Below are 57,671 nucleotides of genomic sequence, written 5' to 3' on the forward strand. Positions count from 1 at the left end.
CTGGTTGCCCTGGGTTCGCTGCTCTATATTAGCTATCAACGCAAACGCCGACGTGAGGCTGAACAACAACTGGAACGCATCGCCGAGGAGGCCCGCGCCCGAACCGGGCAGCTCATTCAACTGCAGCAGGCACAGGAAACAGCCACCAAACCCACCACCGACGAGAACTTACCGCACATCGCCAGGTTGATGGAACTGGCCATCTTGACTGAAGCCGACTGGGAGCGGTTCCAGCAACTTTTCGAGCAGGTGTACCCCAATTATCTGCTTCGGCTACGCCGGAAACATACCCTGCTCACGCCCGCCGAAACGCGCATCATCTGCCTGAGCCGTCTGTCGCTTTCCACGAAAGAAATGGCCGACATGCTGGGCGTTTCGACGGATACTATTTTCAAAACCCGCTACCGGATTCGCAAAAAAACCAGCCTGCCCGAAGGAGCCGACCTGGGAGAAGCGTTCGCCGACGTTTAATCCCTGGCGCTACAGAACGCTATCCTCTCCAGCTCTTTCTACTTAGCCAGCTTAGCAGAACTAGAAATAATCTGCTTATCGATCTGATTATCAATACACTATAAATCGTCCTAATAATTGTCCGGGTACTATTTCCAGCTACTAAACAAGTTTACATTATGTTCAGACATGTCAGGCCGCAGCCATCAGGCGCGTTGCCCGGCCCTTTTACTATATTCTTTTAGTACCGTTTCCTCAAATCCAATTTATCATGAAAAAGCTTATCATCATCTTCCTCTTACCTGTTCTTATTGTATCGGCCCATGCCCAGACCCTACCCACGGCCGACGAGGTTATTAACAAATACATTGCGGCCCTCGGCGGCAAAAAAGCGCTGATGAAGGTCAACAATGTGACCTCCCAGGGCTTGTTGCAGTTTGATAACTCCCCGGCGCAAATGCAGATAACCTTAAAGCGTAAAATGCCCGCTAAGGCATTGACTCTAATTACGGGCGACAACGACCAACTTCTTTATAAAAATGTAATTAATGGTACCAATGTGGTCGAGATTACCCAGCAGGGAACTACCCGGCAAAACGAACAGGCTGCCCGACTTTCATTGATGTATAACCGTCTTTTTCCGGAGCTAGTGTTCAAAGAACAGGGTATTAAATCAACCCTTGTCGGCAAGGAGCAGATCGACGGTCAAGACGCTTACAAGGTAACGAGTACCTTTGCCGATGGCACCCCCTTGTGGATAAGCTATTACGATGTGGCAACCGGCCTGAAAGTACAGAATGTCATCAAGTGGGATCAGAGCCGTACCGCAACGCTCAAGTCTAGCGATTACCGAACGGTAAACGGGGTAAAGATCCCATTTAGTTCAACGTATCAGGAAAACGGCGGTGGAGTGTCAATGACTAAAATGACCTCTGTGCTGGTCAACAAAGGGATCAGCGATGCTGAGTTCAACGTGCAGTAACTGATCTTCGAAAAAAATGGGGCGGGTACTGGCACCGGTCCCACGTCTTCAAGATCACTATGTTGGTCATTCTTTCCAACTCATTCCTTTAATCTACTGTGAAATCAACTATACCTTACCTCACCACCCTGACACCGCTGCGGGGCATAGCCGCTTTGCTGGTCGTTATATTCCATTCTAATTTGCTGTTATCCTCCTTTGTGAACCCGGAACAAACCCTTTTTGTGAAGAACGGCTGGCTTTGGGTCGATTTTTTCTTTGTGCTCAGCGGCTTTGTGCTGGCTCACGCTTACGGACCTTCCTTCCAGCAGCAGGTTACCTGGAGAAGCTACAACAGATATCTACTGGCCCGCTTTGCGAGGGTGTATCCATTACACTTTGTAACGCTTTGGGCTGCTGCGGCCGTCATTCTGGTGATCCGCTCTATGGCCGACGCTATGCCAGACGGAACGTTACCTTATATGCAAGATCTGAAAGCGATTCCGGCTTCGCTTTTCCTAGTGCAGTCGCTACACCTGTATGACTGGCCTATGCTCAATACGCCATCGTGGTCGCTGAGTACGGAGTGGTGGGTGTATATGCTATTTCCCCTATTGGTAGGGCCTTTCTTCCGCCTGGGTGGGCTAGGCAAAGTACTCACGATGGCCGGTATCGTCGGCTTGTATCTGGGCCTGATGTACTACATTGTGCCCCATTTTGGCAATCGATTTTACACGAAACCTGGTGAATTGAATCCGCCCAGTATTAATACCATGGCCGACTGGGGGTTAATCCGCTGTCTGGCGGGCTTTCTACTTGGTATGTTCTGTTACGAACTCTACCGCAGCCGTTGGGCGGCTGACCTGCTCAAAAGTGGCTGGGCGTTTCTGCTGTTTGCGGTCGGCGTTTGCGTAGCGATGCATTTCGGTATTCACCAACTCCTGATTGTGGCTTTGTTCCCCTTCGTTATCCTGACCGCGGCCTATAACCACGACTTCGTCAAACGACTTTTAGATACCTGGCCTTTACAGCGACTGGGTGACTGGTCGTTCTCCATCTATATGGTGCATATGCCCCTCATTTATACCCTGTGGACCATTATAATTTTACCCCAAAACCGCAAAATGTTTTTTAGCTTCCAAGCTCTTATGGCAGCCAAGCGCCCACCAGGTGAGCTGATGTGTCTGCTGCTGGTTGGGCTGACGCTGGCCGTGGCTGCCCTGACGTATCGATATGTGGAGGTCCCGGCCCGCAACTACATCAATAACCGGTTTGGATATCGGCGAGAGAAGGCCCCTGTAGATTCAGCCGTAACGGAAGTGAGCCAATAATCCCTCTGCAACTTCCAATTAGTTTAACCATTTATAAACCCGGTACAGATCAACAAAGGCATCAGCGACACCGACTTTAATGTGCAGTAAAAACAGCTAATCTCGTAGAAAAAACTTCCGCTCGTCCTCGACTTTGTCGAGATACGGGCGAGACTCGCGGGCGAGCAAAGCGGGCAAATCACTCTTTCACTCTTTATTTCCCCGCCAGCCTTTTCAGCAGTTGCCAATAGCCGACCGGCAGAGAGCGTTCCAGCACGGAGACCACGTTGGCGTCGTTGCCGACCAGGGGCCAATGTCGCTACCGGCTCCAGTAATCACGGCTACTCTGTCTTTTACCTGCATGGTCTAGGCTGATTTCCGTTGAAACTGCAATACCCCATCGGCAATGCGACCAAATCGGGTAGCGAACATATCGACGAGATAGCTCTGGTACACCCGCCAGGGGCGTTTGGCTCCCTGCTTAGGCAGCACATTGCCGGCCCGCTGAATATAGCCCGAATTCAGGTTGAGGAAGGGCTCTTCGGACATGACGTTCTGTTTGGCGGGGATCACCACATCATACCCGTGCCGGTCCATGTAGTTCAGCAGCTTACAGGTATAGTTTGCTGTCAGATCCACCTTCAGCGTCCAGGAGGCATTGGTGTAGCCAAAGGCGTAGACCAGGTTGGGTACATCGCTCACCATCATGCCCTTATAAATCATCACGTCCTTCGTCTGCACGGGCTTGCCGTTTACGCTGATGCTCACGCCCCCCATTAATCGGAGTTGCAGCCCGGTGGCCAGCACGATAATATCGGCCGGCAGTTCGTCGCCGGATTTCAGCCTGATTCCGCTTTCGGTGAAATGCGAGATTTCGTCCGTAACCACCGACGCTTTACCGCTGCTGATACTCGTGAAAAGGTCGCCGTCCGGCACAACACACAGGCGCTGGTCCCAGGGGTTGTAGCTGGGGCTAAAATGCTGCTCAACGGGAAAGCCGGGCGGCAGTTGTCTGGCGGCTCCCTTCATGATGAGCTTTTTTGTTTGCCGGGGAAACTGCCTGGAGAGCGCAAACATAATCATGCTCAGGCTGAGGTTCATCCACCGCGTAAAGCGGTAAGCCCACCGTTCGGGCAGTACTTTTTTCAGGTTGACAAACAGTGCGTTGCGGTTGGGCATCGTCATGATATAGGTCGGCGACCGTTGCAGCATGGTCACATGGCCGGCCCCCTGTTCGGCCAGGGTCGGCACCAGGGTCACGGCCGTGGCTCCGCTGCCCACTACCACTACCCGTTTTCCGCGATAGTCGAGATCCTCCGGCCAGAACTGCGGTATCACCAACTGGCCTTTAAAGGTTTCTTCTCCGGCAAAATGCGGCCTGTAGGCCTCGTCGTAGTTGTAATAGCCGCTGCACATACAGAGGAAACGGCACTGTAGTTCCTCCACGCCACCGGGATGCTGTACGCGCAGCGTCCAGGTCCTGGTCGCGGCCGACCAGTTGGCTGCGAGCAGTTTGTGCCCAAAGCGGATGTGTTTGTCAAGTCCGTTTTCGTCGGCGGTTTCTTTCAGGTAGCTCAGAATGCTGCTGCCGTCGGACAGCGACTGCGGGTTTTGCCAGGGCTTGAAGCGATAGCCGAAGGTAAACATATCGGAGTCGGACCGAATGCCCGGATACCGGAACAGCGACCATGTTCCGCCCAGCGTTTGCCGCGCTTCCAGAATCGCAAACTGCTTGCCGGGGCATTTTTTCCGCAGCCAGTACGCCATTCCGATACCGGAAATACCGGCCCCCACGATAAGTACATCGAGTACGGTTTCGTCGTGGGGAAATTGGGTAGTACGCATGAACTAAAGCCGCATTATCTAATTAATGGCTGATGACAAAGGTGTAGGTGCCCGAAACCAGCGGCAGCACCACCTGTCCATTCTCCTGTTTCATGCCTTTCCACTGCGCAATGGATTTACCGCTTTCTTTCACCTGCGCAAGGCTGCTGGCCGGCAGGTAGAGGGTAGCGGTGGTATTGGCCGGAACCGTAGTTTTGTACGTCCACTTGTTACCGGTTTTTGCCCATTCAGAGTTGATACGGCCGTATATCGAATCGTAATATCCTTTGGCGAAGGTGATTTTGCCGTCGGGGTCGGGCGTGGGTTTCAGCACGAATTCCTTGAATCCGGCGATTTGCGGGTTCCGCTGAATACCCAGCGAGTAGTTGTACATCCAGGCTGCTACCGCCCCAAACGAGTAGTGGTTGAAGGAGTTCATGCTGTTGTTGCCGCCAAAGCCGTTCTCGACGGTATACGAATTGAGCCGCTCCCAGATGGAGGTAGCCCCATTCACAACCGAGTACAGCCACGACGGGTAATCTTTCTGCTGCAACAACCGATACGCCAGCGCATGATTGCCGTTCTCAGAAAGCGCATCGCTGATGGAGGCCGTACCGATGAAGCCGGTCATCAGCGAATATTCCGGCCGTTCCACACCCCCATCGTCTTTGTTTTTCCGCTGAATCGCTTCGGTCAGGTACTTCACCGCAAAGGGTTTGTTTTCGTCGCTGAACACCCCCAACGCCAGCGGAATGGCATACGAGGCCTGCGTATCAATCAATTGTCCCTTATCGGATTTCTGCTCTCCCTGCTGCGCGTTAGGTGGCCCCATAGTGGCAGTTTTCAGACCAGATTTTACCGTCCGGTAGGTGTCCTTGTCGACGTAAATGGTGTTGAAGGCGGTCTTGATTTCCTGCTGGCGCTTGCTGAACTGGCCGGCATCGTCGGTTTTGCCCAGCACGGCGGCAACCTGGCTCATGATACCCAGGTCGTAGGCGAAGTAGGCCATCCAGAACAGGGTATTATCGTTTTTGTTGTTTTCCGGGCTCAGCCAGTCGCCCAGTGGTCCCTCGTTCAGGATGCCGGTCTCTTTGTCGACTTTGCTCTCCAGGAACTGAATGTACCGCTTCATGGCGTCGTAATGTTCCTTAAGCACCTGCACATCGCCGTACTGCCGGTAGGTCTCCCAGGCCACTACAATACCCGCGCTGCCCCAGAGCGTACCGCCGAAGCCACCACCCATCGGTGCTACATCGGTAAACCGGCCGCTTTCGGCCTGTACATCGCGCATGGCCAGCAGGTGCCGGCGCAGGAACAAATCGGCATCGGTCAGGTAAGTAGCACTTTTGGAGAATACCGAGATGTCGCCACTCCAGCCCATGCGCTCGTTACGGGCGGGCGTATCGGTCGGAATCGACAGGAAATTACTCCGCAATGACCAGGTGATGTTCTGCCAGAGCTTGTTGACCAGTTCGTTCGACGTCTCGTAACTTGACGCTAAATCCGAAATAGAGCTAATCACTAATCCCTTGACGTTGCCGACGGGAATAGCCTGTTCGATGCCCGTCACTTCCAGATACCGGTAGCCGTGGAAGGTAAAGCGGGGCTGGATGGTCTCCGGGCCGCGGTCGGCATTACCACCTTTCAGTACGTACGTATCCTGCGTGAGGGCGGCCCGGATGTTTTCCATCATCACCATGCCTTCGTTGCCTTTGTAGTCGGGCAGGTTGGGGTATTTCACCTCGGCGTACCGCATCGTTAAAACCTGACCCCTTTTCCCGTTTGTAATCTGAATCTGCGGCACGCCCACCATGTTCTGCCCCATGTCGTACACGAATACCCCCGGCCGGACTTCCTCGACGTTACGGGCGGTCAGGGTCTTGACAATGGTAGGGTTATCACCCATCTGACCAACGAGCTTGAAATCTTTATAGTCGAAGGTAGTTTTGCGGCCCTGGGCGTCGGTAAACGTACCCATGTAGGCAGTGCCTTCCAGCGGTACTTCTACGGCCGGTTTCCAGCTACTATCGTTGTAATTGGCCAGCGACCAGCCGTTGACGGCAGGTTCTTTGGTAGCGTCATAGACTTCCCCCTGGAAAAACGAGCCGTAGCGAATCGGTCCGTCGGTGAACAGCTTCCACTGCGCTGGATTAGAGACAACTGCCTGCTCTGTACCATCGGCATAGGTAATGACGAGTTTGCTCAGGAGCGATTGGCGGTCGCCGAAGTAGTTCCAGCTTTCGCCACTGAAGGTAATGTTGCCGCTCCACCAGCCTTCGCTCATCCAGGCACCTATGGCGTTACGCTGCCCCTGTTTTACGGAGTTCGTTACGTCGTAAGTCTGGTACATGTGGTGCTTGTTGTACTGGGTCAGGCCGGGGTTGAAGTAGTCGTTGCTGACACGGCTGCCATTGAGGTACATCTCGTAGATACCCCGGGCGGTGACGTACATCCGCGCTTTGGCAATTGGTTTGGCCTGCGTGGTAAAGACCGTCCGCAGCATGGGTGCGGCATTGGTGCTCGGGTTCGCCGTAATCAAAGCTCCGCCTTTTACCACGTACTGCCCGTTGGCAACCGTAAGCCGAGGGGCTTTAAAGATCCCCTGATAACCGGACTTTGTTAGATTTTCGGTAAAAAGGGTATTCGACGGGAAACGATAATTTTTTATGGTAACGTCGGAAAAATACGCGACCTGATTGTCCGGCACCTTAAAGCCGATGTCGGCCAGCATCGGAAAACTGATGTAGTTGTTGCCGCTGCCAACCGGGTTGAGGTTAAATCCTCTGGGGCCGAAACGGGACGGTGTTGCCGGCGCATTCTTGTCTTTCAGCCGGTTGCTATCCTGATTGCCGTCGACAAAGAAATCGAACAAGCCGAAGTTACACTCGACCAGCACGTTGTGCTTCTGGTACTTGTTGGCATTATTAATCAAGAATTGTGGAATATCGAAGCTTTTAAACGGCACATCCGCCTTGTCATCTTTGGTGTAGCCGACCCGGTAGACATTCAGTTTGGCGAGGCCATCCGGCGCATCACTCACGTTGGCAATATCCAGTTCCAGCGCAATATAGCTCTGATTCGGTCCGTTCTCCCGACCCATCAGGTTCAGGCTTTTGTTCATCAGCCGACGGTCATTGGCCCCAAACACAAAAGAAGCTCTGGTACTGTTGGAGGCTTTGTCCAACTGAACGCCGTACTGGAATTTAAACACCGACAGGTAGTGGGAATAAAATACCAGGTCCTCGTCACTGCCGCCAATCCACCGGGCACCCGACCAGGCCGACACGGAAGGATTCATTAGTCCCGTTTCAAACCAGGAGGAGGCCGTATTTGTCTTTCCCTGATTATCCCAAACCGTCACTTTCCAGGTATAGCGGGTGGTGGGTTGCAGGGCATTACCGGCGTACTCAATACCGTGCGCAAGGGCGGATTTTACCCGTTTGGTGTCCCAGACCACCTGGTTCTTAGAGTCCGTTACCACAAGTTGATATGCCTGCTGGGCGTAACCACGCTGGTTGTCGAGCGCCTTCATCTGCCAGGAAAAATGCGGATTTGGCACATCAATGCCTAGGGGTGTTTTCTGGTAATCGACTTTCAGGTTTTCCAGCGTGACACCGGCCAGTAAGTGCCCGAGGATAAACAGACTGGTCAGGCAGGTAAGAATAAATCGTTTCATAAACAAAGATGATATTTCTTCAGTAGGGTTACGCAGTTGCTCAATAGGCCGTACGTACAGTACTGGTTTCTGCAAATAGGCGACAGGTACATTGAGCCATTCTACAAAAATATTGCACTATAGTGAGTATATCCTTGTCGGTATTGAGAATTTGTTTGCACATTTTGAGCAGTTGCATTTTAAATGGGGCTGGTTTTGTCGTCATGGATGATCGGGCGAGTTAATTAGCTAAAACTGTGGTACTTTTGTCTGTTTGTTGATGAAGTAACCTACACTCCGGCAGTTGCCTGGAGACCCACTCAGTATGAAGGCGGCATTTCTTCTGTCTCCCGGCACTATTCATTTTTCAGACGTACCTATACCGGAACCGGGGTATGGCGAGGTCCGCGTCAGATTGAAACAGGTAGGCATTTGTGGTTCCGATGTGCATCTGTTTGAAGGCCACCGCTTGCTAGACAAACCCAATATCATCGGACACGAAGGGTTAGGCTATATTGAGGCCATTGGGGCCGGCGTTCAGGGGCGAAGGCCCGGCGAGCGAGTGGTGGTCGAGCCGAATATACCCTGCCGGCAATGCCGCTTTTGTTTGACCGGACGGGGTACGATCTGCCTCAACAAGCGGGTAATCGGGCTGAACGAACCGGGCTGTTTTGCGGAATACGTGGTAATACCCGCTGCTTTTTGCTGGGCTGTTCCGGATGCTGTCTCAGATGCCGATGCGGTTACCATTGAACCGATGGCTGTGGCCTTACATGCGCTACTGGCGTCGGGTGCCAAACCGGGGGATACAATTGCCGTCATTGGCCTGGGTGCCATTGGCCTGTTGTTGACTCATTTGGGGCTGGCGCTCGGCTACCGGGTATTTGTCACCGAGATCAACGCAGCGAAAGTGCAGATGGCTGTCGATTTAGGGGCAGAGGCTGTCTGCCCGCCGACCGCGCAGGGCGAGATACTAGCGCGGACGTGGTTAGCCAACGACGTTTGTGCCGTGTTTGAATGTGCCGGAACAAGTCTAACGGCTACCCTGGCCGCTGCCGCTGCTCCCCGTGGATCGGCTATTGTGCTGGTTGGCCTAGCCGAAAAAGCAGCCTCATTTACGCCGTTGAAAATAGCCAGAGAAGGTATTACCCTTATTCCTTCGATTATCTACGATCATCCATTTGATTTTAAACGTACCCTCCGGCTCATTGAAAGCCGTATAATTCAGCCGGGCTTCATTATTTCGCAGCAGCGTTCGTTCGATGAGTTGTCGTCCGCACTGGTAACGGCTGCCCAGGGAAATGACAGCAAAATTCTGATCAACATCTGACCTGATTGTGCCCGGTTTAGGATGATGAGAAGACAAGGGTCAGGTATAAGCGGCTAATGATTACTTTTGTGGGCTATGTCGAAAGTTATTTTAATCACCGGAGCCTCTACCGGTTTGGGGGAGTCAATTGCTACGTATTTAGCGCAGCGTGGGTATACAGTGTATGGTACCTCGCGGCAGGGAGATGGCACGGGAAAGCCGTATGCGATGCTCGCTATGGATGTGACCAGCGCGGATAGTATCCAGCAGGGTATTGAGCAGATCAGGCAGCGGGAAGGGCGGCTGGACGTGCTCATTAACAATGCCGGGCTGGGTATTGCCGCGCCCATTGAGTTGCTGTCGCTGACCGATGTGCAACGGGTGTTCGATACGAATGTGAGCGGAGTAATCCGGACCATACAGGCTGTGCTGCCGATGATGCGGCAGCAGCGGTCGGGCCTCATCATCAACATCAGCTCCATTGCTGCCGAAGCCGGCTTACCGTATCGGGGTGCCTACAGCGCCAGCAAGGCTGCGCTGGAGCGGCTGACCGAAGCACTGCGGCTGGAAGTGGCTCCGTTCGGTATACAGGCCTGCTCCATTCAGCCGGGCGGCACCCGCACCGATATCAACAAAAACCGGCTGCGGGCCGAGATTCCCGCCGATAGCGTGTACAAAGCCACCTTCGACCGGACCTATGAACTGATCGATCAAAGTGTCAGTGAAGGGATTGACCCGGCCGTATTTGGTCCCCTGGTGGAGTCTATCATCAAGGCGGAGCACGTGCAGCGGCTCTACCGGGTAGGCAAACCCCTGGAGAAAGTATCCGTGCTGCTGAAACGGATTTTACCGGTCAAAGTCTACGAACGCATGATCCGGAAGCATTACGAGATGTAAGGCTACTGTTAACGCTTATCATACCTTAAAACTCATCATGGCAAAGGAGAACAAGAAGGAATTGTCACCCGAACAACGGGACCAGCTGCTCAGCGTATTGAAAGCCCGTTTTGAGAAAAACCGGAACCGCCATGCCGGGCTTGAGTGGACTGCTATTGAGGCAAAGCTGGCGGCTAACGCCGGCAAACTGTGGTCACTCTCCGAAATGGAAAGAACCGGCGGAGAACCCGATGTGGTTGGGCAGGATACGCAGACGGGCGAATACCTGTTTTACGATTGTGCCACCGAAAGCCCCAAAGGCCGCCGAAGTCTTTGTTACGACCGGGAAGGGCTGGAGTCGAGAAAAGAAAACCGCCCGGAAAACACCGCCATAGACGTGGCAACGGCCATGGGCATTGAGTTGTTAACGGAAGAACAATACCGGACATTACAAAGCCTCGGCACGTTTGATACAAAATCGTCGAGTTGGATAAAAACGCCGGCTGACATCCGCAAACCCGGCGGTGCTCTGTTTGCAGAGTACCGCTATGGCCAGGTCTTCGTATACCATAACAGTGCGCCATCGTACTACGCCGTCCGGGGATTCCGTGGCTCGCTGAGGGTGTAAGCAGTGACCGGCCACCGGGAAGAGCTTTCCGCTGCTAATAAATAAAACATCATAAGTACAACCCTTACCCGCCAAAGTACAAATGAACACAGGGGCTACGACAAAACGTTCGTATATTTAGGAGTTAGCTGCCATTAAGACAGACACTGTAAATTAGACAACCCAACATGAAGCACCTTTTTCTAGTAGTGGCAATTTTAGTTTCTGTAACTGCCAACACTTTCGGACAATTCATAAAAAGGATTGATGGAAGTGAAATAACTGTGGACAGTTTGAATACAAAGATTGAATACCTAATGAACGTTGCAAATGTTTCGGGACTTGGCATTTCTGTATTCAACGATAATCGGCCTGTTTTTAGCATGACATACGGACTTGCTAACGTTCAAAAAAATATTCGGCTGGAACAATCGTCTGTAATGTATGGGTGTTCTTTTGCAAAAACTGTGTTTGCGTACATTGCGGCACTGTACGTTCAAGAGAAACTATTTGACCTTGACAAACCACTTGTAGAATATTTGAACAAGCCATTACCAGACTATAAGATAGACGGTTGGCGAAGAGGTTATCAGGATATCAAAGACGATGAACGATACAAAAAAATTACAGCCCGTATGTGTCTCACACATACAACAGGTTTTCCAAATTGGCGTTGGTTTGAAGCAGACAAAAAACTAAAATTCAAGTTCGACCCAGGCACACGTTACAGCTATTCAGGCGAAGGACTTTATCTGTTGCAATTTGTAATAGAGCAACTAACAGGTAAAGACTATGAAACAATTGCCCAAGAAAGAGTTTTTAAACCATTGGGCATGACTAATACAAGTTACCTATGGAAAACCCGGTTTGAGCCAAACCTCTGTTATGGACACAACCCAAAAGGCGAACCTTACGAACTGATGAAATGGAAAGAGGCAAGTTCAGGTGGCTCTATGAGTACAACTTTGGAAGACTTTACTAAATTTTTTACAACCCTAATTCGTAGCAAAGGACTTTCAAAAGAGAGTTTCAAGCAAATGACAAGTACACAAGTTAGAATTAAGTCAAGAAGTCAATTTGGACCGCTGGCCAAAATCGATAGCACGGAGAATGACAATATAGAATTAGGTTACGGTTTAGGCGTTGGTGTTTTTAAAACGCCATACGGCAAAGCATTTTTTAAAGAAGGACACGATGATGGTTGGGGACACTATTCAATTTGCTTTCCAGATAAAAAAATTGCAGTTGTCATTATGACCAACAACGATAACGGAGAAAGTATTTTTAAAGAACTTTTGGCTTACAGTATTGGTGACACTTTCACACCCTGGCGTTGGGAAAATTACATTCCATATGATGAGAAGAATTAACGGCAGCTAACGAGGGGTTTGGCAATATACAGGCCGACGTATACGTTCGTTAACTTTTGATAGTCAGTTTGGCATCTTTACCGGCTCGACGTAACGCTATTGGCCATTGAAGCTTGGTTTCAGCAGTAAATCAATAATTAACTTCAGTTGTGTGGCAGACGTAACACGGGATTCACTACAAATTGCTAACCCCTGAACATTAGTGCCAAGTGTAAACGACAACAGAAATAACAGAAAATACAATGCAAGACATCTTATTTAACTTTATCTCAAAATACGTTTCTCTGACAGAAGATGAGAAGAACGCATTACTTTCGCTAGACCTGTTTCACTCACTAAAAAAAGGAACCGTTATACTCAAAGAAGGGCAGAGGTCGAAAGAAAGCTATTTTGTTTTAAAAGGCTGTATTCGGGTTTATTACATCATAGATGGAGAAGAAAAAACAACTGCTTTCTACACAGAACTAGACGCCCTGACACCTCATTGTGTAATAAATAATGCTCCTTCTGATTATTTTATAAGTTGTGTTGAAGACAGTATTCTTCTTATATCGAATACAGATATGTCAGAAGAAATAAACAGTAAATTTCCAAAATTTGATAGTATGTGCCGAATGTTGTCGGAAGAATTATTAGCTAAACAACAAATAGACTTTGACGAGTTTAAGACATCTTCACCTGAAAAACGTTATCTGAACTTACTACAAAAAAGACCGGACCTTATTCAGCGCGTGCCGCAACACCAGTTAGCCAGTTATCTTGGTATAAAACCACAATCATTAAGCAGGTTAAGAGCAAGAATCTTGGAGAAAGATAAAGGTTAAGGTTTCATTATGGGCGTGCATGCTGAACAGTGTCAACCTTTGGGGTAGTCGAAGCGTTGTTGTTTGATGCGTTCCCCAACGATAATGCTGAACAGATTGATTGCTTCCTTCCAATTGTAAGTCGTCGTTTCTCACCGGTCTGCCGGCGCCGTTGAGTTGCAGGTTCCGGATCGTTAGATAGACCAGCGTTTGTAAACCTGCATCTGCGCTAAAGGCACCCCTGGTTTTGCGGGGCCGCCCGGCGGTGACGTTACGAACCTGACGCGGGGTGGCCCGTGCCAGGTTGGTATGGCACGGCTGTAAAGACTTTTCATTACTTAACTTAAGTGAACAAATTTTAGCATTTCGCCAATCTACTTTTGCCGTATTGTATCACAAAAGAAGGAAAGAAATGCAAAAGAAAAATTTATGTATTGGCCTTGCCTTAGTTGTGGCAAGCAGTTTACAAGTGAGTGCACAAAAGGCTAAACAAGACAGCACCTATAAAAAGTGGTTTATTGGTAGTTCACTCCTGATGTTAGGAAATTTGATTCCTGATGACCCAAATCCACCTGAATATATACAGTTAAATGTTGGATACCGGATAACACCTAAAGATGTCGTTTCCTTTAGATTTAAACGGTCTATTTATTCCTGGCCATTAGGTATTCCTTTTGGGCCGTCATTTGATGCATCAGGACTAAACTATCCCGGCCATGCACGCATACTTGCGCCTACATTTGGATACCAGCGTTTTTGGTGGAAAGGTGTTTATACATCCGTTTATGCCTTGAATGCATTTGAAAAATATTTGGATGAGCATAAAAAAAAGATTGGAAACGGATACACCTTATATCTTGACGCCTATTTGGGTTGCCAGTTTAAGTTTTTTAAAAACCGCTTCTTTTTTGAACCAGCTATTGGAATTAGCTATTGGCCTATAAGGACTGGTGTTCCAGAATCTTTTAACATAGTTGAGAAAAATTGGCCTAACTACTTTGTTCAGCCAGGGTTAGATTTTGGGTTTACATTTTAAAAATTACACTGATTAACGGTGTCTATTGAATGTGCTATATTTCCCTCAAAATATGCTGCATTGCTTCAAGCGTTGATACAAATAAATGTTGCTTGTTTGCTGTAAGTAACATCCTGTGGCCATTAACAATTGTAGAAAAATGACATTAAAAAAAATTCACTTTGTATCTGGACTAACAATTGCAATTTTTATTAGTCTACATTTAGTCAATCATATGTTGAGTGTTTTTGGTGCAGATAATCATATTAACGTTATGAATACTATGCGATTAATTTATCGTAATATATTCGTCGAGTCTATTTTATTAATTGGAGTCTTTGTACAAATCATTTCAGGTCTGAAACTTTTTAAAAGTTATAGAAAAATAACAACAACTAAGTTCGAAAAACTTGGCCTTTGGACAGGATTATACTTGGTAGTTTTTTTTATAATGCATATAAGTGCCGTTTTGGGCGGACGTTTTTTCTTACATCTTGATACAAACTTTTATTTTGGTGTAGCTGGATTAAATTCTTTCCCGTATAATTTATTTTTTATACCATATTATGGACTGGCCATTATTTCTTTTTTTGGACATATCGCTGCCGTTCATAGGAAAAAAATGAACGGAAATATTTTGAATTTTCCGCCGGAAATACAATCAATTGCGATTCTGGTTTTTGGTGTCCTTTTGACCATTTTCCTGTTTTTCGGTTTGACAAACCATTTTAAAGGAGTAACAATACCAAAAGAATATGAAATATTAATTGGTAAATAAAAATTCCCAGCCGCTAACACAAGTGCCCCCAGCCGTATCGAGGTGCATTTTGGTTTTGTTGGATGCTTCGAATTGATAATCAGCGAAGCTAACCCCGCCCGACCATAAATCTTCATCACGTTGTAATCTTCTGTTTAGGGATCAAACCACAATCAATTGTAAGAATTCTCGGAAAAATAAGCTAGATGCATTTCTTAACTTAAGTGAACGACGTATATCATCACAACAATCTACTTTTGCTGTATCATTAACGTAAGTTTAAAAAACATGCAAAAGAGAATTTTTTGGATTGGACTAAGCTTTGTTTTGGCAAGCAGCCTAAACGTAAATGCACAATATGCCAAACAGGATAGCGTTTACAAACGTTGGTTCATTGGGACTTCTTTATTTGTTCTATTGGGTAATTTTGATACAGAAAACCCACCCAACTTCGCTCAACTCAATATAGGCTATCGGATTACAGGAAGAGATGTAATTACAGTAGCTCCAAAAACCTGGAAATATGCCTGGCCAAATGGTATTCATCCATTTTTAAACAAAGCCTACAAAAAGCCAGAAGAAAAATTTCCAGGGTACATTCGTGAGTATGGCATAACTGCGTCTTACACACGGTTTCTATGGAAAGGTTTATATGCCCAGCTCGATGTGATGCCTACCTGGCAAGTTTTTGTCAATGACCATGGTAAGAAAATGACTGATGGTTTTCAGATTTTCAATTCCTACCGTGTTGGTTATCACATCAAACTCTTCAAGGACAAATTTTTCTTTCAACCATCCATTTGTATGACACATCGTGCTTATCATACACAATTGCCTGATGGATTTAAACAGCTTGATGATAAATGGTCTAAATTCATCTTTCCAGAGCCAGGACTTAATATCGGATTTAATCTTTAGTAGTTTAGCGGTAGGCGAAAAGCTGATTTAAAACAACCACAGACGGCACTGCACCCACCCATTGTGGTTTGGCATAATGGTGGGTGCAGTGCTTCGTTTGACAGTTTTGTGGTAGGTTCAAGTGCAGTTTACTGATGAGCGGAGTAGCTAAATAAGCACCGGCTTAGTCCTGAGTGTACCTGCCGCTCCCGGCATTCAAACCGGAAAACCGGGCACCTGCCCTCGCTTTTCCGGCATTCGACCAGATCCTTTTTGGTAACTTTCTCTCGTCAAAGAAATTAGTTTGCTGAACCTTCGCGCTTTCAGTAACGGATGACCTTATGCCGGTCATCCTGCTCTATTTTTCTCTACCCTTTAACCGATATCTATTGATGAAACCATCACGACGTAATTTTCTGCAATCGCTGGGTGTGGGAGCCGCCACGCTGGGTATTGCCCAGGAAACCCTGGCTGCCGGTACGCAGCCGCCGAAGGCCGCTAAGCCATCGGCCGACGACCAGATCCTGTTTGTAGGCGACAACATCGCCATTGCCAACACCGAATACGGCAAAGTCAGGGGGTTTATTCTGCGGGGTATTCATAACTTCCTGGGCATACCCTACGGGGCCGACACCTCCGGAAAGAACCGGTTTATGCCTCCGCAAAAGCCTACGCCCTGGACCGAAATCAGGCCGGCCCTGTGGTGGGGCAACTCGGCTCCGCAGATTATGGAAAAGCGGTACGCCAATCCCTATGCCTCGTTTGTCGACCACTGGAACTACGACGATGTGTCGGAAGACTGCCTGAAACTCAACGTCTGGACGCCGGCCCTGGATAACCAGAAGCGTCCGGTGGTGGTCTGGCTGCACGGCGGTGGCTTTGTCAACGGCAACGGCATTGAGCAGGATGGCTACCACGGCGAAAACCTGGCCCGGCTGGGTAATGTTGTTTTCTGCTCGCTCAACCACCGGCTCGGGGCGCTGGGCTATACCAATCTGAAAGCGGCAGGTGGGCATGCGGCCTCCGGTAACGTAGGCAACCTGGACATGGTGGCGGCTCTGGAATGGGTGAAAAACAATATCGCCAACTTCGGCGGAGACCCCAATAATGTGACCATCATCGGTCAGTCGGGTGGTGGTGCCAAAGTGACCACGCTGATGAACATGCCCTTGGCAAAAGGCCTGTTCCATAAGGCGGTTGCCCTGAGCGGCAGTTCGCTTGCTGGCGTCAACAAAGAGTACTCCGAAAAGCTGGGCCTGAAAGTATTGGAAGAGGCCGGTTTAAAGCCCGGGGAGATCGACAAGCTTCAGCAGATTCCCTGGCGGCAGTACATCGACATCGCCAACCGGGCCGTCGAGAAAATGGCCGACGAAGCCAGACGGCTCAACCTCGTGCGCGGGGGCTACTCACCCGTGGCCGACGGTGTCACGCTGGCTGACGGAGCGTTTTTCAGCAGTCCCAACGATTTCTCGGCCGATATACCGATGATGATCTGCTCGACCTTCCATGAGCAGAACCCCAGCCGGACCAATGCCGAACTGGAAAAGATTTCGCTGGCCGAAGTGAAGGAGAAGATCAAACCTCGTTTTGGCGAGAAATCCGGAGAAATCGTGGATGCATACGCAAAGAACTTCCCCAAGGCCCGCCCCATTGAAATCTGGGCACTGATTGTCTCCAACCGGAAGAACGCCATTGCAGCCGCCGACGCCAAGGTGTCGCAGCAAAAAGCGCCGGTCTACGTGGCCTGGTTTGGCTGGCAGCCGCCCCTGTTCGACGGCCGGATGCGGGCCTTCCACTGCGATGATATTTGTTTCTGGTTTTACAACACTGACCTGATGCTGACCCATACGGGTGGCGGCAAACGGCCACGGGCCTTATCGGAAAAGATGGCGAAGTCGTTCATCAACTTTGCCCGTACCGGTAATCCCAACGGGGGCGGTTTACCCACCTGGAAACCTTATTCGACCCCAAACGGCGAGACTATGGTCCTGGATGACGCCCCGCTATTGGTCAATGATCCCGATCGAGAGGCACGGAAATCACTGGCGTAGCCGTTACATAGCCTGAGGCTGTTCAGAAACAGTAAGCCGTTTCTGAACAGCCCTACCGTCCTGACGCACTATCCGCACAACCCATATAACCCATGCGTTTTAAAACGGTCATTCTTGGTTTATTGCTCATCAGCGCGGGCCGCATCACGCTACTGGCGCAGTCGGTGCCCGTCATTACCTTTGAGCAGCTAAACCGGATAATCAGCCGGCCTACCGACACCCTGTACGTGGTTAATTTCTGGGCAACCTGGTGCGGGCCCTGCGTGAAGGAACTGCCGCAATTTGAAATGCTGCATAAGACCTACGCTACCAAACCGGTACGGGTGCTGCTGGTGAGTATGGACAATAAAGCAACGCTGAACACCAAAGTGGTTCCGTTTGTCCAGGCCCGGAAGCTACAGACCCCGGTTGTGCTGCTGAACGAATCCGACCTGAACACCTGGGTAGACAGGCTGGTGCCGGAATGGTCGGGGGCGTTGCCGATGACCCTGCTGCTGAACCGCAAGCGTAAGGTCCGGCGGTTTATCGGGAAAGCCCTGAAAGAAGGAGAACTTCAATCCATTATCAACCAATACAAACTGTAATCGCTTAAGAAAAAGTTTAAGCTGTTGGCCTTGTTCAGCCTGTTGGTGTCGGCCTTGATGGTCTCGGTGGCACTTAAGAGTACCCGTTCGACTTTTAGCGTGTATAAGGCAGGTGATGTGGATGCTGTGAATGAATTACTGGCGGATAAGCCCGTTCGTTCTCGGCCCGCGCTATCGGCTGCGGCATCAAGTGGAAAGACGCGTAGCAAGCCGCTGATTAGTTAGCGGGCAAATGCCGGTCGCTTTTATTTGCTATCGATTACTTATCTTTATTGTTCATTCTCTGGAATACCGGACTTTTCCTTACTTTTGATCGTCATCAACCAGGAAACGCATTTATGCTGCCCAATCAGCGTCGGGATAAAATTCTTGAACTATTAAAAGAAGACGGCTCCGCCAAAGTAGTTGACCTGGCACGTCTTTTTAAAGTAACAGAAGTTACTATTCGTCAGGACCTTGAAAAACTGGAAAAAGACGGATTGGTCATCAAGGAACACGGTGGGGCTTACCTGAAAAATGTGGAGGACCAGGTCCGGACGTTTTCGCTGGGTAACCAGGACAACATCGACAAAAAAGAGGCTATTGCCACTAAATGCCTGGAATTTATCGAAAGTGGGGACAGCATTATTCTGGATTCGGGCTCGACAACCACCGAAATTGCCAAAAAATTGCGAGGCTATAAACAACTGACGGTCATTACCAATGCCCTGAATATAGCCATGATGCTGGGCGCTGAACCCGGTATTGAATTGATTGTAACGGGTGGTGAATTCAAACCGCCAACGCTGTCACTGACTGGTCAGAAAGCGGCCGATTTCTTCAAGGGGCTCAATGTGCAGAAACTGTTTCTGGCAACGGCCGGCATCTCCCTCAAATCGGGGCTAACCTACCCGAGCATCAGCGACCTGGTGGTCAAAAAAGCGATGATCGATGCCGCAGACACGACCTACCTGGTAGCCGACTCGACAAAGATCGGCAAAAGCGCTTTTGCCAGCCTGGGTGCTTTGTCGCTCATCGACTATATTATCACCGACGCCGGCATCGAAGAAAAACACAAACAGGTATTTCACGACAATGAGATTGAGTTGATTATTGCGACCTAGAGTGCTTGTACTCCTGTTTGGCTGGTCTTCACTATAAAAGGGGGAAATTTTTTATTTATTTCGATTTGTTTCTTTTGTTTTCTTTTTATTACTTTTGTCTGGTAAACTAGAAGCCCTTAACCACGTCTGTCCAGGCAAAAGCTATGAACGACAAGAACCGCACACCCGTCTCCCTGGGTGTCATCATCGGCAACCGCGATTTCTTTCCGGACAAACTGGTCGGTGAATGCCGCGCCGATTTGCTGGAAGCCTTTCAGCAAGCTGGTATCAAGCCTGTCATGCTTGACGAATCAGCTACCAAACTCGGCGGTGTCGAAACGTTTGGCGAAGCCCAGAAATGCGCGGAGCTGTTTCGCCGGCATGCCGGCGAAATCATGGGCGTGCTGGTGGTACTACCTAATTTTGGCGACGAAAAAGGTATCGCTGAAACGCTGAAACTCGCCCGGCTCGACGTGCCGGTGCTGATTCAGGCCTACCCGGACGATCTGAACCGGATGGATGTGGCCCGCCGGCGCGATGCCTGGTGCGGCAAAATCTCGGTCTGCAACAACCTCTATCAGTACGGCATCAGCTACTCGCTGACCACTAAACACGTGGTGCACCCCTCGGACCCCAGCTTTGCCGCCGACCTGACCAATTTTGTGGCGGTTTGCCGGGTCGTAAAAGGGCTGCGCAACGTGCGTATTGGGGCCGTGGGTGCCCGGCCCGGTGCGTTCAATACGGTACGCTACAGCGAGAAAATATTGCAGCGCAACGGCATTTCCGTCGTGACCATCGACTTATCACATATTCTGGGAAATGCAAACAAACTGACCGCAACCGACCAGTCGGTAAAAAACCGGCTCGATGCCATTAAGGCGTATGCCCCCACCGGTCGCACTCCAGATGACCGGCTGGTGCAGATTGCCAAGCTGGACGTAGTGCTGGCCGATTTCATGGCCGAACACGCGCTGGATGCAACCGCTATTCAGTGCTGGACTTCGCTCCAGCAGAATTATGGGTGCAACGTCTGCACCAGCATGAGCATCATGAGCGAAAACATGCTCCCCAGCGCCTGCGAAGTCGACGTAACGGGTACCCTCAGCATGTACGCTATGCAACTGGCATCGGGTTCGCCCAGTGCACTGGTGGACTGGAACAACAACTACGCCGACGACGAAAACAAGTGTGTGCTGTTTCACTGCGGCAACTGGGCCAAATCCTTCCTGCCCGACATTGAGATCAGTACCGCGCCCATTCTGGGCACAACGGTGGGCGAAGAAAATACCTACGGTGCCCTGGCCGGGCGTACTCCGGCCTCTCCGCTGACGTTCGGCCGCATCAGCACCGATGACCCCAAAGGCATTATGAAAGCTTACATCGGCGAGGGTCGATTAACGGATGACGCCCTGAACACCTTCGGCAACCGCGCCGTGGCCCAAATCGATAATCTCCAGGGACTGATGCAGTATGTATGCCGGAACGGCTTCGAACACCATGTGGTGATGAATGCCTCCAAAACGGCCGGCATCCTGAAAGAAGCCTTCGAGAATTATATGGGCTGGGAAGTATATACGCATGAATAATTTGGGATAAATGAATAAGAACCTCACGCTTGTTTGTTTGATTTACCTGGCCTGTCTCGTCTGGCCTACGTTATCAGTGGCTCAGCAACGGCCCATTCCGGTGGTGTCTCCCGAAATCCTGGCCGACAACTCGGTGATTTTTCGGCTGAGAGCGCCAAATGCTAAAAGTGTTCGTCTGATAGGCACCTGGCTCAAAGACCTGCGCAATACGGTAGAGGTGCCCCGCAACGACTCCACCCTGTTTGAGGTAAAAGTGGGACCACTGCCGGCCGATATGTATGAATATCGCTTTATTGTGGATGGTATTCCCCTGCTCGACCCTTCAAATAATGTAGTCACCCGCGACGGTTCTATCTTCGAAAATCGGTTAATTCTGCCGGGTGCTCAAACACAGCTTTATGATGTGCAGGCGGTTCCGCACGGTACCTTATCGGCGGTCTGGTATCCGTCACCTACAATAGGCATGGATCGGCGTATGGAGATTTATACCCCACCCGGTTATGAGAAAAGCGGCAAAAAATACCCGGTGCTGTATCTGTTTCATGGCGGAGGGGGCGATGAAGAAGGGTGGATCAGCCGGGGAAGAACCAACTACATCCTGGACAACCTGATTGCGGCCGGTAAGGCACTGCCCGTGATCGTGGTGATGACCAATGGGGTTCCCAACGTAGCGGCCGCGCCCGGCGAGCGACCCGCTTTTGCCAAGGCCACTGCCGGCGAACCGGTCGGCATTCAGTCCATGACAACCGGGAAATTCGAGACGACTCTCATTAACGATGTCATTCCCTACGTTGAAGCCAATTACCGGGTGCTCGCCGATCCGGCGCACCGGGCTATTGCCGGGCTCTCCATGGGAGGCTACCACACGCAGCAGATCACCAACGCCAACCCCGGAACATTCGGCTACATTGGCGTTATGAGCATGGGCGTTTTTGACGGTCCGATGGCCCGAAACTACAATAAAGAGGAGCATATCAAACAGCTACAGGCGCTCAAACAGGCAAACCCTAAACTCTATTGGATTGCCTGCGGGAAAGACGATTTTCTGTATGAAGGTGTGACCAGACTGCGGGCTTTATACGACCAGATCGGTTTGTCTTATACCTATCGGGAGAGCGAAGGTGGCCATACGTGGGTAAACTGGCGGCTTTATCTGGCGGAGTTAGCGCCCATGCTTTTCAGATAGTTGATTGGTTGGGTGGTGCATTGGTTGATTCGTACTACCCTACTGAACCACTCAACCAATAAACCACTCAACCAATAAACCACTCAACCACTCAACCAATGACCACGCAGGAACTAGCTCAGAAGTCGGTGCAGTATCGCCGGAATATTCTAAAATACATTTATAAAGCGAAGGCCGGGCATACGGGCGGTAGCTTGTCCTGTATCGATATTCTGAATGTGCTGTACAACAACGTGCTCCGGGTCAGTCCGGAAACGTTTACGTCTCCCGGCCGCGACCGCTACATCCAAAGTAAAGGTCATACGGTAGAAGCCTTGTATGTGGTGCTGGCCGACAGGGGCTTTTTTCCGGAATCGGACCTGGAGACGCTGTGCCAATACCAGTCGCACTACATCGGTCACCCGACCCGCAAGATTACCGGTATCGAACAAAATACCGGCTCGCTGGGGCACGGACTGGCCCTGAGCGTAGGAACGGCGCTGTCGGCCAAACTGGATATGCTGGATTATCGCGTGTTTACCCTGCTGGGCGACGGCGAACTCCCCGAAGGCTCCAACTGGGAAGCGGCCCTGCTGGCATCGCATTATAAACTGGACAACCTCTGCGCCATTGTCGATAAAAACACCTTGCAGATTTCCGGACCGACCGCCGACGTGTGCAACACCGACCCTCTCGACCAGAAGTTTGAAGCCTTTGGCTGGGCCGTACGGCACGTAAATGGACATGACCTGACAGCCCTGCAGGATGCCTTCAATGCGCTTCCGTTCGCAGCGGGCAAACCAAGCCTGATCATCGCCCATACCGTAAAAGGGAAAGGCATTAGTTTCATGGAAAATCAGTTGAAGTGGCACCACGGTGTGCCCACTGCCGAGCAGTATGCGCAGGCGATGGCGGAGTTAAGTACTGCGGAATTGTATTCCGCATAGCCGTTAGGCTAAACAAAGCATCAAGTGTTAGCCTGACGGCTACACGGAATATAATTCCGTGTTACTAAACTTAACCCCTACCCCATGGGAGAGCTAATTGCTATTTCAATGAATTCAACCGCCCTGCCTGATGTGGCCCAGGCCAATCTGGATGTTTTTTCGGCTACGCTTCAGGATATAGCTGCTACCGACCGCAACCTGCTGGTGGTCACCAGCGACTCGCGGGGGTCGGGCAAGCTGGTGCCGTTCGGCCAGAAATACCCGAAACAGCTCATCGAAATTGGTATTGCCGAGCAGAACCTGGTGGGCGTAGCGGCTGGCCTGGCGTCGACGGGCAAGAACGTGTTTGCCGTATCACCGGCCTGTTTTCTGACGGCACGCTCGTTCGAGCAGATCAAAACCGACGTTTGTTACTCCAGCAATCCGGTTCGGCTAATTGGCATCAGTGCGGGCGTTAGTTACGGAGCTTTGGGCTCCACTCACCACAGCCTGCACGATTTTGCGGCCCTGCGGGCCGTGCATAACCTGACCATTGTAGCACCCGCCGATAATTTCGAGACGGAGCAGGCCATCCGGCTGGCGGCCCGGCTGGATACGCCCGTTTACATCCGCTTTGGCAAAAAGCCCATGCCGCTGCTGTCGGACGAAAACCGGGAATTTACCTTTGGCAAAGGGCGAATCATCGCCGAAGGCGACGCATTGGTGCTGGTAGCCACCGGCGAAACAGCTTATCCCGCTTTGCTGGCGGCCCGGCAATTAGAAACTACCCACGGTATCCGGGCGACGGTGATCAGCATGCATACCATCAAGCCGCTGGATTATGACCTGCTGGCGACCGTAGCGGCCAAAGGCTGCCCGATTGTTACAGTCGAAGAACATAGCGTGTATGGTGGTCTGGGCGAAGCCTGCGCGTCGTTCATGATGATGAACGGCTTCCGAAACCCGTTTAAAATTATGGGTATTCCGGATGAATATACTGTTACTGGCTCACAAATCGAGATTTTTAACCATTACGGTTTGTCTGAAGATGGTATCGCTGCACAGGCCCTGGCTTTATTGAACTAAACATCCGCGAACCGATAATACTATCCTGAACGCATGAAGCCGTTTTTCCTGATTCTGCTCACCCTCCTGGCCGGCGTCGCTATGGCGCAACTAGATATTCCTAAAACGCGGCTAATTGTCCTGACCGATATCGAAAATGAGCCCGACGATTCCCAGTCGCTGGTTCGGTTGCTGACCTATGCCAATCAACTCGACATAGAAGGCCTGGTTGCGACGACCTCCATTCACCTGCAGAAACGCGTGGCCCCAGAGACTATTCACAAGATTGTGGATGCTTACGGCAAAGTGCAGCCGAATCTGCTGAAACACGAACCGGGCTATCCGACCGCGCAGGCCCTGAAAACAGTTATCAAAAAAGGGCTTCCTGTTTACGGCATGGGCGGTGTGGGCGAAGGCCACGATTCGGAAGGGTCGGAGTGGATAGTCCGAATGTTGGAAAAACCCGACGAACGGCCCCTGTGGATATCGGTATGGGGTGGTGTGAATACGCTGGCGCAGGCGCTCTGGAAAATACAGAAGACCCGGACGCCCGGGCAGGCCGAACCGCTTTACCGCAAACTGCGGGTGTATACCATCTCCGACCAGGACGATAGCGGCCCCTGGATTCGGAAGACGTTTCCGGGCGTGTTTTATGTGGTAAGCCCCGGCTACGGCTACGAACACGCCACCTGGCGGGGTATTAATACCAACGAACCCGGCACCCAGCCCGAGTATGTCAGCGATGCCTGGCTGGCCGAAAACATTCAGCAGGGGCATGGCCCACTGGGCGCCCTGTATCCCGACGTGGCCTTTGGCATGGAAGGGGATACCCCTTCTTTTCTGGGGTTGATTCCGAACGGCCTGAACGTGCCGGAGCGCCCCGACTGGGGCGGCTGGGGTGGCCGGTATGTCCTGCAAACTCCTGCCCTGGTGGCCAGCCGGAACAAGCCCGGCAGTGCGCCGGCCGAAGATCCCGAAACGCGCCCCATCTGGACAAATTCAGCCGACTCGGTGTTGACGCCCCGAACCTTTATGGCGGCTCCCTCAACGAGTGGACCGAAGCCCAGAAAAAGCATTCAGGCCACGATCTGGCGGTGGCGCACCGAATTCCAGCATGATTTTGCGGCCCGTATGGACTGGTGTGTCAAGCCTTATAAAGAAGCCAATCACCCGCCAGTACCCCGCCTGTCGCATCCCGACAAGCTAACCGTTAAAGCCGGTGAGACATTTTACCTCCGGGCATCTGAATCAACCGACCCCGATGGTGACGCGCTAAGTTTTCGCTGGATGCAATACCCCGAAGCCGGCACGTATCAGGGCGTCATTTTGTATGAGAATTTTGTCTCGAATATCTACGAAGCCCGGCCCATTGCCCCGAAGGTAGACAAGCCCGAGACGGTTCATTTTATTCTGAAAGTGACCGATAAAGGTACCCCCACCTTAACGCGTTACAAACGAGTGATTGTCCAGGTAGTTCCGTAAGACCAAACTAACATTCCTGCCCTCATGAAATTGTTCTGTTTACGTTACCTCCTTTTGCTACTGGCGATGATGCCGGTAATCAGTCAGGGACAGGCTACCGGCCCAAAGCTGCGGGTGCTGGTCCTGACCGATATTGAAAATGAGCCTGACGATGCCCAGTCGCTGGTGCGGTTTCTGACCTATTGCAACCAGTGGGATGTGGAAGGCCTGATTGCCACCACCTCGGTTCACCAGCAGAACCGGGTGGCGCCCGAACGGATTCGGCGCATTGTGGAAGCCTATGGGAAAGTTCGCAACAACTTACTGCTGCACGAAAAAGGCTATCCGGAAACAGAATACCTGGTCAGCCGCATCAAGCCGTCTGTGCCTAAATACGGCATGAACGCCGTTGGGCCGGGCAACGATTCGGAAGGGTCGGAGCACATCATTGCCGTGGTGGACAAGAAAGACGACCGGCCCGTCTGGATTCCGGTCTGGGGGGGGGCCAACTGCCTGGCGCAGGCGCTCTGGAAAGTACGCCAGACTCGCTCACCCGAGGAGGTTGATAAATTTGTGGCCAAAATCCGGGTTTACACCATCTCCGACCAGGACGATACCGGTCCGTGGCTCCGCAAGACGTTTCCGAGCCTGTTTTACATCGTCAGTCCCGGTTTTCACAACCGGGGTGGCTACCACTACTCGACCTGGCGGGGCATCAGTGGCGACAGCTTTACGCGCGGTTTCGACGGAGCCGATTCCAATCTGGTCAGTAATGCCTGGCTGGACCAGAACATTCGTCGGAACCACGGGCCGCTGGGGGCCGAACACCCACATACCGAGTACATTATGGAGGGCGATACGCCCAGTTTTTTCTTCCTGATCAGCAACGGCCTGAACGATCCCGAACATCCGAACTACGGGGGCTGGGGTGGGCGGTACGAACTGTATACCCCCCGCACCCGCAAGTGGTTTCTGGAACCCGAAACCCGCCCCATCTGGACGGATACCGAAGATGAAGTGCTGGGTATCGATGGGGCCTGGCACAACAGTAACAAGGCCACCATCTGGCGGTGGCGGCAGGCCTACCAGCATGATTTTGCCGCCCGCATGGACTGGTGTATCAAACCGTACAAAGAAGCCAACCACCCGCCCGTGGCTAAACTGGGGCACGCTAATCAGCTACAGGCGAAAAGTGGGGAGAATGTAGTGCTGAGTGCCGAAGGCTCCACCGACCCCGACGGCAACGAGCTGACGTACGAATGGATTTGCTACGGAGAAGTGGGTACGTACGAAGGCAGCCGGCCGCTGACGATCGCCAGCAAAAACAGCCTTAAGGCCTCTTTTAAGGCACCGAAGGTCGATAAGCCCGAAACCATCCATTTTATTCTGGCGGTAACCGACAAAGGCATACCGGCCCTGACCCGTTACCAGCGGGTAATCCTGACGGTGTACCCGGAAAAGAACCTCTAATGGCTCAATGCACATGAAAAAACAGGCATTGCTTATGGCTGGGTGGTTACTGGTCCTGCTCACGCTGGGGCGTTGTACGTCGAAACAGGATGCGGGCGCGCCGAAAAAGGTAGCCGTTATTGTCTCCACACTTAACAACCCCTGGTTTGTGGTGCTGGCGCAAACAGCGGCTGAGGAGGCCAGAGCGCTCGGCTACGAAGCCAAAATCTTTGATTCGCAGAATAATACCTCCCTGGAGGCCGACCATTTCGAAAATACCATCGTGTCGGGCTTCGACGCCATTCTGCTGAACCCCACCGATTCGGACGGCTCCATCGTGAATGTTATGAAAGCGAAGGAAGCGGGAATTCCGGTGTTTTGCATGGACCGCGAGGTCAATTCCTCGAAGGTGGCGACCTCCCAGATACTGTCGGATAACTACTCCGGCTGCGTGGCTTTGGGAGTACACTTTGTGCAGTCGCTGAACAAAAAAGGAAATTACGTGGAACTCCTGGGGCTGGTCGGCGACAACAATACCTGGAACCGCTCAAAAGGCTTTCACAGCGTTGTTGACCGCTACCCAAGCCTGAAGATGGTGGCCCGGCAAAGCGCCGACTTCGACCGCAACAAGGCACTGGAAGTCCTCGAATCCATCCTTCAGGCGCATCCGGACATCGACGCTGTATTCTGCGGCAACGATGCCATGGCGATGGGTGCATACCAGGCCCTGGTCGCGGCCGGCAAAGCAAATGAGGTAGCTGTGTACGGCTTCGACGGAGCCGATGACGTGATGAACTCAATTCGCGACCACAAAATTAAAGCAACGGGCCTGCAATCTCCGCAAACGATGGCCAAAACTGCCGCCCAATACGCCGATGCGTACTTCAAGGGCAAACGGGATTTTGCTCAGCGGGTGCCGGTGGCCGTTGAACTGGTGACGCAGCAGACGATTTCCGACTACGAAACCCCGGCAAAGCCATGAACAAAACGGTAAAGTACCTCATCGGATTTGGGCTGCTGGGGCTGATCGCCTACAACTCCGTTTACTTCAAACGGCTGGACGAGGTAAAAGCCGCCGGCACGGCCGGAGCCGGAAAAGCGGGCAAAGCAGCATTTGCGGCTGCTCCCTATGCCGAAACCTTCTGGACCACCAAACTCCTGCCGGCTGCCCCAAACTCCGCCACCGACCTGGCTACGCTCTTATCCCTCCTGAAAACGGACAAAGAAAAAGCCTTCAGCACCTATTCGCAGGCGCTGGGAATCGGCAACATCCGTTATTTTCTGGTCAAAGGCGAGGGTGCCGTCACGGCTGTTGGACCAAATGAGGTTACGGTATCATTGCCTTCCGGGGAGACCGTTCACCTGGCTACTGAGTATATCTTTGGCAATGCGGTACGGGATGCCTCCGGCCTCATCAAAATCACCGAGTTCGACAACACCGCCGACCTCAATAGCGTCTCGGCCGAGATCAACGACATCATCCGGAAAACGGTCATTCCGCCCTTAAAGGCCAATGCCACCCCCGGCAAAAAACTGGCGTTCATCGGAGCCATAGAACTTAACCGGGCGCATCTGCATCTGGAGACGTTAAACCTGATACCGATTGTGGCTCAACGAGTGAAAGAGTGAATGAGCGGTCAAGACACTCATTCACTCATTCACTCTTTCGCTCCTTCACTTTTTCACTCATGCTAACCGTCGAGAAAATAACCAAACGATTCGCGGGCGTTACGGCCCTGGATGGGGTATGCCTGGGATTCGGGGCCGGTAAGGTCACCGCCGTGATTGGTGAAAATGGCGCGGGCAAATCCACGCTGATGAAAATCCTGTCGGGGGTGTATACCGATTATGAAGGACAGATTTTCTTCAGGGGGCGACCGGTCCGGTTCGGATCCATTCGCGAAGCGCAGGCCTGCGGCATCGCCATCATTCATCAGGAACTGGCCCTGATTCCGTACCTGAGCATTACCGAAAACATTTTTCTGGGCCGCGAGCTGACCACCCGCTGGGGCACCCTCGACCGGAAAGCCATGCGCCGGCGGACCCGCCAACTCCTCGACGACTTAACGATGCCCCTTGACCCTGATACCCGCGTTGCCGGGCTGAAAGTAGGTCAGCAGCAGGTCATCGAAATTGCCAAAGCGCTGTTGGAAGAGTCGGAGGTCATTATCATGGATGAACCTACCTCCGCCATCAGTGACAGCGAAGTGGCTGTGCTCTTCCGGATTATCAGTGATTTGCGGAACAAAGGAAAAGCCATTGTGTACATCTCTCACAAACTGGACGAACTGTTCACCATCGCCGACCACTATGTGGTGCTGCGCGATGGTAAGTCTATCGAATCGGGTGCAATGCAGGGGGTAGACCACGACAGTCTCATCCGCAAAATGGTTGGCCGTGATATCCAGATGAACCACCGGCAATCGGCCGGGGCTGCGTATCCGCCGTTACTCAGGGTAGAAAATCTGTGCCTGACCCACCCTGTCCGGAAGGAAGAATTACAACTCGATAATCTGTCCTTTACAGTTGGACGCGGTGAGATAGTTGGGCTATTCGGGCTGATGGGCGCGGGCCGGACCGAACTACTGGAAACGCTGTTTGGTCTGCATCCGAAACGCAGCAGCGGTACTGTACAACTGGATGGACAGATGGTACCGTTAAAAGCTCCCATCGAATCCATCCGGGCCGGGCTGGCGCTGGTACCCGAAGACCGCAAGCGCGACGGCCTGGTGCTGGGCATGGACGTACAGACAAACATCAGCCTGACCGCCCTGTCCTCCATTGAACAGGGTGGGTTGCTGAGCCGGTCGAAGGAATCGGCACTGGCGAAAAAATACATCCAGCATTTACGCATCAAAACCCCTTCAGCAAAACAGACAGCGAAGAACCTGAGCGGGGGGAATCAGCAGAAAATCGTGCTGTCGAAATGGCTCGCAACCGGACCGAAGCTGCTGATGCTCGATGAGCCCACTCGCGGTATCGACGTAAACGCCAAAAATGAAATCTATAAACTCATAGCGCAACTGGCCACCGACGGTATGGGTCTGCTGGTCGTATCCTCCGAAATGCCGGAGCTGCTGGCCATCGCCGACCGCATCCTGGTCATGAGCGAAGGCATACTGACGGCCGAACTGAGCGCTGCCGATGCCACCGAAGCTAGTATATTGAAAGCAGCAATCCTAAAGAGTGAAAGAGCGAAAGAGTGAAAGAGCGGTTTTCGACACTCTTTCACTCTTTTACTCTTTTACTTTTAATCTATATGCAACTAACCCTCCAACCTTACCGGCCCGCTCTGATGCGCTTTCAGTCGCTGATTGCGCTATTCGTACTTTGTCTGGCCCTTAGTGTCATGTCCGATAAATTTCTGACCGTAGCCAACTTCTGGAACGTGTTGCGGCAGATTTCGGTCAACGTCTGTATCTCGACCGGCATGACGCTCGTTGTGCTGACTGCCGGTATTGACCTGTCGGTCGGTTCGGTGCTGGCCCTGGCGGGAGCCATTACGGCGGGGCTGCTGCGGAACGGCATTCCCGTACCCAGCGCTAACCTGTACGTAGGCTTTACCCTTTTAGGCGCAATAGTAGCCGGCTTGCTGACGGGTTCGATACTGGGCTGGTTCAACGGCTGGGCCATTACCCGCTTCAATTTACCTCCGTTTGTGGCCACGCTGGCCATGCTCACCATTGCCAGGGGATTGACCATGCTTTGGACGGAAGGATTCCCGATTACGGGGCTGGGCGAGTCGTTTACCTACCTCGGCACCGGCTGGCTGCTGGGCATTCCCGTGCCGGTCTGGATATCGGCGGTGATCGTTGCCGTGGCGGTGTTGCTCACCAGCAAAACCCGCTTTGGGCGTTATATCTACGCCATTGGCGGCAGCGAAAGCGCGGCCCGGCTGTCGGGCGTCAATATTACCCGGACAAAGATGCTGGTATATACCATCTCCGGAGCGCTGGCTGCGGTGGGCGGCCTGCTGGTTACCTCCCGGCTGGACTCGGCCCAGCCCAATGCGGGTATCAGCTATGAGCTGGATTCCATTGCGGCTGTGGTCATTGGTGGCACCTCGCTGTCGGGCGGACGGGGCAGCATTCTGGGTACGGTGCAGGGGGCCATTATCATCGGCGTCCTGAACAACGGGCTGGTGCTGCTTAACGTATCGCCGTTCTGGCAGCAGGTGGTCAAAGGCATTGTGATCCTGCTGGCCGTTATCATTGATAAATCAAACGCAAAAAGTGAGTCATAGGGCATGAAGCAGCCTTTTATTCTGGCTATCGACCAGGGCACCAGCAGTACCAAGACCCTTATTTTTGATGCCGGCGGGCAGGTCGTAGCGCGGACCTCGGAACCCCTCAAAACTCATTATTACGGTGACGGTTACGTTGAACAGGACCCGGAAGCGATATACCAGAACGTACTGACCTCAGTCGGCAAGTGCCTGGATGCGTTTACGGCGGAAGGCGGAAACCTTAGCGATATCTTGACCTGTGGCATCTCCAATCAGCGCGAAACGTTCATTATCTGGGACGCGGACGGAAAGCCGCTGTACAATGCCGTCGTGTGGCAATGCAAACGCTCCATCAGCATCTGCGAACGACTCAAAGCCGGGGGGCTGGAGCCCCCCGTGCGGGCGAAAACCGGTCTGTTCATCGACCCGTATTTTTCGGGCACTAAATTGATGTGGCTGGCCGAAAACGTCCACGCTGTGCGGGAGGCTATCCACGACGGCAACGCGTATTTTGGCACCGTAGATACCTGGCTGCTCTACAAATTCACCAACGGAGCCGAATACGCAACCGATTACACCAATGCCTCGCGCACCCTGTTTTTCAACCTGCAAACGCTCCGTTGGGATGAGGAATTGCTGGCTCTTTTTGGGTTGTCCGGTCTGAATCTTCCTCAGCCGAAACCCTCATCGGCCCACTTTGGCACCTCTCAGTTCAACGGGCTGTTCGACCACCTCGTCCCTATTACCGCCATGATCGGCGACTCCCACGCGGCTGCGTTTGGCGAAGGCTGTTTTGAACCCGGCACGGCCAAAGCGACACTGGGCACGGGGTGTTCCATCCTGATGAACATTGGTCCGGACCCGAAAGAATCGGGACACGGCCTAATATCAACCATCTGCTGGAGTACCGAAGACCGAACTGACTACGCCCTGGAAGGGGTCATTGTGACCTGCGGAGCTACAATGGAATGGCTGAAGAATGAACTGGGTTTATTCCAGAACAGCCGGGATACCGAAGCGATGGCTCTGGCGGTGCCGGATAACGGGGGCGTATATCTGATACCAGCCTTTAGCGGGCTGGGTGCCCCGCACTGGCAAATGGACCGGAAGGCTTCAATTTCCGGTCTTACCTTCGGCACTACCAAAAATCACCTCGTCCGGGCAGCTTTGGAGTCCATTCCGTTCCAACTCAAAGACGTCCTGGTAGCAATGGAGCAGGATACGGGCATACCCCTGGCCGAACTGATGGTGAACGGAGGCCTTACCTCAAACCGGTTTGTCCTCCAACTGATAGCCGATCTGCTGGGTACGCCGGTTATCAACAAAGACATGCCGGATGTCTCGGCGAAAGGAGCAGCCTACCTCGCCGGCTTGAAAGCGGGCATTTTTACCGATCTGGCGCATGTAAGCCGTTTAGAAACCCAAAAATCCGTCGTCAGTCCGAATCCTGACAACGCGCTGATTACCGAATCATACGCCGGCTGGCAGTCGGCTATTGCGAAGGGTAGCCTGTAGCAACGCTAATCCGCCAAACGCTACGGTAAACGCACCGAATTACGCTGACCGGGTACTACCTGGATGGAGGAATACATTGATAAATACGCGCAGGTGTATCCCCACATTGAAGATCAGTACAAAGGCACCGCCAACTGGCCGGCTTACCAACGCTACTCAAAATGCAGGCTAACGTAGGTACAGCTGCCGGACGCAGGAGGGTGAAGGGTATGTGCAGCCTGTGACTCCATGAAGATAACATCACCGGTTTTCGCCTGATAAACCTGTCCGTTTAACTGAACCTGAGCCGTATTGTCCAGCAGTATCATTACTTCAGCTGCCGGGTGGGTGTGTGGTGGCTGGTTGGTTATGCCCGGAGATAGTGTTGTCACGCACAGGGTGAGACGGCGGCACATGACAGTGGCACAATCCATCATCCGGCGACTGCCGCCCTGCCCGTCCTGTTCATACGGCGCGTGCTGATAATCGACCCAGAAGGATTGCCCCATCAGGCGATATAGGTCCAGATCCGGCACTTCGTTGGACATGAACCGGATGAAGTAATAGGTGAGGGGCTGTTTAGATGTGTTGGCTAACCGGAATGGATCGCCGGGCATAATCAGAACGGCGCTACCGGCTCCCAATAGTTTCTGTTTCGACCCGAGAGTCAGGTTCAACTCACCTGATTTCACCAGAACAATTACCTCTTCATCCAGTTCCTGCGCCGACTGCGGGGAGGAATGGGGCTGAACGGTGATGGCCTGAATGGTTAAATCAGCCATGACGCTGGTTGAGCCATGCAACAGGGTGCGTTCCTCATAGCCGGCCTGTTTAGTTACGGGCGAGTGCTGCCAGGAATAGACTGCCGAGGCAAGAGCCTGCGAAAAGGCCGGTGAGGTAAAGCAGACTACTACCCAGAAAGGAAGCAGAAATTTCATGATGACTCGTACGATTAAACCAGCCTCAGCGTTGAGTCGGTTTGCACTGGAAGGCTGAACCAGTGCTGAGGCTGACGTATGGTAAAGCGCTTTAGCAACCAGAGTTACTTACGTTAAGCAGGTTGTCAATTACCAAATGCAGGAAAACAAAGAAATTACCGGCACGGTGCTTAATCAATACCACCGTCAAGGAACCTGATATACCTGATATAGCGGTGTACGCTAAACGACTCTGTTTCGCAGCACACCGATGCCTTCAATTTCCAGTTCCACTACATCGCCGGGTTCCAGCGGACGGTGTACGCTGAAGTTATTTTCGATAAGACTACCCCAGCCAACGGTGCCGGAACCCAGAATATCACCCGGCATCAGGCTTACGCCGTTCTCCGACGCTCGTTCAATCATCTGACCGAAGTTGTAAAAGGCCGTTTTGTAATTGCCTTCGCAAACCGTCACGCCGTTGATGCGGGTCTGCATCGTCAGGTCAAATCGGTCTTTAGGCCCGCAGGGGAAGCGCAGCGGATCGGGGAAGTCTGCTTCGGAGATGGTACAGCGATACGGTTCCATTTCGTCGGCGGTGACGATGCAGGGACCTATGGCATTAGCGAAGTCCTTGCCTTTATGCGGCCCCAGCGGTACCTCCATCTCCCGTTTTTGAATGGCTCGTGCCGTCCAGTCATTAAAAATGGTGTACCCGAAAATGTACGGCCCAGACTCTTCGGCCTTAATATCGCTTCCCTTCTTACCAATAATACAGGCAAATTCCAGCTCAATGTCCAGTTTGGTTTCTTTGGCGGGCCTACGGATGTCGTCGTCGGGACCATAGATGGCCTGGTGATTGGTGAAATAGAAAATCGGCATCTCATACCAGGCTGGGCCGATGGTATGCCCGAACGATCTGGACGCATTGAGCATATGCATCTCAAAACCGATATAATCACGGAAACTGCGGGGATTGGGTAAGGGGGCCAGCAGTTTGACCTCCGACAAAGCGTAATGAGGAGTCACCTCGCCCAGCTCCCGAATGAGTTGGACATACGCTTCGTGGTTGTCAATGAACGAGAGCATATCTGTGGGTAGCCGGTCACTGGCCAGACGCATATCTACTACCTGATTGCCCAACAGCCAACCGATCCGGCTTTCCTGACTTTTATTTAAAAAGGTTACGAGTTTCATGGTTTCTCCGGAGATGGGTTTTTTGAGTGGTGGCGACAGGTAGCCTTAAATAGGGGCTGTCAGGGCCATTAAGGTTTTGCCCATGACGGCACCCACATGGGCGCCTTCGGGGAGCGGCTGCCCGTTAAACTCCATGAGTTCCCATTTGCCAAGGGTCTCCGAGGCTTCTACCACCATCATGCAGCGGTCGAGCCGGCGTTTCATGTACTGCTCAAAAAGAGCTTCGACGGGCTCATCCTTTTGCAGCAATTCGGCCAGGACTACAGCATCTTCCAGGGCCAGAGCTGCCCCCGAACCCAGCTGAGGTATGGTCGCATGTGCAGCGTCGCCCAGCACCACCACCCGATTTTTATACCAGGGCGACGGCATTTTCAGCGTTTCGAGCGGCCGGTAATTCACCAGTTTTGGGTCAGTGATCTGGTCAATGACATCCTGTACCAGGTTGGCGGGGTATTCGCTCAGGTATGCTTTCAGCTTATCGACCAACATATCATCGGGAATTTGCGGCTTCTCGCCCTCGGCCGTAACCACAAACATATACATCGAATCGGCCGTCATCGGAATCAGCCCTACCCGGCTTTTCTTACCAAAGAACATATAGCCGGTGTCTAACGCTGCCGGGCGTTTGAACGGATATCGCCAGACCGAGAGGCCTACATAGTTGGGCGTGTATTCACCAAAGACGAGCTTTCGCACTTTTGAATTGATGCCGTCGGCCGTGATCAGAACATCATACCGGCCAGTAGACCCATCTGTAAAATGGACATCGACCCCATCCGGCCTATTATCAATAGTGTCGACGGTGAGCCCCATGCGGAAGCGAACACCGACTTTAACGGCTTCTGCGTATAGCACTTCGTGCAGGATACGCCGGGATATCCCATTATGGCTGGGGAAGCGGCCCATGGGCGGGACCCCGGTTTCGCCAAACGGGAAACCTGTCGGCGTACAAAGTTTCACCATTCCGTAGGGAGAGCCCCGGCGCATGGCTTCGTCGGCCACACCGATGGCATCCAGCGCCCGTAAGGCATTAGCCATCTGAATGATACCGACTCCGTATACACTAAACGCCTGCTGAATTTCAGCAATCTCGGCATTAATGCCGGCCTTTTTGAGCGCAATGGCTACCGACTGTCCGCCGATGCCACCGCCAACAATCAGTACGTTCTTTATGGGTCTAGGTGACTGGTTCATTAGTTGATTAGTTAATTGGTTTATGGGTTGAGTGGTTCATTGGTTGGCTGAGAAGTGATGTCCCTGGGATCTAATCAACCAGTTAACCAACGAACCACTCAACCAATCACCTATAGTGTTGTACAAAAGGTGGGTTCTCGAAGAACGGTCCAATTAATGCCCGCCATTCCTTGAAAAGCTCAGACTCGCGAAAGCCGACAGTATGGTCTTCCAGCGTTTCCCAGTAGATGAGCAGAACGTACCTGTTCGGCTGTTCAATGCACGTTTTTACCTCAATACGGATGAAGCCTTTTGCCTTTGAAATGACACCTTTTGCCTGTTCGAGAGCTTGCAGAAAGTCTTCATTGGTCAGTGGTTTAATGTCGATGGTTGCTAGTTCGAGTATCATAATGATTGGGGATTGGGGATTTCGGATTGGGGATTTGATGACTCCGGAGGTAAATCCCCAATCCGAAATCCGAAATTATAATATGGCTACAGCCCGGGTCCAGCCGGCACTGGCTTTTTCAATCTTGGCCGGGAAACAGGCGACTTTAAAGCCGAAAGGCGGTAGCTGGTCAAGGTTCGCCAGTTTTTCAATCTGACAGTACTCTTTTTCGATGCCCACGTAATGGGCCTGCCAGATAATGCCATCGCGGGGGTTCGCTTTGTAATGGGCTGCCTGAATGTGCAGCGGAATATCCCAGCCCCAGCCATCGGTTCCCATCACTTTGATGCCCTGGTCGATGAGCCAGTGGGTGGCTTTAGCCGAAGCCCCGACGTGAATCCGTACATACTCCTCGTTATGAATGCGCTTGTCGGCGTCGCAGCGGATCAGCACAATGTCGAGCGGTTTCAGGGTATAGCCGATGGCATCCAGCTTTTCCTGCAGATCTTCCGGCTCGAACATATAGCCATCGGGTTTATCGGTAAAATCCAGCACCACGCCATCGCTGAAGAACCATTCCAGCGGCAACTCGTCGATGGTGCGGGCGGGCTTGCCTTCACTGGTCGGGAAATAGTGGTAGGGGGCGTCTACGTGCGTACCGCAGTGACTGGTTACGGTCAGAAATTCGCCGGCCGGCCCATTGCCGTCGATGAACACCTCTCCCTGAATGCCTTCAAAGAGTTTACCACCCATTTTCTTCGCCCCTTCCTTATGGTCTTCGTAGACAATTTTGGTGGGCAGCGGCTCTTTTATTTTCTCGGATATGGTTACCGACAGGTCTATGATCTTCATGTTGGTTCATTGGTTCATTAGTTCATTGGTTGAGTGGTTCATTGGTTAACTGGTTAATTAGTTTGGCGGCCAGCGATTAACCAATCAACTATTGAACCAATTAACTACTCAACCAAGCAATCGCCCGCCATCAACGGTGATGATATTTCCCGTTGAGAAGGTCAGCGAAGAGGCCAGGGCAAAGACGGCGTTGGCGACATCTTCGCCGGTAGCAAACCGGCCGAGGGGGGTATTGTCCCGTTGACTTTTCAGGTAAGTGGGATCAAAGTTTTTGGTGTACTCACCTTCCACAAAACCGGGCGATACCGAGACCACCCGGATGGCCGGGGCCAGCGCCCTCGCCAGCGAACGGGTCATCGAATCCAGGGCGGCTTTGGAGGCACAATAGGCCACGTTGCTGCCGATGCCGTAAATAGCCGCAATGGATGAGATGTTGACCACGAGCGAAGGCGTGTTTGTTAGTTCGGCCGCTTTTTCCAGCAGGGAGCGGGTAGCCCGCATCATGGCAAAACTCCCCCGGAAGTTGGTCTGCATGATTTTGTCAATCCACTCGTCGGTCAGACCGTCCAGATCACCGTGCGGTACGGGCGTAGTGATACCGGCATTGTTCACCAGCACATCCAGCCGACCGTACGTTTCTGTTACCAACTGCGTTAAGCGATTCACCGCGGCTGCATCGGTAGAGGGTGCCTGAATAATGCGGTGTTTGCTACTCCCTAACTCCGCCAGCAGCGTTTCGGCTTTAGCCTGGTTTGAATTGTAAGTGGCAATCACCGAATAACCATTTTCGGCAAACTTCTTACAGATAGCTGAGCCAATCTCCCCCGCGCCACCCGTCACAAGGGCAGCTTTGGGATTTATGATTTCGGATTTCGGATGTTGGGCGTCCATACAATGACAGGGGATTTGGGATTTATGATTTTGGATTTATGACGGTTCGTCGTTGCGATTAGGGCTTTTTTTTAAATCCGAAATTAAAAATCCCCAATCCCAAATCCCTTATGTTTTCTTACGCGCAGGTCGGCTTGCTCCTTGTGTCCCCAGAAGTTCTCGATGGCGCACAGCCGGGAGCAATACTCACCAATCATCGCACTGGCTTCGGGTGTGCGGATTTCCTGGTAGGTACAGGTCTTCAGGAATTTACCCACCCACAAACCTCCGGTGTACCGGGCAGCTTCTTTAGTTGGCAAGGTATGGTTAGTGCCGATAACCTTATCGCCATAGGCCACGTTGGTTTTGTCGCCCAGGAACAAGCCGCCGTAATTGGTCATCTGCTCCAGGAAGTAGCGTGGGTTTTCGGTCATTACCTGCACATGTTCGCTGGCGATGCGGTCGGCTTCGGCCACCAGTTCATCCACGGTATCGCACAGAATCACCTGGCCATAATCCCGCCAGGAAACACCGGCTATATCGGCCGTTGGCAGTACGGCCAGTTGACGCTGGATTTCGGCTTCGATACCCTCCGCAATGGTCCGGCTGGTGGTGAGCAGAATGGCCGGTGAGGTAGGTCCGTGTTCGGCCTGGCCGAGCAGGTCGGTAGCGCAGGTTTCTACGTCCGTGGTATCGTCGGCAATGACCAGGGTTTCGGTTGGACCGGCAAACAGGTCGATACCCACTTTGCCGAACAACTGGCGTTTGGCTTCGGCTACGTACGCGTTACCGGGCCCTACGAGCATGTCTATGGGTGCCACGGTTTCGGTTCCCAGCGCCATCATGGCAATGGCCTGCACACCTCCAAGCAGGTAAATCTCATCGGCACCCGCCATGTGCATGGCGGCCACGGTAGCCGCCGGAATCTCGCCTTTGATGGGCGGGGTGCAGGCAATCACCCGTTTTACACCGGCTACCCGGGCGGTTAATACACTCATGTGCGCCGAAGCCACCATAGGGTAGCGCCCCCCCGGCACATAACAGCCTACCGAATTAACCGGAATGTTCTTATGGCCAAGGATAACGCCCGGCAGGGTTTCCACCTCCACATCGCGAATGGCGTCGCGCTGAATCCGGGCAAAGTTGCGAATCTGAGTCTGCGCAAACCGAATGTCGTCAATAACCTGCTCCGGCAGGGAGGCCACAATATCCTGAATCTGGCTCTCCGACAGCAGGAAACGCTCCGGCGACCAGTTATCCAGTTTGGCCGAATATTCCCGGACAGCTTCGTCGCCCCGGGCTGCTACCTGCTCCAGCATCTCCTCGACCAACGCCCTGACGTTAGCGTCGGCTTCCTTGCTCTCGGCGTAGGTAATGCCTTTCTTGATTTGCTTTATCATATCAACTTCTCCGCTACCCAGTCGTACATGTTAAACGTTTTGGTGAAATCATCGACGGAGCAATGGGCTGAGCCACTTGACTCTTTCGGCACAATTTCCAGCACGTGTTCGCAGGTGAGGGCCGCGTTTATCTTATAGGCATTTTCTACAAAGTTCTGGCGGTCGTCTTCCCCGTGTAAGATATAGGTTGGGCAGGTTATTTTTTCGGCTACCCCGTCGAGTGTAAAGTTTTTTAATCGCTCCCGGGCATCCGCCATATTGTCGGCCCCTACAATATGTTGCACAATTTCGGCCAGGGGGTGATTGTCGGGGCGATTTTTCCAGATGTCGTAATACGACCACACCGCGCCAAAAATCATACAGACTTTAAACCGAGGTTCAAAAGCGGCACAACGCGCGGCCATATATCCACCCATGGAAACGGCTCCGATGCCAACGCGGGAGGTATCGACATGATCGCCCAGGTTCTCGATGATATAGTCTAAAACGGCACTACCCGGCACGTTATAGTCGTAGCGGGTATGAATGTGGTTTAGCCGGAGAGCGGCACCCTGTCCCGGTCCATCCACGGCCATCATGGCGATGCCGCGTTCGTTGAGGTGTTGGGCAATGCCGAAGTATAATTCCTCCGCCAGACTATCCAGACCGCCAAACATGACCATAACGGGGGGCGGTCCGGCGGTCCGGTTTCTTACTCCGACCGGCTTGAACAGATAGGCCGGCAGGGACGACATAGACGCCGGCCCGGCCTCAAACGGAATATCCATCGTTACCGGCCGTTCGTCGAACAAATCAATCGCTTTCAGGAAAGCATCCCGGCATTTAAGGTAATATGGAATCTTCCGGTCGTCGTGCAGCGTCATAAAAAACTCGGCCGTGCGCAGGTAGTTGAACGCCCGCAGATACGTCCGACGGGCCGAAACCCGTTTACCCGCTGCGGCATAGCTATCGGCTAAGTCGTAGACGTTGTCGCCCATTTTAGCCCAGGCTTTATTAAAACTTTCGCGGTCGAGCGGGTCGATTTCACTCGCCACCTCCAGGATTTCTGCAAATTCACCACCACCGTAGTGTGCCTGCGTTAAGGCTCTGTTTATCTGATACGAGGGCATATACTGCCCTGGGAAATAATGCCACATGGGGTTGGTTAATTGGTTGATTAGTTAATTGGTTCAATAGTTAATTGGGTTGATACCGGTTAGGCTTTTTCGCGTCTAAAAACCAGTGAACTAATGAACCAATTAACCAATCAACTATTCAACAATGGGTTATCAAAACTTTACGGAACTGGAGGTTTATAAAGAATGTCGGCAATTTCGAATGGGCGTGTCTGCTCTGGTCAAATCGTGTTTTCCACCGGACGAAAAATTCAGACTATCCGACCAGATTATAAGGAGTTCGAGAAGCATTACTGCAAACATTGCCGAAGGCCACGGTCGGCATTACTACAAGGAGAATATCCAGTTTTGCCGAACTTCCCGTGCCTCGCTTTCCGAAACCCTTGAACACCTCATTACTGCTTTCGACGAAAAATACATCTCGAACGAGCAACTCCTCGACTACAAAGCTAAGGTTGACCTCTGCGGCCGCCTGTTAAACGGCTACATCACCTTTCTGAAAAAGCAGCAAAAACCCCGGGAGGAGGGTGGTTGAATGGTTGAGTAGTTGATTGGTTAATTAGTTGATTAGTTCAATGGTTCATTGGTGACTACTCCCAGCGAACCAACAAACCAATTAACCAATGAACCAATCAACTAAACATCCACCGGCTTAACCACTCCATCCGTCAGTCCCAATTTCTTGCCTTTGCCCATTTCGGCGAAGGGGTTGGCACTGCCCCAGGCATCGTTCGGGTTGTCTTTCAGATAGTGGACATCCAGGTGGTCGGGACCAAAAACGAGCCGGGCGCAGGCATAATACTCAAACAGTATTCCGCTACCAGGGTCCATGATATAGATAAAGAAGCCCTCGTCGGCCTTGTGGCGCGTAGGCGCTCCCATGACGCTCTTGTAGCCTTTCTCGATGAAGTAATCCAGGGCCAGCAATACCTCTTCCCGGCTATCGACGTTCCAGCAGATATGGTTCAGCACGGCCTCGTTTTCGCCGATGTTTGGGTCTGTGAAGACGGCGATGTCGTGCGACAGATTACCGATTGTCCACAGGCCACCGATAGGGGGCATGTCGTCGGTCATCCGGATTTCGTCCGGGTTCTTCAGCCCCAGTTCTTTCCAGAACGCCTTCTCGGCAGCATACTTGCCTTTGGCGACCATATAGGTCACGTGGTCGATGCGCCGGGGGTTGGCTCCTTTCAGGCGATTACTGGCGTAGCGGTCGGCGTATACGCTGCCCCGTTCGCCTTCTTCGCGCAGCCAGACCACGTCCCAGAACACCTCATGCATATGGCCGTCGGGTGACTGGAAGCGATACGCTTTGCCGTGGCCCAGGTCACCCTCGACCCAGCCTCTGCCGGCGCCCATGCTTTCCAGGTAAGCAACGCACTCGTCCATCGCTTCCGGACTGTCGGCCCGCCAGCCGATATGCCCTAAACCCGATCTTTCGCTTTGGGTTAATTTCAGGGTATGATGGTAGTAGTCGCCCCAGGCCCGGAGGTATACCGAATCGTTTTCCCGGCCGGTTTCATCCATACCAACCACATCTCTGAAGAACTCAACGGATTTATCGAGGTTGGAGGTTAACACCTCTACGTGCGCTAAATGCGAAAAGTAATGAGGGTTCTTTGCCATGTGACGTACAATTATTTGACTATTTTATAGTGCAAAACTAATGCGACTTTAGGCCTTATTTCAGGCGAAAGGCGGCAGGAACTATGCAAAATCCGGCAATTTTGCGGGAGAAGGAAACAAAAAACGCAGCCAGATCGCGATGCCCTATCGCGGCACTTAAGATAAGTTTTGTTTATAAGCTATTGGATTTGTGCTATTTGTACAGGGTTAAGTGGTCCATTCGGGCAGCTTCAGGCTTTCAAATAGCCGGACACAGGTGCGTAGGCCATTTAGCTTCCAGAGCATACCTGTTGATACGCCTGGCCTGAAGACATTGCCTGCGTGGGAAACAGAAAGTCCGTGACGGTCCTGCGGTGAGGGGCCTGTTCGCCCTGAATGGTCGGGCGGAAATCTTCAATGCGGTTGATGTGAAATACCTATTATCCCTAGTGGGAACATAATCAGGTACGAGAGTCAGGGAATCTTTAAAGTATCCCTTTTTTATCAAATACAGCTTTCACTTCTGGTTCTTCGGACGTAGTTCAATCTTCGTTGATAAAACTCTGCTGCTAATCGTCGGCGCTTAATACTGTGTCGTAAAGGACTACGTCCTGACTTTTAGTAAACATGGTAGGCTATGTTTATAATTTAAACTGTTGTCAGAGGGTTCCGTTGGCTAAAGCCACCAGCGACCGACAAAAAGTCCCAGAGGGACTTCCCACATATTGCCGCATTAGCCAACGGAGCTATGAAATTCTTCAGCCAACCGAATCCGGAGTAAAGCCATATTTCTCGGCCAGCCGCTCTGCCTCCTCGTAGTAGGTGGTGTGCTGGTGGTGCTGCTCCTGTCGCTGAATGTAAGACCGCACCTGCTCCGCGTGAGACTCGCTGACCGATACGGCAAAGTAATCATCCTGCCAGGCCAGTTTTTGGTGTCGCTCCAGGCCGCTCCTGTTGTTGAACCAGTGAGCCGACTCGCCTTTGATCGATTGCATAATGTCGGCAATGCATTGGGTGGGCCCAAGACTGATGAGGCAGTGCAGATGGTCGACGTAGCCGTTTATTTCGAGTAGACGAATTGATTTTTTGCGGGTTTCTTCCAAGATGTGTTCGCAGAGTTTGTTTTTGTGCCCGATAGAAAGCATCGGTTCCCGATTTTTTGTGGAGAAAACCGCATGAACCAGGATTCTGACATACGACATAGGCTTATCTTCTAATCCGTCAGCTAAAGCAGACGGCAACTGGGGAAGACCTTTCGGGCTGAAAATAGTCCCCGCGGGACTTTACATCCATTGCCGTCTGCTTTAGCTGACGGCTACTCCATGGGCTAAATCATTGAGTCAATAAAAGCAATCCCTTCGGCTGTCAGGCCGTATTTTTTGCGCATTTTTTTGTTTTACCACTCCCCGTCCAAAGGCTAATGCTTTATCGTAGCGTTGAACCGGACCGTTCAACGTTTATTCTCATCGATAAGGTAATTGATGCCCTCTTCTGCGGGAGCAATACGTCAAATCGTCCCCGTAGATGTATCGATCTGCAGAGTTTCTTTCGGGTAATCCAATACGTTGATAATCTGGTAAACTAACTGAACGATGTTGTTGGCACTCAGATTCGTTTCGTAGTAGAGAGCTGTGCCAGGGATTTGCACGGCCTTTCTTAGTAGACTTTCGTCGGTAGTGAAATAGGGCCGTTTTTTGCCCACCAGTGTCGTAAGAATTTCCAGGTTGTCGGGGTGCTTCTGGGCGATGAGCTGAACAAAAGTTTTTAATAAATTTGCCCAATTTGATACAGTGTATTCATCACGATCAAATCGAAAGGCAGTTGGCTTGCTGTACTCGAAAGACAAAAATTTAGTCTCCGCTGTTGGCGAGGCTGGCGCAGCGTCGACAACTTTTAGTGTGGCTTTTGGGGCCTTGACCGGTTTTGCTGAAGAAGGAATCAACGGTAACGAAGCGTTACCGGAAATATCTTTTAAAAACTGAATGACTACCGGTGCTTCCGGTTTGTAGCCGCTTAGTTTTTCAACGACTTCAGCTACTACTTCGGTTAATTGTTCATCGCCTTCAGCCAAAAGTTTGCGCCACGCTCTGGGCAGGGTTTGCTCAATTACTTCCTTTCGCTGCCGACTGGAATAAACGCTCTCTGCATTCGATATGGCCTGACCACTAACCACGGCTGTTTTGGCCAGGAAAGACACCAGTTTTTCGGCAATATCAGCCGATGCCTGACTTTGCATGTCAATCGTGTAGAAACGCCGTTGCTCCCAACTCCCCTCGTGCAACGGCAGGTAAAACCACCAAATGGTGCCATTTGTGAGAATCGCCAGCTTTACCCCATGCTTGAAGGCATACTGGAGTAATTGCTCCTGATGTTTATCTAAGTCTTCTCCGAGTTTTTTGACTTCAACAAAGACCTTGTTACGGTTATCAACACGCAGCGAATAGTCGACTCGGCCGTTCTGAACGCTGAATTCTGGATATACTTCCTGTACGTCGAATGGATTCCAGCCCAGCTTTTGAAACACTGGCAGAATAAATCCTTGTTTGGTGGCCTCTTCGCTTTGCTGCGGTAGCGAACCCGTTATTTTTTTTGTTTCGATGTAGCTTTGTAGATCGGCCTGCATATTGTTGGTTTAGAGCCAATGAACAGTCGGAAAATCAAAGATAATAATAGTTAAATCGATTGCCTGTTTTGTCCTAAAAACAGCTGCTTGTTTCTAAAGCAAATACAGTTATCAGGCTTTCCCCTTCACACCATAACTCAGGGCGACCAGCAGCAACAACACGGTTAAGAAGCCGAAAGCGGTAGGCAGGGAGAAATGCTGGGCGATAAAACCCAGTAAGGCCGGGCCGGCCAGTAGACCCGTGTACCCAATGGTTGTAATGGCCGGGATACTCACCGTCGGCGCAATGCCGGGAAGCCGGCCCGCTTCACTGAAAAATATGGGTACGATATTGGCGGCCCCTAACCCCAGCAGCACAAAGCCGGCCATAGCGCCCCATACCCAGGGACTCAGGATGGCGATGAGCAGGCCAACGGCCCCCAGCAGGCTGCCGGCCACCACCACCGTTTTGCCGTTCAGACGAGCCACCAGTTTGTCGCCGGTCAATCGCATTAAAGCCATGGCAACGGAAAAGGCGGCATAACCCGCCCCCGCAAATTCCGGCGTAATGGCTTTGATGTCCCGCAGAAAGATAGCACTCCAGTCGAGAATGGCCCCTTCGGCCAGGAAAATGGCAAAACACATCGCGCCTAAGAACAAGACCGGGCCGCTCAGCCAGCCGAAGCGCTGCTTATCCGTTGCCGACTGCGTATCGGGAGCCGAGAATCGGGCAATCGCCCGGCGTTCTATCGCTACTGGAAATAAGTTGTTGAATTGGGTCAGGGTAATGACAATCATCAGCCCGGCAATACTGACAATGGCAAAGACCGGGTTCAGGCCCAGCTTAATCAGAAAGCCCAGGCCCAGCGAACCGAACAGCCCCCCCACGCTAAAGAGGCCATGTAACGACGACATGATGGGTTTTCCGGACAGGTTCTGCACCTGTACGCCATGCGCATTCATGGCTACGTCGATCGTGCCTATGCCGGCACCAAAGATAAACAGGGTTACGGCCATAGCCGCCACGGAAGGAAGAATCAGCAGGAGCGGCAGCGCAAGCGCCATGACCAACCCCGCACCCGCCATGACAATGCGGCTACCGAAACGGCTCACCAGCCAACCCGAGGTCGGCATCATCAGCATGGCTCCGGCACCCAGCAGTAGTAGTAACAGGCCCAGGTTGGCGTCGTTCAGCGCTAAGCGGTCTTTCGCCAGGGGAATCATCGGTGCCCAGCTCGACATACCCAGGCCACAAACCAGAAAAATCAACCGGGTTGCCAGGTTGGCCTTTGACACGTCTCCTGCTGGTAGTATGGCTTCCATAGCGCAAATAAGCCAAAAATTTACAAGCAGACCATCTGGCCGGCATCATTGCGAATAAACAGACCGGTTCCCGGGCATCTGCGCCCCATTGACCGCCATACCGTGTCGAACTCAGTACGGTGATCGTTTCAACCGTGTTATTGGCCGGTCTGGTAGCTGAGGCCGTGCCCGACCTTGTAGAGGGCATAACCGTTCGGCTCCAGATAACCCGGCACATCCGATTTGTTTTCATCAACGGCCTTTTGGGAAACCGGTATCGTAAACGGCAGCTTGCCGGTCGGTTTATACGCTCCGCTCACAATGTCCAGCAGGGCTTCCGGCGTAGTCCCAAATGTGGCCACCAGGGTTTTGGCCGCAGCGCTGTCCAGTTCATCCAGCACCCAGGGGTTCGAGAAGTTGATAGCGATAATGGATGGTTTGCTTTTGATGAGGTCATTGATGTGCCCGATGTCGACCCGGTTCTTCGACAGGCTCAGTTCAATGGATTTTCCGGCCGAACTGAACAAGCCGCCCCCGTTGGGAACGAGCCATACCAGCACGACATCAGCTTCTTCTTTGGTCGATACAAACTCAAACGCGGGATTATTGGCCGGCTTCAGCACGCTGATGGGGTTGTTGTTCCGACCGTTGTCGTAATAGGTTTCAAAATACACCTTTGTTTTGGGAGCCAGGGGCAGCAGTTTGGCGTCATTCTTCAGGAGTACAATGGATTTGCGGTGGGCCAGATCCGCCTTTTTCTGAAACGCTGCGTTACCGACCAGCGTTGACGCTTTCTCTTCATCTACGTACGGATTCTCGAACAGGCCCAATTCAAATTTTTCCTTCAGCAATCGGGCCACTGATTCGTTGATGCGGGCTTCGGATACCAGACCTTTCTTCACGGTTTCCAGCAGGATGGTTGGGTCGGCCGTTCCGGAGAAGATATCGACACCCGCTTCCAGGGCTTTCTGGTAACGCTGGTGCAGCGACAGGTTTTCGACACCCCAGGGCATCATTTCGATGGGGCCGGTATCGGAATTGACGATGCCGTTGAAGCCCAGTTTTTTTCGCAATAGGTCCTGAATGATGGCTTTGTTGTACGAGAAGCCAACTTCTTCGAACGCCTTGCCTTTGGGGCTGGAGTAATACGGCATAATGGCCGACGTTCCGGCCTCAATGGCCGCCTTGAACGGCTTGAGGTGGTACTCAAACATACCACCCGGATAGTGCGCGAACTTGCCCCAGTCAAAATGGGAGTCCTGCCCGCCTTCCTGCGGCCCGCCACCGGGGAAGTGCTTGGTAGTCATGGCGACGGAGCCGTTACCCAGCTTCGGGCCCTGAAACCCCAGCACCACTTCGCGAATCATACTGGCGGCCCAGTCGGCATCTTCGCCGAAGGTACCTTCTATGCGTTGCCAGCGGGGTTCGGTCGCCAGGTCGGCCATGTACATATAGCCTTTGCGAAGACCCACCGCCGACCACTCCTGCCGGGCAATATCGGCAAACTCGCGGGTGAGCTTCAGGTCGTGCATGGCCGACAAACCCAGTTCTCCCGGCCATTTGGAAAACGCCGTGGTGCCCACGCTCAAACCCGTAGCGGCATCAATGGTGACGTGGTTGCGGGGGTTAGACGCGACAATGGCCGGAATCCCCAGCCGCGATGTTTCGCAAAGAGCCTGGAGGTTATTGGCCCATTCGGCAATGGTACGCGGTGCGGTATTAGCGCGGAGGATGAAGTGGCGCAGGTGAGCCTGGGTAACGCCTTTGGTCGTGCCGGCGGCCGACATCATGGGCACCGGCAGCGGCTTGCGGGTAAAGATATTGTTCGTCGTCACCATATCCTCCTCGTTAAACGCGCTCGTAATCTGGGCCGGGCCGCGTTCGGCTCTGGCTCCGCCCGCATTGGGTCCAAATGCATTATCGCCCGCCATGCGGGTGGTACTGATCAGCATAAACCCGACTTTTTCCTCCAGTGTCATCTGCGACAGCAGGTCGTTTACCCGAACCTCAACGGGCAGGCGCCAGTCTTCGTACTTGTCGAGTTTTTTGTTTTTGTTGAGGTCTTTAAACTGGAGTGATTTATCCGTAATGACCTCAGCACTCCGTTTCCCCAATACCGGCTGAGCGGCTTTCTGGGCGAAGGCGATAGGGGCTACTACACACAGGGAAGCAATTACGGCGACAATGTTTTTCATTGGGTCAGGCGTTAAGAATTTATTTTTTGTGCAGATCTCGATGAATAGATTTGCCAAAGATGTTCTTTGGCAAATCTATTCATCGAGATCTGGGAAGAATTAGCAGAATGCGGCAAAAACTATGCAGAATCCGATATATCACTTCGCGCAGTCTTCCATTAAGAAAGAGCGTACCAGAGATTTAACTACTTAATTTACGGGAAAATCATTCTACCCGTTGCCGGAATTCCCTGGGTGTAAGGCCCGTTTTGGCTTTAAAAAAACGTGTAAAATCGCTAGGATTGGTTTCGGAGAATTTAAAGGCAATTTCGCTGATAGAGAGGGGTGTTTGCTTCAGTAACACCTTGGCTTCCAGAATAATCATGTCGGACAGCAACTCCTGCGACGTTTTGCCGATGGTGGCTTTCACGCATTTGTTCAGGTGGTCGGGCGTGACGGCGAGCATCGACGCGTACTCGGTAACTTTGTGGGTCTGGTAGATATGCTGGGAGAGGAGATTCTTGTATTTTTCGGTAACGCGTACGGCCGCGTTCTGGGGGGGCGGTCCGGTGCCTTTCCGGACAATACTCAGTTCGGTAAATAACGTGAGCAGATAAGCTGTAATCAGGATGGTGTTCAGCGATTGATTCGACTCGTATTCGGTCAGCAGCCGGTTCAGGATATTCAGCACCGGCTGTATCAGCGGGTCATTAATGTGAACGAGCGGGTCGCCGGAAAACTGCCAGAAACTGAATTCTTCCTGGAATGGAGTATGCGGAATCAGCCTGTTGAAAATCTCGGCGTCGAAGTGGCAGAAGAACCCTTTGGCATCCGGGCTGAGGTATTCGTGCGTGGAGATCTGGAAAGCGGGCAGGAAGAAGAACGTATTCCGGGAGAATTCGTACCGGTGCAGGCCTTTGCTGCGGGTGGAGCGACCTTCGGTCAGAAACAGGAAATCGAACACCGTTTTGCGGTGCGGCAGCAGGGGGAATTTAATTTTCGTGATAACGTCCTCAATCCGGTTGATATGAAACAGGTGGTGAAATTCCGCCATCGGCATTGTCCACTCCAGCCCAAAATGGTGAATGTTCAGTTCGCGGGGCGATAAAGGCGCTATTTTCTGTACATCCTGTTTCATGGGTTACCCATACATACCGGCTATACATACCGAAGCCCGAATGCTACATTCGGGCTTCGGTATAAAAAACAATGTTACTTTTTGCCGGCAACATCGTCTTATCAATAGTTTATAAGTGGAACGTTAAAGCCAGGTCCGAAATGAGGCCAGGCTTTTTTGTTTCCGGTAAAAATACAACAGAATAATTTAAAAAATCAAGGCCAACGGCTGATTTTCTGCACAAAAACGGGAGATTCCTGTCACCTGCGTCTGCTAGGGTATCCGCTCAAGAATGACGGCATAGCCCATGCCTACCCCAACGCAAAGCGTAGCCAGGGCGTAGCGCTTATTCTGTCGCTGTAATTCCAGCGTGGCGGTTTGCACCAGCCGCGTTCCCGACATACCCAGCGGATGCCCCAGGGCGATAGCTCCGCCATTGGGGTTGATACGGGGATCGTTATCAGCTAGTCCTAACTCACGGATGCACGCCAGCGATTGGGCTGCAAAGGCTTCGTTCAGTTCAATCACGTCCATATCGTCCAGTGTTAGTCCGGCTTTTTGCAGCACGTTGCGGGTGGCCGGTACGGGGCCGATGCCCATAATGCGCGGCTCGACACCAACTACAGCCGAGGCTATAATGCGGGCCTTTGGCATAAGGTTGTACCGCTTCACGGCGTCGTCGGAGGCAATGAACATGGCGGCTGCTCCGTCGTTGAGCCCCGACGAATTACCGGCCGTCACCGTTCCGCCTTCTTTTTTGAAAGACGGCTTTAGTTTGGCCAATACCTCCGGCGTCGTTTGGGGCTTTACAAATTCATCCGTATCGAACAGGGTGGCAGGTCCTTTCCTGGCCGGAATTTCTACGCCCATGATCTCCTCCGCCAACCGGCCCGACTGCTGAGCCTGAGCGGCTTTTTGCTGCGAATTATACGCAAACCGGTCCTGATCCTCGCGGCTGATGGTGTATAGCTCCGCCAGGTTTTCGGCCGTAACGCCCATCGCATCGGTGCCGTACATGTCGTGCAGCCTGGGGTTGACAAACCGCCAGCCAAAGCTGGAGTCGAACATCTGCGCGTCGTTGCCGAAGGGTTTCGAGGTCTTGGAAATCACCCAGGGGCCCCGTGTCATGTGCTCCATACCTCCGGCGATAAACACATCACCGTCACCGGCCTTAATGGCCCGGTTGGCGTGAATAATTGCCGACAAGCCCGACGAGCACAGCCGGTTTACGGTTTCGCCGGGCACAGTATACGGCAATCCGGCCAGCAGCAGCGCCATACGGGCTACGTTGCGGTTGTCTTCCCCAGCCTGATTGTGGCAGCCCAGGATCACATCATCGATGGCATCGGGCGGTATATTCGGGTTGCGGTTGAGTAATTCTTTTATCGGTAAAGCCGCCAGATCATCGGCCCGCACGGGCGACAAACTTCCCCCAAAACTTCCAATGGGGGTGCGGATCGCGTCTATGATGTATGCATTCATGTGGTTTTGGTCAATGAACTAATGAACTAATCAACTACTCAACCAAAAATGTGCACTAGTCATTCCCCTCACCTCCTCCAGCGTGGCGCCGGGCATGAGTTCCAGCAGGGTGAGTTTGCCCGCTGGGTAGGCGAAAACGGCCAGATCGGTAATGACCATATCGACTACACCGGTGGCGGTCAGCGGCAGGGTGCAGTGCGGCACAATCTTGGGCGAACCGTCGGGGTTGGTGTGCGTCATGGTGATGATTAGCCGTTTGGCTCCTTTGGCCAGGTCCATAGCGCCCCCTACGCCGAGCAGCGGTTTGCCGGGCACGGCCCAGTTGGCCAGGTTGGCGGCTTCATCCACCTCCAAACCACCCATGATGGCAACGTCGATATGCCCGCCCCGAATCATGGCGAAGGAATCGGCGCTGTCGAAGTAGCTGCTGCCCTTCAGAGCCGTTACGGGTATTTTACCGGCGTTGACCGGGTAATCCATCGCCCCACCGCCATCGGCCGGTACCGGACCTACGCCCAGCATGCCGTTTTCGGTATGCAGGATAATGCCGTGTTCTTCGGTGATCAGGTCGGCCACCAGGGTCGGGATGCCGATGCCCAGGTTGACCACATCGCCTTTTTTCAGTTCGGCCAGCGCCCGGCGTGCCATGTTCATGCGCCGGTCGTCTACTTTTTTCGACGACGATACCGAGGCCGATGTCCCTAAATCCTCCAGGGTGAGCGTGGCCTGTACCAGGTAATCGACAAAGCAGCCGGGCGTATGCACATGCTCCGGCGCAATATCACCGACGGGCACAATCTCCTCCACTTCGGCAATGACCAGGTCGGCGGCCGTAGCCATCGCTTTGTTGAAGTTGTTTTCGGTCATGCGATACTGTAGATTTCCCGCCGTATCGGCCCGCCAGGCCCGGATAAACGCCACATTGCCGCGAATGCTGGGAATAAATACCTGCTCCACGCCATTGATTACTTTGGTTTCCCGCCCCTGCGCCAACGGTGTACCCGCCGACGTAGGCGTATAAAAGCCCCCGATACCAGCCCCGCCCGCCCGAATCGCTTCGGCCAGGGTGCCCTGCGGCAATAGTTCATAGTCGACCTGCCCCGTTTGGGCGGCTTTTACCGCATCGGGATTGGAGGTAAAGAACGAGCCGATGATCTTTTTGAGCTGCCCGTTGCGGAGCAGCCGGCCCCCGCCCAGACCAGTTTCGCCGGTATTATTCCCGACAAACGTCAGATTTCCGGTTCCGGTTTCCGCCAGGGCGTGCATCAGGTGAACCGGATTGCCGGTCATGCCAAAGCCGCCCTGCAGGAGCGTATCACCGTCTTTTACCAGTTTTGCGGCCGTATAAACGTCAATAATGGGTACTTGCTTCATGGGGTTGGAAGTGGAGTAAACGCGTCAAACGGCAATCCTACGTAGTTCTCGGCAATGGTAGCCGCGTAGGCGTCCGACATCCGGATATAATCAAATTTAGCCCGTTGCAGCCGGTATTGGAACGAGCCGTGTTCGGCTTGTTTATGGAACAGGGTGGTCATGAAGTTGGAAAAATCCTGCGCCCGCCAGATGCGCCGGAGCGCTGTTTGGGTGTACTGCTCCAGCCCCCGGCATGAGTTATGGCGGTAATAATCGACAAACCCATCGACCAGATGCTTTACGTCGGCAATGGCCAGGTTTAAGCCTTTGCCGCCCGTTGGGGGCACAATATGGGCGGCATCGCCCGCCAGAAACAGGCGGCCAGCCTGCATATTGTCAATCAGGTAGCTGCGCATGGGCGTGATGCTTTTTTCAAAGATAGGGCCGCTTTTCAGCTCCCAGCCGGGCGTACCCAGGCGTACCGACAGCTCCTCCCAGATCTGATCGTCGGACCAGTTGTCGACATGGTCATCGTTTTCCACCTGAATATACAGCCGGCTCACGGTAGATGAGCGGAGGCTGTGTAGGGCAAAGCCGCGCTCGTGGTAGGCATAGATCAGCTCGTCGGAGGAGGGCGCTACATTGGCCAGAATACCCAGCCAACTGAACGGGTAGGTAATGGAATACTCGTTGTAGGTGTTGGTAGGCAGGGTTTTGCGCCCGATGCCGTGGAATCCGTCGCAGGCGGCCACAAAGTCACAGGCTATAACCCCTTCTTCACCTTCCTGCTCAAAATAGATTTTGGGCTGGTTGGTGTCAAAAGCCGCAATCTGGCGTGCGGGAGCCTCAAACAGTATCGTTTCTCCGGCGGATAGCCAGGCATCAGTCAGGTCTTTAACAACCTCCTGCTGCCCGTAGATGGTAATATGGCGTCCCCCGGTATGCTGGTCGAACGGAACCCGGATACGTTCGCCGTCGAAGCTCAGGTACACGCCATGATGGGTATGCCCCTCACGCACCAGCCGACCGGCCAGGCCGAGGTCTTTGAGAATGTCGACCGTATTTTGTTCCAGCAAACCAGCGCGTACGCGGGCCTGTACGTACTCCCGGCTCCGGTGCTCAATAATGACCGACTCGATACCCTGCTGTTTGAGCCAGTGCGCCAGCGTCAGACCCGCCGGGCCTGCGCCAATAATACCCACCTGTGTTCTGATCTGCTTCATAAGCTTTTTAATGATGAATGACTATGCCGGCACTGTGTACGGTGACTATTCATCTGATAGGCGAATTCCGTTCATCATTCATCGTTATTAAAACTTCCATCGCTGCGTGACAGGCTTCGTTGGCGGCTGGTAAGCCGCAGTAGATCGCTGAGTGCATAATGACTTCTTTAATTTCCTCTACGCTCACGCCATTGTTGAGGGCGGCCCGCACGTGCATCTGGAATTCGGTTTTGCGGTTGAGGGCAATCAGCATTGCCAGGGTAATCAGGCTTCGGTTGGGCTTGGATAGGCCCGGCCTCGTCCAGATGTCGCCCCAGGCGTAGTGGGTAATAAAGGCCTGAAAATCGCGGGTAAGGTCGTTGATCTGCTGGTTGGCTTTGTCTACATGCGCATCGCCCAGCACGGTCCGGCGAACGTGCATCCCCCTGTCGAACGTCGACTCGCCAACCAGAAAGTCGATCAGCACCTGGGCGTAGCGTTGGGGCAGTTCGGTGGCTGCCAAATGCCGGGTGGGCAGAAGCTGAAGCCGGGCGCTGGGTATGCGGGTTGTCAGAAATTCGGCCTGCTCCACGTTGGTCACCGGATCTTCATCGCCGGTGATCACCAGCGTTTCTACCGAAAGCTGCGGCAGCATGTCCCGGAAATCGGCATCGCGGATGGCCGCGCAGCAGGCAGTGTAACCCTGTACGTTGCTGCGCAAAAACATGGCTTTGGTATCGGCTACCCGCTGGGGGTTATCGCGCCGAAACCCTTCGGTAAACCAACGCTCCATGGTATCGTCGACGATGGCCGCCATGCCCTGTTGGGTAACGGTATCGATTCGGTCGTTCCAGCGCTCGTCGTTGCCGATTTTAGCGCCGGTGTTGCTGAGGACCAGTTTTTTGATGCGCTCGGGATGATGGATGCCGAGCCACTGTCCGATCAGACCGCCCATCGACAGGCCGCAGAAATACGCCTGCCGGATGTCGAGCGTATCCAGCAGGTCGATAACGTCCTGCCCCAGCCGGTCGATAGTGTACGGGCCGGGCGTGATGTCGCTGCCGCCGTGGCCGCGAGTGTCGTACCGCAGCACCCGAAAGTAGGGCAGCAGGTAGGGCAACAGTTCATCCCACATCATCATCTCCGACCCCAGGGAGTTGGAGAAAACCAGGACCGGGCTGGCGGGAGTGCCTTGAAGTGTGTGGTTGAGGGGCATATGGGTGAAAGAGTGAATGAGTGGTGGTTGTTGCTGATGTTATTGGGTTTTGGTGATGTGGTGTTGGTGCAGGATGGTGTCGATGATGTCCAGGCTTTGGCCGATGGCGTTTTCGGGCTTGAAAAGCTCATCGGGTTGGGGCAGGTCCACGTTTAGCCCGAATAATACGTCTTTGAGGTGTTTCTGCTGTGCAATGGCCTGTTTGGTCGCTTTTTCGAGCAGTTCGTGCGCTGCGGCTTTGCCCAATGTTGGGGCCAGGGCCAGCGAAACCGTTTCGGCATAGATCAGGCCGTTGGTCTGTTCCAGGTTTTGGGCCATGCGCTGCTCGTCTACCTCCAGGTGGCGAAGGAGTTCAAGGCTTCGCGCTACCGTCCCGGCGGTTAGCTGCATAATCTCCGTAAGCACCTCCCATTCCGAATGCCAGAGCCCTGCCGAGCGTTCGTTTTCCTGGAGCATAGCCGCCAGCATGGTCGCTACCAGACTGGGCACCCGGTTGGCATTGGCCAGAATAGCCGTACACGTCACCGGATTTCGTTTGTGCGGCATCGTGCTGGAGCCGCCTTTCCCCTCGGCTTTCCCTTCCAGTACCTCAGCAATTTCGGTCTGCATCAGCAGCGACACATCTTTGGCAATCTTGCCCAGGCTGCCGGTCAGGATACCCAGTGCAGCCGCCAACTCAGCTACATTATCCCGCTGAGTATGCCAGGAAACCGAGGGCGACAGTCCCAGTTGGTCCGCCATATGCTGCTGAACCGGGGCCGAAATGGACGCATTGCGGCTGCCCACTGCGCCGGCCAGTTGAAGAACCAGTACCCGCTTCCGGACATTGGCCAGTCGTTGCCGGTTGCGCATTACCGCATCCAGCCAGTAGGCGGTTTTCAGGCCAAAGGGAATAGGCTTAGCCTGCTGCAGCAGTGTCCGGCCAACCATCACGGTTTGGCGATGGGTGCGGGTGAGCGCAGCCAGCGTATCCTCCAGAGTCGAAAGCCGGGTTTCCAGCCACTCGCAAACACTTTTGATGGTCAGCACCGTGGCGGTATCCACCACATCCTGACTGGTAGCGCCCAGATGCACAGCGCGGGCAGCGTCCGGGTCACGTTGGCCAACCTGTTCCGTCAACTGCTTCACCAGCGGAATGGCGGCATTCCCGCTCAGCGCAATATCCCTGCTGAGTTTTTCCAGATCCAGCAGGGCCACGCTGCAACAGGTGGCAATAGCGTCTGCCGATGCCGCCGGAATAAGCCCACTGTCGGCCTGCGACCGGGCCAGCGCGGCCTCAAACCGGAGCATATGCTGCACGGTGGCTTCATCCGACAGCAGCGGCTGTACATCGGCACTATAGAACAAGCTGGCGTAGAGCGACATACCGGTACGAATTGGCAATGATTCAGATGTCAAAAAAAACGGTTTCCTGCTCGCCCTGCATAAAAATATTGAACTCGTAGCCGGTTGGCGTTTTTCGGGCAATGAGCGTTTGACGGCGTTCGGCCGGGACGGCGTTCAGGACTTCGTCGGTCGCGTTAGCTTCGGTTTCGTCGGCAAAGTACAACCGGGTATAGGAGTGAAGCAACTGCCCCCGCATGAACACGATCACGGACAGATGCGGAGCCTGCCCGTCTACAGAACCCGGCTTGAGGGCATAAAAGACAAACCGGTTCTCCGGGTCAGTACCGGTGCCGAACCGCCCAAACCGTTTATTGGCAGCGTCCCAGAGTTCAATCATTGCGTCTTCGATGGGTCGGCCCTCGCCGTCGAATACCTTACCGGTAATGGTAATAGCCGCCGGCTCATCCAGCGGGTTCACCAGCAGATTGCCGACCAGACTTTTAAAATCGTAGCGGTATTGTTCCGGTACCAGTCCGTAGGCAAAATACGGGCCTACCGTTTGCGAGGGCGTTTGGCGGAGATGGTTCATTGGTTGATTAGTTGATTGGTTCACTGGTTGATTGGTTAATTGGTTGGATGGTTCACCAACGAACTAATTAACCAATTAACCAACATTCCCCCGCAGGACAAAGTCGAAGCGGTAGCCCAGGGCAAAATGCGGCTCGGTGATGCCGAGGTCGAACTGGCAAAGCAACAAATCGCGGCCTTTGGGCGGAGTACTCAGGTATACCGGGTCGTGCTGCAGCAGCGGATCGCCGGCGAAATACATCTGCGTAACCAGGCGGGTGGTGATATTCGGCCCAAACAGCGAAAAATGAATGTGGTTGGGTCGCCAGGCATTATAGTGGTTGCTCCAGGGATAGGCACCGGGTTTGATGGTGTAGAATTTGTAATACCCGTCGGCATCGGTCATGACCCGGCCGGCGCCCAGAAAGTTTGGGTCCAGTGGTGCATCGTGCTGATCGACCTTATGCACATACCGCCCGGCGGCATTGGCCTGCCAGATTTCGATGAGCGTGTGCGGAATGGGCCGGCCGTTTTCATCGCGGACGTAACCGTGTACAACGATCCGCTCGCCCAGCGGCTGCCCATTTCTGACGGCGTTTTTGGTGAGGTCGTGGTCGAGCGGCCCCACGTGCATATCGCCGAAAACAGGCCCGGACAGCTCAGACAAGGATTGGTTGATGACCACCAGCGGCTGGGTAGGTGCCCGCAGCACCGTCGATTTATAACCCGGGGCCAGATACGGTGGGTGTACCTCCCGGTCGAAGTTATTGTAGGTAAGCCGGCTCATAGATAAAAGGCTGTTGCCTGCGTAAGGCTGCTTGCAAAGCTACCCGAATTTGAGGGTATCAGCTTGGAGGAACCAAAAATAAACGCGCACAAATCGAAAAAAAA

General features: G+C 52.7%; 49 protein-coding genes (1 of these 49 only partly in view). 26 read left to right on the plus strand and 23 right to left on the minus strand.

Translation table 11 applies throughout. From position 1 onward, the window contains the following. From ABD931_RS00495 to ABD931_RS00505, 3 genes are all read left to right on the plus strand, one after another. Positions 1-471, plus strand: partial view of a tetratricopeptide repeat protein gene (locus tag ABD931_RS00495; protein WP_345262825.1) — the 3' end only. Its footprint begins 1,272 nt before the window's first position; only the last 471 of its 1,743 coding nucleotides appear in the window; the start codon falls outside the window, past its left edge; its stop codon occupies positions 469-471. 250 nt (positions 472-721) lie between these two features. Then, the gene (locus tag ABD931_RS00500) at positions 722-1,432 is read left to right on the plus strand and encodes a hypothetical protein (protein ID WP_345262827.1); all 711 of its coding nucleotides are present in this window, start codon (positions 722-724) and stop codon (positions 1,430-1,432) included. Positions 1,433-1,530: 98 nt separating this feature from the next. Continuing rightward, positions 1,531-2,742 carry an acyltransferase family protein gene (locus ABD931_RS00505; protein ID WP_345262829.1) on the plus strand — a complete coding sequence of 404 codons (1,212 nt, stop codon included), beginning with the start codon at positions 1,531-1,533 and terminating at the stop codon, positions 2,740-2,742. A gap of 345 nt (positions 2,743-3,087) precedes the next feature. Here ABD931_RS00505 and ABD931_RS00510 read toward each other — a convergent pair whose 3' ends face one another. Both ABD931_RS00510 and ABD931_RS00515 read right to left on the minus strand, forming a co-directional pair. Further along, the gene (locus tag ABD931_RS00510) at positions 3,088-4,566 is read right to left on the minus strand and encodes a flavin-containing monooxygenase (RefSeq protein WP_345262831.1); all 1,479 of its coding nucleotides are present in this window, start codon (positions 4,564-4,566) and stop codon (positions 3,088-3,090) included. 22 nt (positions 4,567-4,588) lie between these two features. Continuing rightward, a complete protein-coding gene (locus ABD931_RS00515; RefSeq protein ID WP_345262832.1) occupies positions 4,589-8,221 on the minus strand; it encodes a family 78 glycoside hydrolase catalytic domain in 3,633 nt (1,210 codons plus the stop codon). Between the two features lie 304 nt (positions 8,222-8,525). Between ABD931_RS00515 and ABD931_RS00520 the strand changes: the two genes are divergently transcribed. The 22 genes from ABD931_RS00520 to ABD931_RS00625 all read left to right on the plus strand — a co-directional run bounded on the left by ABD931_RS00520 (position 8,526) and on the right by ABD931_RS00625 (position 32,943). Then, complete coding sequence (locus ABD931_RS00520; protein WP_345262834.1) at positions 8,526-9,530, plus strand: zinc-dependent alcohol dehydrogenase; 1,005 nt, start codon at positions 8,526-8,528, stop codon at positions 9,528-9,530. Positions 9,531-9,605: 75 nt separating this feature from the next. Beyond that, on the plus strand, positions 9,606-10,406 hold the full coding sequence (locus tag ABD931_RS00525) for an SDR family oxidoreductase (RefSeq protein ID WP_345262836.1): 801 nt from the start codon (positions 9,606-9,608) through the stop codon (positions 10,404-10,406). 37 nt (positions 10,407-10,443) lie between these two features. Then, positions 10,444-11,013 (plus strand): DUF4256 domain-containing protein, encoded by a 570-nt coding sequence (locus tag ABD931_RS00530; protein WP_345262838.1) that lies wholly within the window; start codon positions 10,444-10,446, stop codon positions 11,011-11,013. A 167-nt stretch (positions 11,014-11,180) separates the two neighbouring features. Continuing rightward, a complete protein-coding gene (locus tag ABD931_RS00535) occupies positions 11,181-12,362 on the plus strand; it encodes a serine hydrolase domain-containing protein (protein WP_345262840.1) in 1,182 nt (393 codons plus the stop codon). Positions 12,363-12,604: 242 nt separating this feature from the next. Further along, entirely contained in the window at positions 12,605-13,186 is a 582-nt protein-coding gene (locus tag ABD931_RS00540; protein ID WP_345262842.1) for a Crp/Fnr family transcriptional regulator, read from the plus strand. A 391-nt stretch (positions 13,187-13,577) separates the two neighbouring features. Continuing rightward, positions 13,578-14,201 carry a hypothetical protein gene (locus tag ABD931_RS00545; RefSeq protein ID WP_345262844.1) on the plus strand — a complete coding sequence of 208 codons (624 nt, stop codon included), beginning with the start codon at positions 13,578-13,580 and terminating at the stop codon, positions 14,199-14,201. Positions 14,202-14,340: 139 nt separating this feature from the next. Beyond that, positions 14,341-14,958, plus strand: a complete 618-nt coding sequence (locus ABD931_RS00550) for a hypothetical protein (RefSeq protein WP_345262846.1) — start codon at positions 14,341-14,343, stop codon at positions 14,956-14,958. A gap of 267 nt (positions 14,959-15,225) precedes the next feature. Further along, positions 15,226-15,855, plus strand: a complete 630-nt coding sequence (locus ABD931_RS00555) for a hypothetical protein (protein ID WP_345262848.1) — start codon at positions 15,226-15,228, stop codon at positions 15,853-15,855. Positions 15,856-16,226: 371 nt separating this feature from the next. Further along, positions 16,227-17,885, plus strand: coding sequence for a carboxylesterase/lipase family protein (locus ABD931_RS00560; protein ID WP_345262850.1), 1,659 nt, complete (start codon positions 16,227-16,229; stop codon positions 17,883-17,885). A 92-nt stretch (positions 17,886-17,977) separates the two neighbouring features. Beyond that, a complete protein-coding gene (locus ABD931_RS00565) occupies positions 17,978-18,469 on the plus strand; it encodes a TlpA disulfide reductase family protein (protein ID WP_345262852.1) in 492 nt (163 codons plus the stop codon). A 338-nt stretch (positions 18,470-18,807) separates the two neighbouring features. Beyond that, the gene (locus ABD931_RS00570; RefSeq protein ID WP_345262854.1) at positions 18,808-19,572 is read left to right on the plus strand and encodes a DeoR/GlpR family DNA-binding transcription regulator; all 765 of its coding nucleotides are present in this window, start codon (positions 18,808-18,810) and stop codon (positions 19,570-19,572) included. A gap of 143 nt (positions 19,573-19,715) precedes the next feature. Then, a complete protein-coding gene (locus tag ABD931_RS00575) occupies positions 19,716-21,137 on the plus strand; it encodes an L-fucose/L-arabinose isomerase family protein (protein ID WP_345262856.1) in 1,422 nt (473 codons plus the stop codon). Positions 21,138-21,147: 10 nt separating this feature from the next. Continuing rightward, entirely contained in the window at positions 21,148-22,323 is a 1,176-nt protein-coding gene (locus tag ABD931_RS00580) for an esterase (protein ID WP_345262858.1), read from the plus strand. A gap of 98 nt (positions 22,324-22,421) precedes the next feature. Next, entirely contained in the window at positions 22,422-23,249 is an 828-nt protein-coding gene (locus tag ABD931_RS00585; protein WP_345262860.1) for a transketolase, read from the plus strand. Between the two features lie 84 nt (positions 23,250-23,333). After that, the gene (locus ABD931_RS00590; RefSeq protein ID WP_345262862.1) at positions 23,334-24,314 is read left to right on the plus strand and encodes a transketolase family protein; all 981 of its coding nucleotides are present in this window, start codon (positions 23,334-23,336) and stop codon (positions 24,312-24,314) included. A gap of 33 nt (positions 24,315-24,347) precedes the next feature. Continuing rightward, positions 24,348-25,775 carry a DUF1593 domain-containing protein gene (locus ABD931_RS00595; protein ID WP_345262864.1) on the plus strand — a complete coding sequence of 476 codons (1,428 nt, stop codon included), beginning with the start codon at positions 24,348-24,350 and terminating at the stop codon, positions 25,773-25,775. A gap of 24 nt (positions 25,776-25,799) precedes the next feature. Then, positions 25,800-27,224, plus strand: coding sequence for a DUF1593 domain-containing protein (locus ABD931_RS00600; protein ID WP_345262866.1), 1,425 nt, complete (start codon positions 25,800-25,802; stop codon positions 27,222-27,224). A 34-nt stretch (positions 27,225-27,258) separates the two neighbouring features. Then, positions 27,259-28,185: a D-ribose ABC transporter substrate-binding protein gene (locus ABD931_RS00605; RefSeq protein WP_345262868.1), complete on the plus strand. Its 927-nt coding sequence runs from the start codon at positions 27,259-27,261 to the stop codon at positions 28,183-28,185. Continuing rightward, positions 28,182-28,832 (plus strand): DUF2291 domain-containing protein, encoded by a 651-nt coding sequence (locus ABD931_RS00610; RefSeq protein WP_345262870.1) that lies wholly within the window; start codon positions 28,182-28,184, stop codon positions 28,830-28,832. Before ABD931_RS00605 ends, ABD931_RS00610 begins: the two co-directional genes overlap by 4 nt. Positions 28,833-28,891: 59 nt before the next feature. Continuing rightward, entirely contained in the window at positions 28,892-30,409 is a 1,518-nt protein-coding gene (locus ABD931_RS00615) for a sugar ABC transporter ATP-binding protein (RefSeq protein ID WP_345262872.1), read from the plus strand. A gap of 53 nt (positions 30,410-30,462) precedes the next feature. Next, positions 30,463-31,446: an ABC transporter permease gene (locus tag ABD931_RS00620; RefSeq protein ID WP_345262874.1), complete on the plus strand. Its 984-nt coding sequence runs from the start codon at positions 30,463-30,465 to the stop codon at positions 31,444-31,446. Positions 31,447-31,449: 3 nt separating this feature from the next. Next, a complete protein-coding gene (locus ABD931_RS00625; RefSeq protein WP_345262876.1) occupies positions 31,450-32,943 on the plus strand; it encodes an FGGY family carbohydrate kinase in 1,494 nt (497 codons plus the stop codon). 152 nt (positions 32,944-33,095) lie between these two features. On the opposite strand, the gene ABD931_RS00630 is transcribed toward ABD931_RS00625, so the two are convergent. The 8 genes from ABD931_RS00630 to ABD931_RS00665 all read right to left on the minus strand — a co-directional run bounded on the left by ABD931_RS00630 (position 33,096) and on the right by ABD931_RS00665 (position 40,855). Further along, a complete protein-coding gene (locus ABD931_RS00630; protein WP_345262878.1) occupies positions 33,096-33,860 on the minus strand; it encodes a cupin domain-containing protein in 765 nt (254 codons plus the stop codon). Positions 33,861-34,082: 222 nt separating this feature from the next. After that, positions 34,083-35,036: a fumarylacetoacetate hydrolase family protein gene (locus ABD931_RS00635; protein WP_345262880.1), complete on the minus strand. Its 954-nt coding sequence runs from the start codon at positions 35,034-35,036 to the stop codon at positions 34,083-34,085. Positions 35,037-35,081: 45 nt separating this feature from the next. Then, positions 35,082-36,230: an FAD-dependent monooxygenase gene (locus ABD931_RS00640; protein WP_345262882.1), complete on the minus strand. Its 1,149-nt coding sequence runs from the start codon at positions 36,228-36,230 to the stop codon at positions 35,082-35,084. Between the two features lie 106 nt (positions 36,231-36,336). Beyond that, positions 36,337-36,618, minus strand: coding sequence for an antibiotic biosynthesis monooxygenase family protein (locus ABD931_RS00645; protein WP_345262885.1), 282 nt, complete (start codon positions 36,616-36,618; stop codon positions 36,337-36,339). Positions 36,619-36,693: 75 nt separating this feature from the next. Then, positions 36,694-37,449, minus strand: coding sequence for a cyclase family protein (locus tag ABD931_RS00650; RefSeq protein WP_345262887.1), 756 nt, complete (start codon positions 37,447-37,449; stop codon positions 36,694-36,696). Between the two features lie 108 nt (positions 37,450-37,557). After that, positions 37,558-38,340: an SDR family NAD(P)-dependent oxidoreductase gene (locus ABD931_RS00655; protein ID WP_345262889.1), complete on the minus strand. Its 783-nt coding sequence runs from the start codon at positions 38,338-38,340 to the stop codon at positions 37,558-37,560. Between the two features lie 83 nt (positions 38,341-38,423). After that, positions 38,424-39,719, minus strand: coding sequence for a histidinol dehydrogenase (gene hisD, locus ABD931_RS00660; protein ID WP_345262891.1), 1,296 nt, complete (start codon positions 39,717-39,719; stop codon positions 38,424-38,426). After that, the gene (locus ABD931_RS00665) at positions 39,716-40,855 is read right to left on the minus strand and encodes an alpha/beta hydrolase family protein (RefSeq protein ID WP_345262893.1); all 1,140 of its coding nucleotides are present in this window, start codon (positions 40,853-40,855) and stop codon (positions 39,716-39,718) included. The genes hisD and ABD931_RS00665 overlap by 4 nt, the downstream gene beginning before the upstream one ends. Before the next feature lie 124 nt (positions 40,856-40,979). On the opposite strand from ABD931_RS00665, the gene ABD931_RS00670 reads away from it, so the two are divergent. After that, on the plus strand, positions 40,980-41,369 hold the full coding sequence (locus ABD931_RS00670) for a four helix bundle protein (RefSeq protein WP_345262895.1): 390 nt from the start codon (positions 40,980-40,982) through the stop codon (positions 41,367-41,369). Between the two features lie 101 nt (positions 41,370-41,470). On the opposite strand, the gene ABD931_RS00675 is transcribed toward ABD931_RS00670, so the two are convergent. From ABD931_RS00675 to pcaH, 13 genes are all read right to left on the minus strand, one after another. After that, positions 41,471-42,460, minus strand: a complete 990-nt coding sequence (locus ABD931_RS00675) for a VOC family protein (protein ID WP_345262897.1) — start codon at positions 42,458-42,460, stop codon at positions 41,471-41,473. A 737-nt stretch (positions 42,461-43,197) separates the two neighbouring features. Further along, on the minus strand, positions 43,198-43,641 hold the full coding sequence (gene tnpA, locus ABD931_RS00680) for an IS200/IS605 family transposase (protein WP_345262899.1): 444 nt from the start codon (positions 43,639-43,641) through the stop codon (positions 43,198-43,200). Between the two features lie 305 nt (positions 43,642-43,946). After that, complete coding sequence (locus tag ABD931_RS00685) at positions 43,947-45,062, minus strand: type I restriction endonuclease (RefSeq protein ID WP_345262901.1); 1,116 nt, start codon at positions 45,060-45,062, stop codon at positions 43,947-43,949. Between the two features lie 111 nt (positions 45,063-45,173). Continuing rightward, complete coding sequence (locus ABD931_RS00690) at positions 45,174-46,364, minus strand: MFS transporter (RefSeq protein WP_345262903.1); 1,191 nt, start codon at positions 46,362-46,364, stop codon at positions 45,174-45,176. A 137-nt stretch (positions 46,365-46,501) separates the two neighbouring features. Next, complete coding sequence (locus ABD931_RS00695) at positions 46,502-48,538, minus strand: glycoside hydrolase family 3 protein (RefSeq protein ID WP_345262905.1); 2,037 nt, start codon at positions 48,536-48,538, stop codon at positions 46,502-46,504. Positions 48,539-48,743: 205 nt separating this feature from the next. Continuing rightward, entirely contained in the window at positions 48,744-49,655 is a 912-nt protein-coding gene (locus ABD931_RS00700; protein WP_345262908.1) for a helix-turn-helix domain-containing protein, read from the minus strand. Between the two features lie 252 nt (positions 49,656-49,907). After that, complete coding sequence (pcaF, locus tag ABD931_RS00705; protein WP_345262910.1) at positions 49,908-51,116, minus strand: 3-oxoadipyl-CoA thiolase; 1,209 nt, start codon at positions 51,114-51,116, stop codon at positions 49,908-49,910. 30 nt (positions 51,117-51,146) lie between these two features. Then, the gene (locus ABD931_RS00710; RefSeq protein ID WP_345262913.1) at positions 51,147-52,490 is read right to left on the minus strand and encodes a 3-oxoacid CoA-transferase; all 1,344 of its coding nucleotides are present in this window, start codon (positions 52,488-52,490) and stop codon (positions 51,147-51,149) included. Next, positions 52,487-53,692, minus strand: coding sequence for a 4-hydroxybenzoate 3-monooxygenase (locus ABD931_RS00715; protein ID WP_345262915.1), 1,206 nt, complete (start codon positions 53,690-53,692; stop codon positions 52,487-52,489). Before ABD931_RS00715 ends, ABD931_RS00710 begins: the two co-directional genes overlap by 4 nt. A gap of 49 nt (positions 53,693-53,741) precedes the next feature. Beyond that, positions 53,742-54,887, minus strand: coding sequence for a bifunctional 3-oxoadipate enol-lactonase/4-carboxymuconolactone decarboxylase PcaDC (pcaDC, locus tag ABD931_RS00720; protein ID WP_345262918.1), 1,146 nt, complete (start codon positions 54,885-54,887; stop codon positions 53,742-53,744). A 39-nt stretch (positions 54,888-54,926) separates the two neighbouring features. Next, positions 54,927-56,252, minus strand: a complete 1,326-nt coding sequence (gene pcaB, locus ABD931_RS00725; RefSeq protein WP_345262920.1) for a 3-carboxy-cis,cis-muconate cycloisomerase — start codon at positions 56,250-56,252, stop codon at positions 54,927-54,929. A gap of 22 nt (positions 56,253-56,274) precedes the next feature. Continuing rightward, complete coding sequence (locus ABD931_RS00730; RefSeq protein ID WP_345262922.1) at positions 56,275-56,802, minus strand: peptidase associated/transthyretin-like domain-containing protein; 528 nt, start codon at positions 56,800-56,802, stop codon at positions 56,275-56,277. 75 nt (positions 56,803-56,877) lie between these two features. Beyond that, positions 56,878-57,567 carry a protocatechuate 3,4-dioxygenase subunit beta gene (pcaH, locus tag ABD931_RS00735; RefSeq protein ID WP_345262924.1) on the minus strand — a complete coding sequence of 230 codons (690 nt, stop codon included), beginning with the start codon at positions 57,565-57,567 and terminating at the stop codon, positions 56,878-56,880. Between the last annotated feature and the right edge of the window lie 104 nt (positions 57,568-57,671).

This window comes from Nibrella viscosa (genome assembly GCF_039541875.1).
Lineage (GTDB): Bacteria > Bacteroidota > Bacteroidia > Cytophagales > Spirosomataceae > Nibrella > Nibrella viscosa.

What these genes read in the sequence shown, in the direction of transcription:
- ABD931_RS00500 (WP_345262827.1), top strand. Translation starts at nt 722, where the DNA reads ATGAAAAAGCTTATCATCATCTTCCTCTTACCTGTTCTTATTGTATCG.
- ABD931_RS00510 (WP_345262831.1), bottom strand. Translation starts at nt 4,566, where the DNA reads ATGCGTACTACCCAATTTCCCCACGACGAAACCGTACTCGATGTACTT.
- ABD931_RS00515 (WP_345262832.1), bottom strand. Translation starts at nt 8,221, where the DNA reads ATGAAACGATTTATTCTTACCTGCCTGACCAGTCTGTTTATCCTCGGG.
- ABD931_RS00520 (WP_345262834.1), top strand. Translation starts at nt 8,526, where the DNA reads ATGAAGGCGGCATTTCTTCTGTCTCCCGGCACTATTCATTTTTCAGAC.
- ABD931_RS00525 (WP_345262836.1), top strand. Translation starts at nt 9,606, where the DNA reads ATGTCGAAAGTTATTTTAATCACCGGAGCCTCTACCGGTTTGGGGGAG.
- ABD931_RS00530 (WP_345262838.1), top strand. Translation starts at nt 10,444, where the DNA reads ATGGCAAAGGAGAACAAGAAGGAATTGTCACCCGAACAACGGGACCAG.
- ABD931_RS00535 (WP_345262840.1), top strand. Translation starts at nt 11,181, where the DNA reads ATGAAGCACCTTTTTCTAGTAGTGGCAATTTTAGTTTCTGTAACTGCC.
- ABD931_RS00540 (WP_345262842.1), top strand. Translation starts at nt 12,605, where the DNA reads ATGCAAGACATCTTATTTAACTTTATCTCAAAATACGTTTCTCTGACA.
- ABD931_RS00545 (WP_345262844.1), top strand. Translation starts at nt 13,578, where the DNA reads ATGCAAAAGAAAAATTTATGTATTGGCCTTGCCTTAGTTGTGGCAAGC.
- ABD931_RS00550 (WP_345262846.1), top strand. Translation starts at nt 14,341, where the DNA reads ATGACATTAAAAAAAATTCACTTTGTATCTGGACTAACAATTGCAATT.
- ABD931_RS00555 (WP_345262848.1), top strand. Translation starts at nt 15,226, where the DNA reads ATGCAAAAGAGAATTTTTTGGATTGGACTAAGCTTTGTTTTGGCAAGC.
- ABD931_RS00560 (WP_345262850.1), top strand. Translation starts at nt 16,227, where the DNA reads ATGAAACCATCACGACGTAATTTTCTGCAATCGCTGGGTGTGGGAGCC.
- ABD931_RS00565 (WP_345262852.1), top strand. Translation starts at nt 17,978, where the DNA reads ATGCGTTTTAAAACGGTCATTCTTGGTTTATTGCTCATCAGCGCGGGC.
- ABD931_RS00570 (WP_345262854.1), top strand. Translation starts at nt 18,808, where the DNA reads ATGCTGCCCAATCAGCGTCGGGATAAAATTCTTGAACTATTAAAAGAA.
- ABD931_RS00575 (WP_345262856.1), top strand. Translation starts at nt 19,716, where the DNA reads ATGAACGACAAGAACCGCACACCCGTCTCCCTGGGTGTCATCATCGGC.
- ABD931_RS00580 (WP_345262858.1), top strand. Translation starts at nt 21,148, where the DNA reads ATGAATAAGAACCTCACGCTTGTTTGTTTGATTTACCTGGCCTGTCTC.
- ABD931_RS00585 (WP_345262860.1), top strand. Translation starts at nt 22,422, where the DNA reads ATGACCACGCAGGAACTAGCTCAGAAGTCGGTGCAGTATCGCCGGAAT.
- ABD931_RS00590 (WP_345262862.1), top strand. Translation starts at nt 23,334, where the DNA reads ATGGGAGAGCTAATTGCTATTTCAATGAATTCAACCGCCCTGCCTGAT.
- ABD931_RS00595 (WP_345262864.1), top strand. Translation starts at nt 24,348, where the DNA reads ATGAAGCCGTTTTTCCTGATTCTGCTCACCCTCCTGGCCGGCGTCGCT.
- ABD931_RS00600 (WP_345262866.1), top strand. Translation starts at nt 25,800, where the DNA reads ATGAAATTGTTCTGTTTACGTTACCTCCTTTTGCTACTGGCGATGATG.
- ABD931_RS00605 (WP_345262868.1), top strand. Translation starts at nt 27,259, where the DNA reads ATGGCTGGGTGGTTACTGGTCCTGCTCACGCTGGGGCGTTGTACGTCG.
- ABD931_RS00610 (WP_345262870.1), top strand. Translation starts at nt 28,182, where the DNA reads ATGAACAAAACGGTAAAGTACCTCATCGGATTTGGGCTGCTGGGGCTG.
- ABD931_RS00615 (WP_345262872.1), top strand. Translation starts at nt 28,892, where the DNA reads ATGCTAACCGTCGAGAAAATAACCAAACGATTCGCGGGCGTTACGGCC.
- ABD931_RS00620 (WP_345262874.1), top strand. Translation starts at nt 30,463, where the DNA reads ATGCAACTAACCCTCCAACCTTACCGGCCCGCTCTGATGCGCTTTCAG.
- ABD931_RS00625 (WP_345262876.1), top strand. Translation starts at nt 31,450, where the DNA reads ATGAAGCAGCCTTTTATTCTGGCTATCGACCAGGGCACCAGCAGTACC.
- ABD931_RS00630 (WP_345262878.1), bottom strand. Translation starts at nt 33,860, where the DNA reads ATGAAATTTCTGCTTCCTTTCTGGGTAGTAGTCTGCTTTACCTCACCG.
- ABD931_RS00635 (WP_345262880.1), bottom strand. Translation starts at nt 35,036, where the DNA reads ATGAAACTCGTAACCTTTTTAAATAAAAGTCAGGAAAGCCGGATCGGT.
- ABD931_RS00640 (WP_345262882.1), bottom strand. Translation starts at nt 36,230, where the DNA reads ATGAACCAGTCACCTAGACCCATAAAGAACGTACTGATTGTTGGCGGT.
- ABD931_RS00645 (WP_345262885.1), bottom strand. Translation starts at nt 36,618, where the DNA reads ATGATACTCGAACTAGCAACCATCGACATTAAACCACTGACCAATGAA.
- ABD931_RS00650 (WP_345262887.1), bottom strand. Translation starts at nt 37,449, where the DNA reads ATGAAGATCATAGACCTGTCGGTAACCATATCCGAGAAAATAAAAGAG.
- ABD931_RS00655 (WP_345262889.1), bottom strand. Translation starts at nt 38,340, where the DNA reads ATGGACGCCCAACATCCGAAATCCGAAATCATAAATCCCAAAGCTGCC.
- hisD (WP_345262891.1), bottom strand. Translation starts at nt 39,719, where the DNA reads ATGATAAAGCAAATCAAGAAAGGCATTACCTACGCCGAGAGCAAGGAA.
- ABD931_RS00665 (WP_345262893.1), bottom strand. Translation starts at nt 40,855, where the DNA reads ATGTGGCATTATTTCCCAGGGCAGTATATGCCCTCGTATCAGATAAAC.
- ABD931_RS00670 (WP_345262895.1), top strand. Translation starts at nt 40,980, where the DNA reads ATGGGTTATCAAAACTTTACGGAACTGGAGGTTTATAAAGAATGTCGG.
- ABD931_RS00675 (WP_345262897.1), bottom strand. Translation starts at nt 42,460, where the DNA reads ATGGCAAAGAACCCTCATTACTTTTCGCATTTAGCGCACGTAGAGGTG.
- tnpA (WP_345262899.1), bottom strand. Translation starts at nt 43,641, where the DNA reads ATGTCGTATGTCAGAATCCTGGTTCATGCGGTTTTCTCCACAAAAAAT.
- ABD931_RS00685 (WP_345262901.1), bottom strand. Translation starts at nt 45,062, where the DNA reads ATGCAGGCCGATCTACAAAGCTACATCGAAACAAAAAAAATAACGGGT.
- ABD931_RS00690 (WP_345262903.1), bottom strand. Translation starts at nt 46,364, where the DNA reads ATGGAAGCCATACTACCAGCAGGAGACGTGTCAAAGGCCAACCTGGCA.
- ABD931_RS00695 (WP_345262905.1), bottom strand. Translation starts at nt 48,538, where the DNA reads ATGAAAAACATTGTCGCCGTAATTGCTTCCCTGTGTGTAGTAGCCCCT.
- ABD931_RS00700 (WP_345262908.1), bottom strand. Translation starts at nt 49,655, where the DNA reads ATGAAACAGGATGTACAGAAAATAGCGCCTTTATCGCCCCGCGAACTG.
- pcaF (WP_345262910.1), bottom strand. Translation starts at nt 51,116, where the DNA reads ATGAATGCATACATCATAGACGCGATCCGCACCCCCATTGGAAGTTTT.
- ABD931_RS00710 (WP_345262913.1), bottom strand. Translation starts at nt 52,490, where the DNA reads ATGAAGCAAGTACCCATTATTGACGTTTATACGGCCGCAAAACTGGTA.
- ABD931_RS00715 (WP_345262915.1), bottom strand. Translation starts at nt 53,692, where the DNA reads ATGAAGCAGATCAGAACACAGGTGGGTATTATTGGCGCAGGCCCGGCG.
- pcaDC (WP_345262918.1), bottom strand. Translation starts at nt 54,887, where the DNA reads ATGCCCCTCAACCACACACTTCAAGGCACTCCCGCCAGCCCGGTCCTG.
- pcaB (WP_345262920.1), bottom strand. Translation starts at nt 56,252, where the DNA reads ATGTCGCTCTACGCCAGCTTGTTCTATAGTGCCGATGTACAGCCGCTG.
- ABD931_RS00730 (WP_345262922.1), bottom strand. Translation starts at nt 56,802, where the DNA reads ATGAACCATCTCCGCCAAACGCCCTCGCAAACGGTAGGCCCGTATTTT.
- pcaH (WP_345262924.1), bottom strand. Translation starts at nt 57,567, where the DNA reads ATGAGCCGGCTTACCTACAATAACTTCGACCGGGAGGTACACCCACCG.